This window comes from Solimonas soli DSM 21787 (assembly GCF_000474945.1).
GTDB lineage: Bacteria > Pseudomonadota > Gammaproteobacteria > Nevskiales > Nevskiaceae > Solimonas > Solimonas soli.
In genome coordinates this window covers 1-43,669 of the sequence record NZ_AXDW01000023.1, presented here as the reverse complement: position 1 = coordinate 43,669, position 43,669 = coordinate 1, and the positions used below count along the sequence as shown (strand labels likewise).

Sequence of the window (43,669 nt, the reverse complement as noted above, 5' to 3'; positions counted from 1 at the left end):
GTTCATCGAGCGCATTCGAAGCTGCGACAAACCATGGCGAGGTTCGGTCACGCGGCGAAGCCGCGTGACATCGCCGCCGGGAGGCGGCGACCCCGAAGGGGCGAGGCGCGCCGCGCCGAGTCATCCTGCCGGGCGCACCACATTTTGGGTACAAAAGTCAGAACCGCTCCCGCGGGACTGACTTTTCCTTTCGCCGCCGCGCTGACAAGCACATCCCTTGACTCTGGATGATGATCTGATTGTCCTTGACGACGATCAGATCGCGAACGCGGAACAAGCGGGCATGTACACCGGGTCCATAAGTTCCAATGGATAGCATAAATGCGAAAAGTGTTCGCGACGAATTATGTCGGGAACTGGTACGGTTCTTCGGATTGAAGACGCCTGCGTATGTGAAGCCTGGAGTCTTGGTTCTCAATACTTCGGGCAATTTTCTCGGTGCGCTTCAGGTGACTGTAAGTCGAAACAAAGGGTGTTATGTCGTCGATCCTGGAATAGTGATCTTCTGGGACCGTTTCTCCCAGGCTCTTTCGGATGTATTGGCAGGCGCCACCTTCGGGAGCACAACGCCTAAAAGGGGAGGGGCCCCCTGCATTTCTCGTCACTATGCGGCGTTGCTTTTCAAGCGGCAGAAAGCCGAAGGAATAATAGACCCAGGTAAAATGAAGCAGTTTCCAGACCTTTTCGTTGGTGAGGCATCGCAGATCCCGGATGCAGCTCGTCGAATATGGGCCATTCATAAGGAAGTCGGTGAGGACTTTCTAGCGGCGTGGTCTTCTTTTGAGTCCGCTGTTAAATTTCTTGGGTTAGACGAGGATGCACCTGGTAGTTGGCGGCCGCTCTTAGAATTTCTCTTGTTAAGCGAAGTTAATGGATTGGCTTCTGCATGTAGCTGGTGTCTTGATTCAAGTCGCGAGAGCAGTGGGCTTTACAGAACGCAATTCGGCAGGGAACAACTGCAGTGGATCAGAGCGAACTTCTGCTCTTAGCAGGCGCCAATTTGCGATGCTTTCCACGCAAATCGTTCGATGGAACACGGATGCTACGGTGCTGCATGTGCGCATGGCTTGTGTGGGGTCTCGGCGTGGTGTTGCTGGGCGGCGCGTTCGGCGCATGGGCGGCACCCGCTCTCGAAGCCTATGGCCGGCTGCCGGGCGTGGAGCTCATGCGCATGTCGCCGTCTGGCGAGCGCATCGCCTTCATCGCAGTGATTGGCGACAAGCGCCGGCTGGCCGTTCTGGGAGCCGACGATCAGCCGGTTTACGCCACCGAGGTCGGCAATTCCAAGGTCCGTGATCTGCAATGGGCGGGCGACGATCATCTGCTGGCGACGGTCAGCATCACGTTCAGCCGCCCTGTCGAGTTCCGCAACGACTTCGAGCTGTTCGGCACACTGGATGTGGCCGTGACGAAACGGCGCTCGAAGACGATCTTCGCGGGCAACAAGGGGCTCGTGCAGGCGACCTTCGGTTATTTCGGCGACGCGCTGGCCGGCGGCCGGCGTTTTGCCTACTTCGGCGGCATCGATTACGAGCGCGACTTCGCGGCCAGCTACGTGCTCGGACATACCTGGCGCAGCTTGTTCGGTGTCGACCTGGAGACCGGCAAGGCGGCGCTGATCGACAAAGGCAGCGAACTCGGGCACGACTGGGTGCTGACGCCGGCGGGCGAGGTGGCGGCGCATTCGGAGTACGAGGAGCGCAGCGGCGCCTGGCGCCTCTATGCGGGGCGCAACGCGGCGCGCCCGCTGCTACAGCGCAAGGATCCGCAGGGCGACATCGCGCTCGCGGGTCTGGGCCGCCGGCCCGGTACGGTGCTGGTGGCGGACAATAGCGGCGACGCCGATCGCCTGACGGAAGTTTCGATCGCCGATGCCAGGACCGAAGACTTGTTCGTCGATCAGGACACCGACGAATACTGGTTCGATCCTGACAGCAAGCAACTGCTCGGCGCGGCGACGCCCGGCGAGCCCCGCGCGATCCTTTTCGACCCTCGCCTACAGACGCGCTACAACGGCACGCGCAAGGCGTTTCCCGGCCTGCAGATGCGCCTCGTCTCGTTCAGCCGCAACCTCGATCGCCTGATCGTGTTCACCGACGGCGGCGACGATTCCGGAACCTACTGGCGCGTGAACATCGCGACCGGGCAGGCCGAGCCGATCGCCAGCGCCTATCCGCAAATCCGGCAGGCCGATGTCGGCCCGACTTCGCTGTTCCAGTACAAGGCCGGCGATGGTCTGCCGATCGAAGCTGTGCTGACACTGCCGCCGGGGCGCAAGCCCGAGCGTTTGCCGCTCGTCGTGATGCCGCACGGCGGTCCCATCGGCGTTCGCGACCAGATCGGCTTCGATTGGATCGCACAAGCTTTCGCCGGCGCCGGTTACGCGGTGCTGCAGCCGAACTACCGTGGCTCGTCCGGCTACGGACGCGCCTTCCGGGACGCCGGCTACGGCCAGTGGGGACGGCTGATGCAGAGCGATCTGTCGGACGGCGTGCGTGCCCTGGCGGCGACCGGCATCGCCGATCCGGGCAGGGTATGCATCATGGGCGCAAGTTATGGCGGCTATGCGGCGCTGGCCGGCGTGAGCCTGCAGAAAGGCGTCTACCGCTGTGCCGTCTCCGTATCCGGGCCTTCGGATCTGACAGCCTTCTTTGCCTGGGAAGTGAAGCGCCATGGTTACCACAGCAGCAGCACCCGCTACTGGAGGCGGGCGATCGGCGACAGCGGGGCTGCGTTGCGCAGCATCTCTCCGCTCGAACATGCCGATCAGATCGACGCGCCGGTATTGCTGGTCCATGGGCTCGACGATACCGTCGTGCCGATCGAGCAGAGCCGGCTGATGGAATCGGCCCTGCGCCGGGCGGGCAAGCCGGTGACGCTCGTCACGCTGAAGGGCGAGGATCACTGGCTGTCCCGCGAGGACACGCGCCTGGCGATGCTGCAGGCGTCGCTGGATTTCGTGCGGGAGCACAATCCGCCGAGATAAACAGTGACGACGATGAATTCCGGCGACAGCTCACTGCTCCACGGAGCCAACGGAGACTTGGCGGCCGGCTTCTTCGATTGCCTGATCGAGAGGGGCCGCTTGAATCCGCAATCCGTCGAGCGCGTCCGCCGCGTCGGCGCCGAGACGAGCGACCGCGTTGCCGCCGTGCTGCTCAAGCCGGGCCTGCCGCCGGAGAGCATTCAGGCGACCGCGGTGGCGAACGTCTTTGAAGAAGACGAAATGGGGGGAACGATGACGCTGCAGGGCACGGGACTGCTGCGCGACGTTGACATTCAGCCCGCCTTGGAAGCCGCGTTGCGCGTGCAAGACATCGCGTTGGTCAATGTCGACGGTGTTTATAACGTCCTTCCGCGAAGGATACGCCGCGCCGTGTAACGAGCTTTCGCATTCCGGGCGACGTCGCTGCCGCAGCTCGCGATTCTCGCGCCCCAGCGCCTTGATGCACTCGGTCTCGGTCATCGTCGTGCCGGGCCGCACGCTGGTGTCACGTTAGCTCAGCCGGACCCGGCGCCAATGTCTCGGCCGTGCAGCCGATCTTCGCAGCCCGACTCGATCGATGCCCATTTCGGTTCATGCATCGGAACGATGCTCCAGCACCATCCGAACCGACCGCTCCTGCAGCTCCGGGGGAATCCTTCGATACTCTGGTCATGACTCCATTCTCTCAAGTTATGGAGCCTCCGAGGTTTCCGGGGCGGTTCAGCGACGCGTTGCGCCTAGTCATGACGATGTCACTCTCCTGCCGACGAATACGCAGCGTCCGCTGGCGATTAACGTGTTCGTTGTGCCCCAGACTTTCACCTCTATCGTGCTGACCGTAACGCCGGAATGAAGAACCTCTCCGGCTAGAAGCAGCGTGCCGGAAGCGGGTCGATGGAAGTCGACGCGGAGGTCTAGCGTTGGGCCGCCACGGATTCCGCGCGCGCTGGCCAATGTCCAGAAAGCGGATGCATCAATGGCTGCCGCGAGCACGCCACCATGCATTCGGCCTGGTGCGCCGGCCATCTCCTCACGCCACGGCAGCTCGAACCATGCTTTTGCGCCGTTGCCCTCGATCATCCTGAGCCTCAACCAACTGTTGAAGGGGTTCATCTGCAGTTGCTCATTAATGCTGTCGAGGGTCAAAGGCGCGTCGTCTGTTTTGCACATGTATTTCATGGCCTGTGTGCTCGCTGGCATGCGAAGGATCGGAGGGCCGAGAAACTGTTTCCGGCGTAGCGGCGCTGCTTCAGTCCCTGTCACGAGCGTCTTGCACTCGGCTTGCATGTTGGATTGAGAGCTATTAAATTAATATAACAGAAATGCGAATATGGAATCTATCGCATTAACCCGACTTGATGTGGAGGAGTAGCTTTATGAGCGGTCAGGAAAGTAAAGCCGCAGGATCGCCGGATGTTGCGAACAAGAAACGGCTGAAGGATTTCTTCGTCGTCTCGGCGGACTGTCATGTCAACGAGCCGAACGATTTGTGGGCAGCGCGCGTGCCGGAGAAGTTCAAGGATCGCCTGCCAGGTATCAAAGTCGACGACCAGGGACGCAAGTGGTTCGTCGCGGAAGGGATTCGGCCGTCACGCATTCGCGAGGCGCCACGCGATTCACAGGTATCGATCGACGTCTTCAAGGCAGAGGCGGAGGCCAGCGGTGAGCGTCGCGAGCTGGACAAGACGCGGGGAGCGATGTTCCAGCGCCAGGGCGGCTATGGGCTAGAGCGCTACGACGACATGGACTACGACGGCATTGATGCCGAGATCGTCTTTCCGAACAAAGGGCTGGTGAATTGGCAATCGCCTGATCCCGAGCACAACGTGGTGATGTGTCGCGCCTGGACCGACTGGGCACACGAGACTTTCGGCCACACCAAGCGGAGCTTTCCGGCAGCATGCATTGCACCCGCCGACATTCCAGCTGCCGTCAAGGAAGTGGAGCGCGTCGCCCGGCTGGGATTCCATTCGGTCATGATGCCACCGCTGGTGCGTGGCACCGGCTACAACATGCCGGAGTTCGATCCACTGTGGGCCGCGCTCAGTGATACGGGGCTGCCGCTCTGCTTCCACGCGGGCACTGGCAAGGATCCGCGCACTGCAAGCGGCAACGGCGGCGCCATTCTCAACTACGTGGTCCACGCGATGAACACCGTCGTCGAGCCGGTCGTGCAGCTTTGTGCATCCGGCGTGTTTGATCGCTTCCCGAAGCTGAAGTTCGCGACCATCGAGGCGGGCGCCGGCTGGGTGCCGTACACGCTATGGGCGATGGATTTCGGTTCCGAGGCCCACGCGTTCTGGGTCTCGCCGAAGCTCAAGTACAAGCCCAGTGAATACTTCCGGATGCATGGTCATGCGAGTTTCGAAACTGATCCGATCGGCATCGAAACGCGCAAGTGGACGGGCGTTGATACGCTGCTGTGGGGCAATGACTACCCGCACATTGAGGGTTGTTGGCCGCGGTCGGAAGAGACGATCGCAAGCTGGGCGGCGGAGCTGACTCGGGACGAGCTGAAGAAGATCCTCGGTCTGAATTCGGCGCGTCTTTTCAACATCGAAGTGCCGGAGCGATATCGCTGAGATGGGCTTGGGGCGGCCGTCGTGCCGCTCTGCTGGCACGACGCGCGCGCGGGCTGCGGATTTATATTGACACTATCTTCATTAACGGTCTAGCATAGCTTCATGCTGATCGGGTATGGCCAGCATCGCGTCAATGGATTGGTGAGGAACAAGAGTTCGCGGGCGGACCGCCGTGGAGCGGCCGACCCGGAGCATCGAGGAGAAAGGAATGTCGGCATTATCAGCACGTACACCCGGCAAGCACATCGCGTTTCGCTATTTCACTCCGGCGAAGCGTCGTGCAACGCAATATGAAGAAGTCACCCTGCATATCCAGTGGGCGCCGCAGAACTACGCGACGCAGGGATATTTCAATCGGGATGTCCACAACAATCCGTCGTGGTATCCGGAATCGACGGCGCTGAAGGCACAGGATTGGTGGGCCTACCGTGATCCCTGCGAGGAATGGTATCGGCCCTTCGTCGACCGTCAGGCGGCGATTGGCCTGGCGATTGAGCAGGCCATTGCCGGCGCCAAGCGTGCGTCGATGTATCGCCACATCGCGCCGGCTTGGTCGTGCTTTCTGACGGACCACTACGCGCTGTACCGTTATCCCGATTACGGTTTGTTCATGTGCCAATGCCATGTGCAGCGCGATGCCTTGTCTGACGTCGTCTCGGCACCGACGGTGTTCCAGGCCCTGGAAAAAGACCGCCACGCGCAGGACGTCGCGCTGTACTGCATGGAGCTGGAATCGCTGCTGCCGGGCTATTCCGACGAAACCGCGATGACGCGCTGGATGGAATCGCCGGCCTGGCAGCCGACGCGACGCCTCGTCGAGCAGTTGCTCGCCTGCCGCGACTGGGGCGAGGTTCATCTGGCGATCAATCTCGTCGTCGAGCCGCTGGTATCGACCCTGCTCAGCCGCGAGCTGGTGCTGCGTTATGCCCCGCACTACGGCGATTCCGTCACCCCGGTCATCGAGCAGGGCGTCGAAGCCGATCGCGAAATGCGGCAGGCCAGCGCCAAGGCGCTGGTCAGCTTCCTGCTGACGCAGGACGGCGGCAATCGCGACACGATCAATCGCTGGCTGGAGACCTGGGCGCCGCGCGCCGTCGAGGCGGTGGCGGCTTTCGCTCCGGTCTTTGCCGAGCTGGACGCCGATCCACAAGCCTTCGCGGCGGCACGCGAGCGACTGCTCGCGCAGTGGGCCGCCTTGCTGGCGGAACTCCAGTTGCAGTTTCCGGCGACGGTCCAGCTTCCGGCTGCCGAGGGAGCGCCGGCATGAGCGACGCGATGAACGACGTGACGCGGTCGATCTGGAAGGAATCGCACAAGGTCACCGCCAAGCTGATCAATGGCGCGGACGCCGAGGCGATCGTTGCAGTGATGACTGCCGCGAATCCCGATCTGGTCGTCAAGGACTTCGGTTCGTATCTGGCCCTGGAGAACGAGCGCGAGTTGGTGTTCCGGCTCGCCGACATCGGCGAAGAACTGGGGCGCAAGTTTGAGGTGCCGGACTTCCTCACCGTCCTGGCCAGCTACAGCGGCCAGGTCGATGTACAGGACGACGCCGTTTCCATCACCGAATTCGCCAGCGGCTGAACCCGGCGGATACCGACTACGGAGAGAAGCATGGCACTGCCAATCACAAAGGCCTACGACCGCGTCAAGGCCATCGACTGGAATCCCAGCTACATCAGCACCGACGAAAAGTATCTCGAACAGAGTCGCTTCTTCGTCAAGGATCTCAAGCCGCTCGATCCCTTCAAGACCTTCATCCGCGAATACTTCAAGATGGAGCAGGAGAAGGAGAACCGGCACTACTCGGTGCTCGAGGCGTCCTCCCGCCTGCACCAAGGCCACGCCGAGGCGCGCTGGATGGAAGGCATGAAGTTCGGCCTCTCCAACTTCGCCTTCGTCGAATACGCCGCCGGCCGGCAGATGGGGCGCATGGCGCGCTCGGTGGCGCCGGTGGAACTGCGCCAAGGTTACATGATGCAGATGATAGACGAGATGCGGCATGCGCAGCTCGAGATGAACAACCTGCGCCACAACATGCGAACCTGGCATGACCCCGCCGGCTACGACATCGCCCTCAAGGGCGCCGGCAACAACGTCGGATCCGGCATGTTCCGCGCGATGATGGAGGATTGCACGACCTGCGATCCGATCGAGACCGCGATCAGCCTGCAGGTCTTCCTCGAGACGGCGTATTCGAACGTGTTCTTCGTAGGTCTGTCGTCGGCGGCCGTCGCCCAGGGCGACCACACGATGGCCTCGACCTTCCTGACGATCCAGTCCGACGAGGCGCGGCACATGGCCAACGGCTGGGCGACGCTGGTGACGGTGCTGCAGGACGACCGCAACGTGCCGCTGGTTCAGGAGGTGCTCGACAAGTGGTCGTGGCGCGCGCATGTCAGCTTCGGCCTCGGCAACGCGCTGTTCCAGGACTACTTCACCAAGAACCGAACCGAGTCCGCGAAGGAGGCCTCGCTGCGGTGGGTCTACGACGAGTTCTACGGCGGCTTCTACCAGAAGCTGGAGCGCTACGGCATTCGGCCGCCGCCGCGGCTCGACGAGCAGATGGCGGAGATGGACGATCTCTCGCACGCCGCCGCCGTCTACATCTTCGGCGCCTGGCCATTCTTCTACCACCGCGCCGATCCGATGACGACGGCAGACATGGAATGGTTCGAGAAGAAGTACCCGGGCTGGTACAGCCGCTACGGCTGGTTCTGGGAGGCATACAACAAGTGCAAGGATCCGACCGACAAGACCATCATTCTCGGCCAGCTCGGCGGCCTGCCGAACTTCTGTGAGGTCTGCCAGCGTCCGCTGATCTTCCCGACGCCGGCCGCGCATAGTGGACGATCGTTCATGCACGGCGGCAAGGCGCACATCGTCTGCTCGCCCGGCTGCCAGGACATCTACGTCAAGGATCCGCAGCACTACCAGACCGACAAGGGCTTTTACGATCTCTATCACGGTAAGGAGCTGTCGGAAGTCGTCGATCACATGGGCTACGTTCGCGACGACGGCGAGACGCTGATCGGCCAGCCGGAGCTCGACGGCGCGCGGATGTGGACGCGCGCGGATCTCAGGTGCTGCGATTTCGTCGTCAAGCGCCCGCCGCCGCCACCGTTCGTCGACGAGCCCGTGGTCGCCGCAGCGCCCGGAGGTATCCGTTGAGCCATACGGTCACCCTGCAGCCTTTCGGTGTCAGCTTCGACTGCGCCGAAGGGGAAACCATCCTCAGCGCAGCGCTGCGCAACGGTATTTCGCTGCGCTACGGCTGCAAGCACGGCAACTGCGGCAGCTGCAAGGCGCAGATCGCGGAGGGGGAGGTCGATCAGGCGCACGCATCAGAAGTCGCACTCATGCAATTCGAGCGTAACCAGGGCTTGGCGCTGCTGTGCGCGGCGGTTCCGGAGGAAGACATCGTCATCGAGCTAGCCGATGACTACACCGAGGAGGAACTCAGCTCGGCGCCGCCGATCGGCGACTACAAGGCGCGCGTCGTCGCGGTCGAGGCGCTGACGCACGACATCATGCGTCTAGAGCTGAAGCTGCAGCAGCCCGATTTCATGCGCTTCAATGCCGGCCAGTTCGTCGAGATCAACGTACCTGGCACCGATGCCTGGCGTGCGTTCTCGATGGCGAATCCCCCGAGCGAGCCTGACCGCGTCGTACTGATGATCAAGCTGCTGCCCGGCGGCGCCGTGTCCGGCTACCTGCGCGAGCGCGCCCGCCCGGGTGATCCACTCAATGTGCGCGGTCCCTACGGGCAGTTCTCGGTCGCGCCGGGCGTCGCGCCGATCATCATGGTCGCCGGCGGCTCTGGCATGGCGCCGATCCTGTCGATGCTGAATGAGCTCGCCGAGCAGCGGACGACGCGGCCGATCCGCTTCTACTTCGGCGCGCGCGCGCTACGCGACCTGTTCCTGACCGAGGAGATCGCTGCGCTGGGCCGCCGGCTCCCGGATTTCCGATACGTCCCCGCACTGTCGGCGCCGGAACCGGGCGACCGCTGGGATGGCGAGACGGGCCTGATCACCGAAGTCCTGCAGCGGCACAGCGGCAATTTGCGTGGCTCGGAAGCCTATCTCTGCGGACCGACGCCGATGATCGATGCCGCGGTCGAGGTGCTGAAGGCCAAGGGTATGTTCTCGACGCGCATCCGGTTCGACAAGTTCGTCAGCACGGCCGGTTAGGGCGCCGGACGGAGGAACGCATGTCACGAAAACTGCGCGGTATCCTCCTGATCGTCCTGTCAGGGCTGTGCTTCAGCGCGATGAACGCGCTGTCCAAGCATCTGGGCGCGCGGCTGAATGTCTTCGAGATCGCCTTCTTCCGCTCGGCCTTCGGCTGGGTGCTGGTGTGGCCGTTCGTCATGCTCAGTGGCCTGAAGGTGCTGAAGACCCGCCACCCAGGCGCTCATGTCGTGCGCGGCCTGGCCAGCGGCTGCAGCGTGCTTTCGATCTTTTACAGTGTCATGCACCTGCCGCTGGCCGACGCGACGGCCTACGGCTTCACCCGCAACCTCTTCATCGTGCTGCTCGCGGCGGCATTTCTGCACGAACGAATCCGGCGTGATCGTTCGGCAGTCGCGCTGCTCGGTTTCATCGGCGTGCTGCTGATGCTCAGGCCGCAGGCCGGACTGACGCTGGCTGCAGGCGTCGCGCTGTTCGGCGCCCTGCTCGCGGCGTGCGTGATCGTCATCATTAAACACCTGATGCGCTCGGAGCGGCCGGTGACAGTGATGTTTTATTTCGGCCTGTCGACGACCGTGGTCACCGGGCTGCCGGCCATCGCCTTCTGGCAGCGGCCTGGGGCAGAGGAGCTGCTGCTGCTATTGATGACGGGGGCACTCGGCAGCGCCGGTCAGACCGTGATGATCATGGCCTACCGGGAAGCCGACGCGACCGTGCTGGCGCCGTTTGACTATCTGCAGTTGGTTTTCGCGGCGGCGCTCGGCTACTTGCTCTTCTTCGAGGTGCCCACCGCCTGGACGATTGCCGGCGCCGTCCTGATCGTGCTCGCCAACCTCTACAGCTCGCAGCGCGCACGCAACGCCAGTGACGACGGTGCGGCGTCCGCGTGGCCGAATCGTCTTTTGTCCAAGGACGCTTGACAAGTGGAGTGCAAAGAAGCTTAATTCGTAATAGCTATTTTAGAAATATCAAATTGGCATCACTACCGAATTCAACGGCTGTGCAGACCAGATCTGGAGGAACCTAGCAATGAATCAAGCAGCAGAGATTTCATACGAGAAGCTGATCGAGATGGGACACGATCCCAAGCAGTCGGTACGATTTCCCGACAAGTCGGTCATCGTCCGTTGCGAGCACATTCCGTGGACGCCATGGGCCTTGAAGGGCTCATCGTTCAAGCTGCTGTACGTCAATCGCGCGATCGGCATGACGGTGGCGCTGATCAAGATCGAGAAGGGCACGCAGACGGAAAAGCACTTCCACTTCGGCGAGGCGCATGCCTACGTCCTCAGCGGCGCGTTCGGCTACGAGCACGGCCTGGCGTATGAGGGCGACCTGCTGGTCGAGGGCGGCGGCATCGCCCACGAGCCGCGCATCGGCGACGATGCGGATCTGATCACCTTCACGATCTTCTTCGGCGGCCTCGGCGGCGTCAAAGAGGACGGCACCGTAGACGGCTGCATGAGCTGCGACGCGATGTACGAGATGGCCAAGGCCAACGGAGCAGCCGACCATATCGAGCCGCCGCCGGTTGCGCGGCAAGCGCACGGCTGATCACCGCGCGTTTGCGCCGGCGTCCGCCGCCGCGCGTTTCGTAAAAGCGTTTTGGCAAACCGGTCGCGCATGGTGGTCGTGCGCTTGATCGCCCGACAGCGGCGAGGACGCCGCTGTCGGCGAGTCGTCATCGGTGGGGAAAGTGTGCAGCGAATTCGCGCGGCGAACGCGGTGCCGTTCGCCGCGCCGCGCCGGACGATCCGTCGCTGTCTATCGCTGCCGCCCTCGGGAGTGAAGCATGATCGGTCCTGAAGACGTCGAGTTCCACCATGGAGCCGATGCCGACTATCGCTGGGCGGAAACCAATATCTTCAGCATCCTGCTGCCCGAGGAACGGCTGATGGCTTGCGTCTACACGGTGTCGCGTCCGGTGCTCGGCGTGATGTCGGCGGACATCGTAATCTACGGCTCGCTCGCCAGCCGACGGGCGGAATGCCTGTACATCGACTGCCGACAGCACCTGCCGGCGCCGGCGCGGCTGTCCGCATACGAGACGGCCAACGGCCTTTCGGTTCGCGCGACGCGGCCGCCGCGCGACTACCGGATCGACTACGTCGGCTACGACGATACCGAGCTGCACGTCGATTTCCATGGCCTGATGGAGCCCTTCGACATCCACGATCCGGAGCACAGCCCGCGCGCGGCGCGCGGCGAATACGCGCGCGCCGCCGGTTCCGGCTTCGGCGCCGCCTACGGCGGTCACTTCGATCTGACCGGGCGCGTCACCGGCAGCCTGCGCCTGCGCGGCCGCGAGTACGCGGTCGACTGCGTCGAGACCATGGACCACAGCTGGGGCCCGCGCGTCGAGATCGGCATGCCGGCCATGGGCTGGATGCACGCGCACTTCGGTCCGGATCTGGCGATCCACTGGATCAATAGCTGGGACATGGACGCGCCACCGGGTGCGCAGCACCGTCTGGCGCACGGCTATGTGATGGAGCAGGGTGAGGTGTATGGCCTGACCGATCTGCAGATGAGTGTCATCCACGTAGACAGTACGCCTGTCTGCATCGACGTGACGGCCGTCGACAAGCGTGGCCGGCGCTTCGTGCTGGAGGGTATGGCTCAGGTCGGCGCGCCTTGGGTCTGCTACGCCAGCCTCTGGGTCTACGCGGCGATGATGCGATGGCGCCTCGACGATGGTCGCATCGGCTACGGCATGGCGCAGGAGACGCAGTCGCTGCAGGCGTTGACGCGCCGACAGGGCCGCCGCTGGGCCGATCCGGTCGGGCTCTTCACGACATGAGCGCGTCGATAATCGTTGACAAGGACCGGCCGTCGCCGGAGTGGATCGCGTCGCTGCGCAGGCGCTTTCCGGTCGAGCGCGAGATCGATCATGTCCTGACGCGCAAGCTCGAGCGGCGCGCCGGCCCGCCCTATACGCCGCTGACGCTGGATGTCCTGGTCGAGGGTACGCGCAAGCTGCTGGCACACCACGTCGAAGGCAGCTTCGAGATCTGCAAGCCGCGCTGGCTGTCGGGAGGCGCCTCGAAGCTGCAGATGGCCTTCGAGCTGCACTGGGATAAGCCTGGCCGCGGCCGCTGCAGCGAGCCGGTGGTGCTGCGCATGGACCCCGCCGAATCGATCGTCTGCTCGAGCCGATTGCGCGAATTCGAGCTGATCCGCGCGTTCGCCGGCGTCATCCCGGTGCCACCGGTGCACTGCGTCGACGCCGAAGGGGAATGCCTGCCGTATCCGGCGATTCTCTACGGTTTCGCCGAAGGCGTCGCCAAGCCCTCGGTGGCGGTGTCGCGCGTCTCCGGCATCGGCACCAATCTCGGCGCCGAACTGCGCGAGCGGCTCGCGCCGCAGTTCATTGAACACCTCGGTCGCGTCCACACCCGCGACTATACGCAGGCCGGTCTCACGGCCTTCGACGTGCCGCAGACGCCGACGCAGGGTTCCGAATGGATGGTGAACTGGTGGGAGCGTGTCTGGGAGGAGGACGGCGACGAGGACGAACCGCTGCTGCGCTACGCCGCCGCCTGGTTGCGAGCGCACCTGCCGGCGACGGACCGCCTGTCGATCGTCCACGCGGATTTCCGCGTCGGCAACTTCTTGTTCGACGAGACCTCCGCGCGCATCACCGCCTGGCTGGACTGGGAACTCGGTCGCATCGGCGACCGGCACCAGGATCTGGCCTGGACCACCAGCCCCGCCTTCAGTCATTACGCCGAGGATGGCAAGACTTGGCTGGCCGGGGGCCTGCTGCCGGAAGCGGCGTTTTTCGACGCCTACGAGCGCGCGTCCGGCCTGCGTGTCGAGCCGCGCAGCCTGTACTGGTACAAGGTCTTCAACGCTTGGTGGTTCGCCATCATCGTCCTGGCTGCCGGCTATCGCGCCGCGCGCAACGGCAAGACGCACCAGGACGTGCTCGTCGCCTGGCTGATCGGCCTCGGACCGATGCTGCTGGCGGAACTGCGTGGCCTGCTGGAGAAAGCCTGATGCAACTGCGTGCCGACATCCAGTTGCGCAGTATGATCAAGTCGCTGCGCGACACTGTCCTGCCGGCGGTCGATCCCGGCAACAAGCCCGCCATCGAGCAGGCGCAGCTGGTCTTGGCGATGCTGCAGCTGCTGGAATCGCGGCTGCCGCTGCAATACCGTTTTGATTGCAATGAGCTGGAGCGCCAGCTGCGCTTCGCGACGCGCCTGCTCGAGATCGTCGGCAACGACACTGGCGCCGGCCTGGAGCCGGCGATCGAAGCGGCGTCCGCGGCGCTGGCTCATGCCCGGCGCGTCGATCCGGCGCGCCTGACGGCATTGATCCGGCAACTGCGTGCCGTTGGTGGCAATGTCCTGCAGTCGGCCTTTGCCGATGGAACGCCGGGCGTGCGGGCCGAGCTTCGCGACTGGGCCCTCGCCCTGTCCGGCGAACAGCTGCTGCTCGACCGCGCCTGGCTGGTCGACCAGGGCTGGGATTCGGATCCGCGGATGCTGCCGCCGATCGACAGCCTGTTGCGCTGAACCGGCAGACGCCGGTCCGCGAAATCGCTTCCGATGAGACGTGGGAGCCGAAGGGTGTTTTGCCTATAATAAACGCCCATGAAAAAAGCCCCGCGCGGTCCGGCAAAACTTCCGGTGCGGAAATCCGCTGCCCGTCCGCGCGCCCGGCGCCTCGCTCCTGAGGAGCGGCGTGCGCAGATCCTGCAGTCGGCCATTCGCGTGCTCGCGCGACGGGGTATCGGCCACACCAATCATTCCGAGGTTGCGGCGGAGGCCGGCGTCTCGTTGCCGGCGATCTTTGTTTATTTCCCGACGCACGAGGAACTGGCGGCTTGCGTCCTCGACGAAGTCGCGCGCTTCTTGCTCGATGACGTCATCAGGCCCCTGCACCGGCAGCCAGGGTCGGTGGTCGATATTGTCGAGCGGACCTACATGACGTTTCTCGAAGCTATCGACAGCCATTCCGATCACGTGCGTATCTGGCTGGACTGGAGCACGGCGGTGCGGGATGGTGCCTGGCCGCACTATCTCGCGTTCCACGAAGCGGCCTGCGCCGTCTTTCGCCAGTCAATTGAGCGCGGCAAGCGCAATGGCGAGCTGCGCGCAGATCTCGATACCGCCGAGACTGCGCTGGTGCTGATCAGCTTCGGGCACATGATTGCCCACATGAAGCTCGTTGGCACGCCCAGCGAAACGATTGCAGGCACCTTGCACTCGCTGGTCGAGCGTTATCTCCGCAAGCCGAAGCCGTCAAAGGCGCCGGCGGCCAGAGCCATTGCCCTCAGACGATAACCTTATGCCCGAGTCGCTGCGACAGCGTCGCGGCTTCTTGGCGCAGCGCGGTTTGCAGTGCCCCTTCGTAGCCTTCACCGATGCGAGAGGAGGGCGCTATGGCGGTCAGCGCGAAGATGATTCGGCCACGGTGATCGAAGACCGGTGCGCCAATAGCCGCGATGTCGGCGCCGAAGCGCTCTGGTACCGAGTGTGCCAAGCCGTGAGCGCGCACTTCGGCCAGGCGCGCTTCAACGTGCTCGAGACTGGGCACGTTGGACATGCCGGCTTCGTGCAGCATTTTCAGCTCCGCCTGGATATGATGACAGGTCATCTCGCGTGGCAAATGCGCGGCGAACGTCAGGCCGCTCGCCGAGAAAACAGGCGATACCACTAAGCCGGTATGCAGGTCATGCGTGACCGCGTTGCGGGTAGGTTCCCAGTTGATGACCGTGGGTCCCCGGTTCCCCCAAACCGACAGGCCGAGCATCGCATCGAGCCGCTGTCCAAGCTCCGGCAGCGCGGCGTTGGCGATGCGCACCGCTTCGACGTGCTGAAGCCCGCTGCTGGGCTTGTCGATCGAGAACGCTCCTAGATCATAGGCATGAGCCAGCATATAACGCCCGCCGCCGAAGGCCAGCGGTTTGCGATCGCGCAGCTCGATCCGCTCGACCTCACCAAGGAAGACCGCGTGGTCGCCACCCGGATGAGTGGCGACCTTCCGGCATTCCAGATATGCCGTACAGCCTTCGATCAGCGGCAGTCGATCGATTCCCTCCCGCACGGCGATGCCGGCGAACTTGTCCTCGCCTGCCTTTGCGAAGCGCTGCGAGATGTGCGCCTGATCCTCTGCGAGAATATTGATAATGAAGCGTCCGGAATCGCGAAAGGCGGGAAAGCTGCGGGCGGTCAATGCCTGGCTCCAGAGGATCAGCGGCGGTTCCAGTGAGACGGAGCTGAAGGAATTCGCTGTCACGCCAACCGGGCGGCCCTCGGCGTCGAGCGTCGTGACCACGGTGACGCCAGTGACGAAGGAGCCCAAGACATTGCGCAATTCCCGCTGATCGAAGGATGCCATCTGCTGTCTCCTCAGAGTTTGTGTCAATGCCGGATCGAGCGATGCGATACGATCTTGCAGCGAACGATTGCATGGCGACTGCATGCTTTGAATTAAGACAATGATATATCAGATATGTCAATAAAGTCTACATGGAGAATCCGTCGCAAGATGGTTTGATTGGAGAAACTAGGAAATGAGAAAAGGCAGACAGGGCGGTCGCAGCGAGCTGGCCAGCATTGCGACAAGGAATGTCATCGACTCGAGAAGACTTTTTTACTTCTACCATGTCGCTCGGATGCGCAGCTTCAGTGCTGCGGAAGCGATCGTGGATATCGCGCAACCGGCAATTAGCCGCCAGATCCAGCAACTCGAGTCTGATCTTGGCGTACAGCTGCTCGAGCGTAACGGCCGCGGCGTCTCGCTGACGCAGTTTGGCGAAGTGCTGTACCGCAAGGCCACCGTCATCCTCGATGAGATGTCGGCGACACTCGAAGAAATCGAGAACGCGCGGCGCCGGCCAGTGGGACAGATCAGCGTCGCGGCATCAGCCGGTATCATGGCCAACTACATGCCGGATATTATCCGCCGCTTCATCTCCTCATTCCCGGAGATCAGCTTGACGGCGATACAGGCATCCACTGGCGAGGTCTACGACCATCTGGCCAGCGGTCAGGTGGATGTCGCGATCATCCTGCATGCGCCCAATTCGCAGAAGCTGGTTCTGCAGAAGATCGCTGTCGAACCGCTACTGCTGATCGCGGCGCGCAATCATCCCGTCGCCGATCAGGAATTCATCACGCGTGAGAAGCTGGCGGAACTGGAGCTGGTGCTGCCGTCGTCGCCGCATGGCCTGCGTGGCGTGATCGACCAGTACTGCAAGGAGGGAGGGATCGAACTCACTCCGAAGTTGCACATTGACAGCGTTCCGCTGATCAAGGCCGTCGTTCAGCAGGGGCGTTTCTGCGGATTGCTGGCCAAAATGAACTGCGACACTGATCTGGATCCGCAGCAGTTCGTCGCCATTCCACTGAAGCCGCCGTTGGCACGGACGCTGTATGTGGCCTGCATGCGTGATCGTGCCGAGCTGCCGTTCGTCAAGGCACTGATCCGCGACGTGGTCGCGACCTTCCGCGAGACGACGACCAAGTCGACGATGTCGCCGTCTGTCGCGGTGAAAAAGAAGGGACGCTCCGTCTGATGGCGGAAGCGTCCCAAGGGGAGGCAAGGGAGTTGAGTCAACAGGGTTGTATCAAGCCCGCAGCGGTCGGAAGAACGCGCGCAGCTCATCGACCAGCAGCGTTGGCTGCTCCGCCGGGACGAAATGGCCGCCGTGCGGGAAGCGGCGGTAGCGGCGCACGTCGTAGGTCTTCTCGACCCACCGCCGCGGCCAGTGCAGCACTTCGTTCTCGAAGATCGCGATGCCGCTTGGAGCTTCGACGCGCGGCGATCGATTGTGGGATGGCTGCCACGGATGGTGGGCGCATTCGTAGTAGTAGCGCGCTGCGCTGCCGCCGGACTGTGTGACCCAGTAGATCATCATTGTCGTCAGCAGCTCGTCCTTGCTAAAGACCTTCTCGACGTCGCCGCCGCAATCGCTCCAGCTCCGACGCTTTTCGAGAATCCACGCGCACTGCGCCACCGGCGAGTCGTTGAGGCCGTAGGCCAGTGATTGCGGCTTGGTGGCTTGGATCGCCGAATAGCCGCTCTCCGCTGCGAAGAAATGCGCATTGCGCTCTGCCCAGCCCTTCTCGTCGTCGGCGAATTCGCCAGCCTCCGGCAGCGGGCAGAAGAACAGATCGAGCGGCAGCGGTAGGTTGGTGTGGATACCGTACAGCCTATCGGCGTGCTTGTGGCCGAGCTGCGAGGTGATCAGCGCGCCCCAGTCGGCGCCGTAGGCGGAGAAGCGCGAGTAACCGAGCCGCTCCATCAACTGCACCCACAGGTCCGCGGTGCGCCAGAAGTTGATGCCCGGCACCGTCAACGGCGTCGAGAAACCAAAGCCCGGCAGCGAGGGCACGACGACATCGAAGGCATCGGCCGCATTGCCGCCGTGCGCGACCGGATCGGTCAGCGGACCGATCATTTTGTGGAAGTCCCAGAAGGTCCAGGGCCAGCCATGGCTGAGAATCAGCGGCATCGGCCTTTCGCCCTTGCCGCGCACGTGGATGAAGTGGATCGGGATGCCTTCCAGCTCGGTGCGGAAATGCGGGAAGCGGTTGATCTGGCGCTCCTGCGCGCGCCAGTCGTAGCTGTCCTTCCAGTAGCCGACGAGTTCGCGCAGATAAGCGCCGTTGGTGCCGTATTGCCAGCCGTCGTTGGCGAAGTCTTCCGGCAGGCGCGCCTTCGCCAAGCGTTCCCTCAGGTCGGTCAGGACCGCTTCCGGCACGTCGATCTTGAATTCCGTGATTGCCGTCATTGCGCAGCTCCTCGTCGACCGTGCCGCTCAGCGGGATTTCGCGGCGGCGCGGATTGCCTCCTCGGCGGAGATCTCCTTGCCGTTCGCGTCGATGTTGTGAACGTCGAAGATCGTGTCCGCGACGTCGAAAATGATGCAGGGCTCCTTGGACACGCAGCGGAACTGGTGATGCGATTTCGCCGGCAGCAGCATGTACGCGCCGGCCTTCAACTCGACTTCCGGCTGGCCGGCGACCTGCGCCCGGGCGACGCCCTGCAGGATCAGCATTTCCTCGTTGGCGGTGTGCCAGTGCAGCGTCGCCGCGCAACCACCGTCCATCTTCACCATTAGGCTCGATGGGCCCTTTGACGGGTCACCGCGCATTCCGACCATCTTCGTGCACTCGGGCAGCGACGGAACTGCGGCGAATTTGGCCTGCGAGAAATTCTCGAGCACGACCGGCTTGCCAGCCGCCTCGGCGGCATGGCCGCCGCTCGCGTCAAGAGCGCAGCCGGCGGCCAGAAGGATGGCGGCGGCGGTCAGGTGGGCGTTCTTCATGAATGTTCTCCTTGTGGATCTGTTGAAAGCATCGTGATGCCGCCGGGCGTCAGAAGCTGAAGCTGACGTCGGCGCCGAAGGTGCGCGGCATGCCGCGCACCAGCGCGTCCTCGCCGAAGCCGCTGCGCAGGTCGAGTCCCTGGACTAGGTACTCGCGATTCGTCAGGTTCTTACCCCAGGCGCCAAACGTGATCTCCCCGGCGCGGAAGCTGGCGCGCGCGTTGAGCAAGGTGAAGCCATCCTGCGACTGGTTGCCGTTGCCGATCGTGTCGCCGACGAAGCTCGGGTCGTTGTTGAACGGCGAGAAGTATTGCCGGCTGGTATAAGTCGCGTCGAGATGCAGTGTGGCGATGCCTTGCGCGTTCTCGAAGAAATCCCAATCGAAGCCACCGGAAGCCGTCACCTTCGGCGCGTTCGAGAACTGATTGCCGCTGAGATCCACGCCGTTCAGCTCCAGGTTCTTGAACTCGGTGTCGAGCAGGCCGAGTGTCAGATTGGTGCGCAGCGTGCCGGTCGCCACCCAGTTCAGCTCCAGCTCGCCGCCGAACGCCTTCGCGGGGCCGCTACTCTCGAGCACGCTGGTGACTTGCACAACGCGCTGGATCTGCTGGTTGTCGTACTTGTAGTAGAACGCCGCTGCGTTCAACTGCACGCGGTTATGCGCGAGGCGCGACTTGAAGCCGATCTCGTAGGCATCGATGGTCTCCGGGGCGACGACGGCGAGCAGGTCGCGGTCGTTGTCGCCGCGGTCGCTGAGGTCGATGTTGCCGTTGATCGCCGGCGCGCGATAGCCGCGGCTGAAGCTGCCGTAGACCATCTTGTCGCGGGCGAACTTGTAGTCGAGGATCGCGCGGCCGGTGACCTTGCTTGTGCTGTCCTCGACGACGCGGCGCAGCGTGGGATCGAACGGCGCCGGATCACCGGACAGGCATCCGGCATCCGGCACGCTGTTGCAGACCGGCGTGCCGTGGACGCCACTGAGCAACCAGGAGTGCGAGCGGAACTTCAGCTCGTCGCGCGTGTAGCGGCCGCCGAGGGTGAAGGTGAGCGCCTCGTTAATTTTGTAGGCCGCTTCGGCATAGCCGGCATACGAGTCCCGCGTCTGCTGCGTGTGCAGATCGCTGAAGATGCCGAACGAGAACAGGTTGGCGTTCTTGTGGATGTTGATCGTATCGGTGCCGAAATACAGGCCGCCGATCAGCTGCAGCGGCCCGTCGCCGTCGAAGCTCAGGCGCAGATCCTGGTTGAACTGGTCGTAGTCGGAGCCCCAGTCGACCGCCATGATCGCTGTGGCGCTGCCGTCGACGTCCTGTGGATAGAACGCCCGGCCACCGTCGTAGGCCGTGATCGAGGTCAGGTCGAGCGCATCGCCGAGGCGTATCGCGGCGTTCAGCTGGCTGCCATAGGTCTCGGTCTTGTACAGATGCGTATAGTCGATCGCGCTCTCATAGAAATCGAGCCCGTCGCGCACCGCGCCGCCGCTGTTGGCATTGCCGTGGCCGTCCGGATTGCTCGGGTCGGCCGGATCGCGGTAGCCGATGAAGTAGGGCGCATACGGCCCATCCTCCATTTTTGAGTAGTAGTTCTTCCAGTTGATGTCGACACCGTCGACCGGCTTCGCGCGGAAGCTGAGGCGGCTCGAAAAATCGTTCTGGCTGGCGAGGTCCGGCTGGCCGAGGGTCTTGTTCGGGATCGCGCCATCGGCGCGGACCCAGCTCACCGCTGCGCGCAGGCCGTATTCGTCCGGCACCAGGCTGTAGTCGAATACACCCTGCATCTCGCGCCGGTTGAAGTTGCCGAGGCCGGCCTTCAGCGAGCCGCTCGAGACCGGCGCCAGCGTCGGCTTATTGGTAATGAAGTTGATCGCGCCGCCGGTGGTGTTGCGGCCGTAGAGCGTGCCCTGCGGACCCTTCAGGACCTCGATGCGCTCCATGTCGAGCATCTGCGCGCCGTGCGCGAAGCGGGCGCCGACGTAGTTCTCGTCGACGTAGATGCCGACCGGCGAGGCCTGGTTGGCGCTGAACTCGTTGGCGACGCCGATGCCGCGGATCGTGAAATTGGGCTGCGACTCGCCGAAGAAGGAGCTGATCTGCAGGTTCGGCACCTTCGATGCGAGATCCGTGCTCTTGAACACGCCCATGTTCAGCATCTCCTCGCCGGCGATTGCCGATACGGCGAGCGGGACGTCCTGCAGGTTCTGCGCGCGCTTCTGCGCAGTCACGATGACTTCCTCGATGCCGGCTTCCGGTGCCGGATTTCCGGTTGGTGCGATGGACGCATCGCGACTTGTGCTTTCGGCATCTGCTACAGGCGCCTCCGTTTGCTGCGCCTCTGTAGTGACGGTGGCCAAGCTCAGCAGCAGGGCGCCGCAGGTTATGGGCAGGTCGCGCGATGGCTTGCGCATGTTCGGATTCTCCTCTCGTGTATGTATCGGGGCAATCTGTCGTGCCGCCGTCGTGCACATTATTACCATGCAATATTGGCATTACACAAATATCAAGTTAGTATGGATGTGCGAGGAGGTGCCGCCTGGCATGTCGGACAAGGCGGCCGTGAGAAAATGCCATCCCATAACTACCCGGCAGCTTCGCTGCCCCTGAAATCGTCGGCGCCGCTCGACATGCTGTCCGGCATCCGCGTGCTGGACCTGACGACGTCGATCGCCGGGCCGTATGCGACGCAATTGCTAGCCGATCTCGGCGCCACGGTCGTCAAGGTGGAGAGGCCGGGCAGCGGCGACGATTGTCGCGCCTGGGGACCGCCGTTCCTCGACGGCGAATCGCTCTGGTACCTCAGCGTCAACCGCAACAAGCACAGCGTGACGCTGGACTTCGCCACCGAGCGAGGCCAGGCGCTACTAGGCAGGCTGGTGGCGAACAGCGACGTGGTGATCAGCAACCTGGTGCCGCGGGCGCAGACCAAGCTGAAGCTGGACTACGCCAACTTACGTCAGTTGCGCGACGGTCTGATCCACGTTTCGATCACCGGCTTCGGCCTCGACGGCGCGCGCGCCGACATGGCTTGCTACGACCTGATCGCCGAGGGTTATTCGGGCGTGATGGATCTGACCGGGGAGCCCGACTCGCCACCGCAGAAGATAGGTACGCCGGCGGCCGACATGCTGGCCGGACATGATGCGGCTATGGCGGTTACGGCGGCTCTGTTTCGCCGTGCGCGCGACGGGCGCGGCTGCCAGATCGACATCTCGATGGTCGAGAGCATGACGCGCTTCCTCGCGCCGCGGATCCTGCCGTATCTCGGCTCCGGCGAAGTGCCGCGCCGCTCCGGCGGCCGAGACAGCGTGATCGCGATCTATCAGGTCTTCGATACCGCGGACCTGCCGATGACGCTGGGCCTCGGCAACGACGCCATCTGGGAGCGCTTCTGGACGGCCGTTGGCGAGCCGCAGCGCGCGGCCGATCCGGCGCATCGCAGCAACGCCGAGCGTCGTGCGCATCGCGTCGCGATCGTCGCCGAGATTGCCCGCGTGCTGCAGACGCGGCCGCGCGCCCACTGGCTCGACGTATTTGCCAAGGCACGCGTGCCGGCGGGGCCGATCAATCGCGTTGATGAAGTCGCGCAGGACGTGGAACTGCACTCGCGAGGTTTCCTGTACGCGTTCGAGCGTAACGGCTGTCGTGTGCCGCAGGTCGGCCTCGGAATCCACTTCGACGGCCGCACCGAGGGCTGCGCAAAGCCGCCGCCGCGCCTCGGTGAGGACAACGCGACGATCTACGGCGACTGGCTGGGGTTGTCGCAAGACGAGATCGTGAGGCTTCGGGACTACAAGATCATATGAAGAAGGAGGCAGGTCGCATGACGTTCGAGGAAATCCTGTATCGCGAAGAAGGCCCAATCGGCTTCATCACGCTCAACCGCCCGCACGACGGCAACATGTTCACGCCGCGGATGTGCCATGAGATCCGCGACTGCATCGAAGGCATCCGCCGCGAGACGCGCACGCGCGTCGTCGTGTTGAGCGGCGCGGGCGAGCGCTTTTTCTGCATCGGCGGCCGGAAGGAGGGCATGGAGGACACCACGCTCTACGCCGGCGTGCTGCCGACGCTGGAGATGTACGAGGCCATCGACAAGCTGCAGAAGCCGGTGATCGCCTCGGTCAATGGCCTGGCGGTCGGTGGCGGCAACGTGCTGCAGATGGTCTGCGATCTGACCATCGCCAAGCAGTCGGCGATCTTCCGTCAGGTCGGACCGATGGTCGGCAGCTTCGACGCAGGTTACGGCACCTGGTACCTGGAAGACTTGGTCGGCAAGAAGCGCGCGAAGGACATCTGGTACCGCAACTCGAAGATGAGCGCCGAATACGCGCTCGAGATCGGCCTGATCAACAAGGTGGTGCCGGATGATCAATTGGCCGAGGAGACCCGCAAGTACGCGCTGGAAGTCGCCGATCGCGGCGCGTTCGCGCTGGCTTCGCTGAAGTCGGCGTTCAACGCCCGCCACGGCGGCGTCAACGGCTTGTCGCGGATGGCGCACGACCTGTTGCTGCGTACCTATCTGCAATCCGAAGAGCATGACGAACTGGCGAAGTCCTTCGCCGAGAAGCGCGCGCCGGACGCCAGCAAGTTCGGGCATTGAATCCGGACGCGGAGGAAACGATGACAAAGCTGCTGACGCTGCACGATCCGCAGACGGCGCTGCACTACTACGAGACCGGCGTGTGGACCACCGACACGCTCTACGGCCTGCTCGACCGTCACGCGCGTGAGCGCGGTGACGCGCCGGCGCTGCGCGATCCGCGCCGGCGCCTGAGCTGGGCGGAGCTGCGCGATGAAGTCGATGCCGTCGCCGCCGCGCTGCATGCGGCAGGCCTGCGCCGCGGCGAGCGCGTCGCGGTGTGGCTGCCGAATCGCGTCGAGGCAGTGATCATTCTCCTGGCCTGCGCGCGCAATGGCTACATCTGCAATCCCTCGCTGCACCAGAACTACACCGTCGAGGAGATTCTGGTACTGCTCGAACGCATTCAGTGCAAGGCGCTGTTCGCTCAGATCGGCTACGGCGCCGATGCCGACCGCGAGGATGTGTTCGCACGCGCACTGCAGCTGCCCGGCATACGCCGCGTCTACTCGCTGCGGCATCCGCAGCAGGCCGGCGGGCCAGCGCCGGGTTGCGCCGCGTTCCCGCAGCGGGGCGCGGCCGCGCTCGCACCGCCGCCGGCCGTGACCGATCCGGACAAGGTGGTCTATCTGGCCTTCACTTCGGGCACGACAGGCCTGCCCAAGGGCGTGATGCACAGCGACAACACCCTGCTGGCCAACGCCCGTGCGATGGTCGAGGACTGGGGCCACGACGCATCGACCGTGCTGCTAAGCCTGAGCCCTTACAGTCACCACATCGCCACCGTGGCGATGGACCAGGCGCTGGTCTGCGGGGGCGAACTGGTGATGAACGATCCGGCGGCCGGCATCGCCACGCTAGATTGGATCGAGCAGAGCGGCGCGACCTACGTGATGGGCGTGCCGACGCATGCCATCGACCTGCTGTCTGCCGCGCGCCAGCGCGGCCTGAAGTCGCTCGGCAAGGTCAGGACCTTCTACATGGCCGGCGCGCCGATCCCGACCGAGGTGGCGCGCCAGCTGCTCGCGCTCGGCGCGACACCGCAGAACGTCTACGGCATGACCGAGAACGGCTCGCACCAGTACACGCTGCCGGACGACGACGTGGCGACCATCACCGGCACCTGCGGCCGCGCCTGCCGTGCCTACGAGATCAAACTGTGGAGTCGAGAGAATCCCGACGTCGATGTGGCGCCGGGCGAGATCGGCGAGATCGGCGGCCGCGGAGGCTGTTTGATGCTCGGCTACTTCAACAACCAGACGGCGACCGAGAACTCCTTCAATGCGGGGGGCTGGTTCATGAGCGGTGACCTCGGCCGCTTCGACACGAATGGCAATCTGCAGGTCGTCGGCCGTCTCAAGGATTTGATCATCCGCGGCGGACACAACATTCACCCGGCTCGCATCGAGGAGCTGGCGCACCGCCACGCGCACATAGTCAAGGCCGCCGCGTTCGGCGTGCCGGACGAGCGGCTCGGCGAAAAGGTCTGCCTGGCGATCATCGGCGGCGAACGCGTGCCGGATGCCGGCGAAGTGCTGGCGCATCTGCACGCGGCGGGCCTGTCGAAGTTCGATATGCCGGAATACTTCGTCGTGCTCGACGCCTTCCCGCTGACCGCCAGCGGCAAGATCCTCAAGCGCGAGCTCGTGCAATGGGTCAAGGCCGGCCGGATCACGCCGGCCCCTGTACGCTGGAGCGCGCCGAAGGCCGATGCGAAAGCCGGCGCGGGAGCGCAGGCATGAGCCTGAACCTTCGCCACCAGGACGGCTGCGCGGTGCTGACGCTGGATCGCCCGCAGGCCCTCAATGCCCTGAGCTTTGCGCTGATCCGCGAGATCGGCGCGGCGCTCGACGAGGTGGCCGGCTCCGATGCCCGCGCGCTGATCGTCACCGGCGCAGGCGACAAGGCATTCTGCGCCGGCGCCGACATCAAGGAACTGCAGGATCGCCCGCTGCTCGAGCAGAAGCGCGGCGCCGAGCTGGGGCAGGCCGTGTTCGCCAAGCTCGATCGCCTGCCGGTCGCCTCGATCGCGCTGCTCAACGGCTACGCCTTCGGCGGCGGCTTGGAACTCGCACTGGCCTGCAACTTCCGTCTCGCCGCGCCGAACGCGGCATTGGGGCTGCCGGAGATCAAGCTCGGCTTGATCCCCGGCTACGGCGGCACGCAGCGGCTGCCGCGGCTGATCGGCGAATCGCGCGCGTTGGAGATGATTCTCACCGGCCGCGCTGTCAAGGCTGAGGAAGCGCTGCGCATCGGCCTGGTCAATCGCCTTGTCGAACCTCCGCTGCTCGATGCCGCCATCGCCTTCGCCCATGAATTCTGTGGCTACGGCCGCCTCGCGCAGCAGTTCGCGCGCGAGGCGGTACAGCGCGCGGCGGCGGCGACGCTGGAGAGCGGCCTGCGTATCGAGGCCGATCTGTCGACGCTGGCCTATCGCACTGCCGATGCCGAGGAAGGCATGCGTGCCTTCGTCGAGAAGCGCAAGCCGCAGTTCCGCGATGGCTGATACATGCCCATGCCCGAGGAAGCACGAATCATGAGCGACAAGGGGGGAATCCTCGTCACCGGCGCCAGTCGCGGCATCGGTGCGGCGATCGCCGAACATCTAGCCGCCGCCGGATACAGCGTTGGTTGCGTCTCGCGCTCCGGCGATCTGCCGAAGCGCCCGCAGGCCAGCGAAGCGGTTTGCGCGCGCTGGCATGCCCTGCAGGCGGACGTCACCGACGGCGCGCAGCTCAAGGCGGCATTCGACACTTTCGCCGCGCGCGCTGGCCGCGTCCGCGGATTAGTGAACAACGCAGGGCTTCACATCGAGGCTCCGGCCGACTCGTTGTCGGTGTCCGACTGGCGGCTCGTGCAGGACACCAACACGCTATCGGTGTTGCTCGCCAGCCAGGCCGCGTATCCGCACCTGCTTGCCGCGCATGGCGCGCTCGTCGTCAACATCGGCTCGTTCTTCGACAAGCTCGGCGTCAAGCGTAACCTCGCGTACTGCGCGTCCAAGGCCGCGGTCGCGGCGATGACGCGCGTGCTGGCGGTCGAATGGGCCGGCAAGGGCATCCGCGCGCTGAACGTCGCGCCCGGCTACATCGTTACCGATCTCAACCGCGAGCAGATGGAAGCCGGCCCGCTACGCGCGTATCTGGAAAAGCGCATTCCCGGCCGCGAGCCGGGTTCGGCCGACGACGTCGGCAAGCTGGTCGCGAGCCTCTACGCCAGTGACATCGGCTTTCTCAACGGCGAGACGATCTACATCGACGGCGCGCAGGGGATCGCCCACTGATGGCCACCGTCCTCGAAAGGCTGGACGCGCGCATCGGTCTGGATGACACCGAGCAGATGCTGCTCGACAACGTCCGTCAGATCGCGCGCGAGGTGATCGCGAAGAATGCCGAGCACGTCGACCGCAGCGGCGAATTTCCTTGGGAGAACATCCGCGCGCTCAATGAGCTGGGCCTCAACGGCGTCTTCATTCCCGAGGAATATGGTGGCTCACCGCTGTCGTACCGCTGCTACCTGGCCTGTGTACGCGAGATATCCAAGGCCTGCGCCTCGACCGGCATCATCTGGGCGACCAACTTCCACGCGATCAAGCCGCTGATCGAGTTCGGCAGCGCCGAGCAGAAGGCGCGCCTATTGCCGCGCATCGCCGCGGGCGGACTGGCCTCGCTGGCGATCACCGAGCCGGGCGCCGGCTCCGACGCCACCGGCATGAAGACGCGCTTCACCGCGGACGGCGAGCACATCGTCATCGACGGCGGCAAGACTTTCATTACCAGCGGCGACGTCGCCGATCTGTATCTGCTGTTCGGCAAGTGGGACGGCATCGACGATCCCAAGAAGGCCATCTCGGTTTTGATCCTCGAAAAGGGTATGCCGGGGCTCAGCGTCGTGCGCACCGAGGACAAGCTCGGCACGCGCGGTTCCAGCACCGCGACGATCGCCTTCGATCAGTGCCGCGTGCCGCGCGCCAACCTGATCGGCCGGCCTGGCGACGGACTGGGGATTCTGTTCGCCTCGCTGAACAAGTCGCGGCCGAGCATCGCCGCGCACGCCCTCGGCATCGCCCGCGCTGCCTTCGAGGACGCGACCGATTACATCAATCAGCGCCGACAGTCCGGCCGCCGGATCATCGAGTTCCAGGGCATCCAGTTCCTGCTCGCCGATCTCGCCGCCGAACTGCTGCTATGTGAATCCTTCCTGTGGACGCTGGCCGGCGAGATCGACGCAGGCCTCACCGACTTCGGCGTCGAAGCCTCGATCCTCAAGCTGCGCGCCACGGATTTGGCGATGAGGCTGACAACCGATGCAGTGCAGATGCTCGGCGGCTACGGCTACTGCAAGGACTATCGCGTCGAGCGGCTGATGCGCGACGCCAAGATCACGCAGATCTGGGAAGGCACCAACCAGATCCACCGCCAGCTGATCGGCCGCAGTTTCCTGCAGAAATGAGAGGACCAAAGCCATGACAGACATCAGAACCGTCGGCGTCGCCGGCGCCGGCACGATGGGCGCAGGGATCGCCATCGTCGCCGCGCGCGCCGGCTTCGCCACGCGCGTCTACGACACGCGCCAGGCCGCGCTCGACAATGCCCGCGCGCAGACGGAGGGCTTCCTGCGCAAGTCGGTCGAGCGCGGCAAGCTCAAAGCCGAGCAGTTCGAGCGGGCGATGGCGAACTGGCAGGGCACGACGCGGCTGGAGGATCTAGCCGATTGCGATATCGTGATCGAGGCGGTGTTCGAGGATCTCGGAGTCAAGCATGGGCTGTTCGCACAGCTCGACAAGATTTGCGCCTCGCAGACGATCTTCGCATCAAACACCTCGACGATCTCGATCACGGAGATCGCCGGTGGCTCCGGCCGCGTCGACCGCTTCGTTGGCATGCACTTCTGCCTGCCGGCGCAGCTGATGAAGCTGGTGGAGATGTCGCCGGGTCTCAACACCAGCGACGAGACCTGGCGGCGTGCCTGGGCGTTTTGCGAGGCGCTGGGTCAGCAGCCGGTCAGGACGCAGGACACGCCGGGCTTCATCCTCAATTACTTCCTGATCCCGTACAACAATGACGCGATTCGCCTCGTCGAGCAGGGCGTTGCCGAGCCCGCCGAGATCGATAAGGCGATCAAGACCGCGCTCGGCTATCCGATGGGGCCGCTGGAACTGCTTGACCTGGTCGGCATGGATACGCAGCGCCTGCTCTGCGACGCGATGTACGGCCTCACCCACGAGTTGCGCGCGAGCTGTCCGCCGCTGGTCAAGCGGATGATTGCTGCCGGCCACCTGGGCAAGAAAACCGGACGCGGCTTCCACCGCTACGGCGACAGCAAGATGTTCGGAGCCTGAGCATGAGTACTTATCGCATCCGGCGCGCCGGAGAGAGCCGTTCTTTTCCGGTCGCGCATCCTTTCCTCGACCTGGCCACGACCGACGGCGCCGGGATCGTGCTGGTCGGCAAGGAGGCTGGCGCGGCCTATGGTGCCCTCATGGCAGTCGACGATGCCGCATTCGTCGCCATCGAGCTTGGAGTGGAGTGCCTGGGCGTGCATGCGGGCGAGGCGGCCGACGAGCGCCGCAACAATGTCGTCGGCTTCGCGCGCTTCCGTCTGGGTAGCGCGGAGCCGAGCCGCCTGGTCGAGCTGGTGCGCCAGCCGTGGACGCGCGAGGAGGCCGTGGCCGCCGCCAGGGCCGCGTTCGAGGCCGCCGATCTGGTCGTGGCCGTCTGCAACGACTTTCCGGGCCGCATCGTCGACCGTCTGGTGCGGCCGTACTACAACGCCGTGCTGCGCCGCCACGACGAGAAACTGGCGAGCGCAGAGGAAATCGACAAGACCCTGTGCCTCGGTCTCGGCTACCCGGAAGGACCGCTGGCGCTGCTGGAGCGTACCGGGCTCGCGGCGCATTACGAAGTGACGCAGGCGCTGTACTTGTCGCTCGGCGACGCGGCCTATGCGCCGGCACGGCGAGCGCAGATCGCGCATCAACGGGCGATGGCGGGCTGATGGCGAACCGGGTGCCGCAGCCGCTGGCCGGCATCCGCGTGCTCGATTTCAGCACGCTGGTGCCGGGACCGCTGTGCACGCTGATGCTGGCGGAGGCCGGCGCCGAGGTCGTCAAGATTGAGAGACCGGATGGCGGCGACAGCATGCGCGCCTACGAGCCGCGCTTCGGCGACGAGGCCGTCAACTTCGCGATGCTCAACCGTGGCAAGCGCTCGCTGGTGCTCGATCTCAGCCAGCCGCCGGGGCGTGATCAGGCGCGCGCGCTGGTGCGCGAGGCCGATGTGGTCGTCGAGCAGTTCCGTCCCGGCGTGATGGACAGATTGGGCCTGGGCTATGAGCGGCTGCGTGAACTCAAGCCGGAGCTGATCTACTGCTCGATCACCGGATACGGCCAGCACGGCCCGCTGTCGCAGCTTGCCGCGCATGATCTGAACTTTGCCGCCGAAACCGGCCTGCTCGCGCAGACCGCCGACGCGCACGGCACCCCGCAGCTGCCGCAGGCGCTGATCGGCGACATCGCCGGCGGCGCGATGCCGGCGACAATCAACATCCTGCTGGCGCTGCGTCGCCGCGATGCCGGCGGTGGCGGATGTCGACTCGACATCGCGATGGCCGACAGCCTGTTCACGACCATGTACTGGGGGCTCGGCAATGGCCACGCCGCGGGCCACTGGCCGCGGCCGGGCAGCGACCTGGTCACGGGCGGCTCGCCGCGCTACCAGATCTACCGCACGCGCGATGATCAGTTTCTGGCCGTCGCGCCGCTGGAGGACAAGTTCTGGCAGGCATTCGTCGCCGCGATCGGCGCGCCGGAACTGCTGGACGACAGGCGCGATCCTCAAGGCACGCGCATGCGCGTCGCCGCGATTTTGCGCACGCGCGACGCGGCCGACTGGGAGCGGGTGCTGGCCGGCATCGACGTCTGCGTCAACCGCGTGCGCACGCTGGATGAGGCCGTGCAGCACGAGCATTTCAACAGCCGCGAGCTGTTTGCTCACCGGGTCGAGGACGAGGTTGGGCGCTCGATACCGGCGCTGCCGGTGCCGGTGGCCGGCGTGTTCCGCCGCCCGGCATCGCAGCCGCAACGATTTCCGAAGCTGAACGAAGCCGCCGCGGACTTCGGGGGATGGGCGCCATGAGGGCCGTTCGCGTCCATGCCTTCGGGCCGCCGCAGGCGCATGGCGTCGAGGACTGCAAATCGCCGGCCTGCGGCGACGGCGAGGTGCGCATTGAGGTGCACGCGGCCGGCGTCAATTTCCCGGACCTGCTGCTGATGGCGGGCGAATACCAGAAGTTGCCGCCGCTGCCGTTCGTGCCGGGCACCGACGCGGCGGGCGTGATCGCCGCCATCGGCGCCGGCGTGCGCGGGCTGCGCGTCGGAGATCGCGTGCTGGCGCATCTCGATCATGGCGCTTACGCGAGCCAGGCCGTCGCGCCGGCGGACTGGGTGTATCGGCTGCCGGAGACGATGAGCTTCATCGACGCGGCGGCGATGGGCCTGGTCTACCAGACCGCCTACTTCGCGCTGATGCAGCGCGCTGCCTGGCGGCCGGGCGAGACGGTGCTGATCACCGGCGCCGGCGGCGGCGTCGGCCTGGCGGCAGTGCAGATCGCGCGCAGCCAGGGCGCACTCGTCATCGCCGGCGTGTCGCGCCCGGAGCAGGCCGAGGCGCTGCGCGCGGCCGGCGCCGATCAGGTGATCGTGCTCGCCGCCGAAGGTCTGCGCGAGAACCTGCGCAGGCAGGTGCTGGACGCCACGCAGGGCCATGGCGCCGATGTGGTGATCGAGACGGTTGGCGGCGATGTGTTCGATGCTTCTCTTCGCGCAGCCGCTTGGTGCGGGCGCGTCGTCGTCGTCGGCTTCGCGGGCGGGCGCATCCCGCAGATCAAGGCCAATTACCTGCTGGTTAAGAACATCGCGGTGGCGGGCCTGCAGTGGACCGATTACCGCGCGCGCCAGCCCGAGCGCGTGCGCGTCGTGCAGCAGCATCTGTTCGATCTGCACGGCGCCGGCAAGTTGCGTCCGCACGTGGACGCGGTGCTGCCGCTGGAGCAGTTCGCCGAGGCGCTGGCGCGCATCCGAGAGGGCCGCAAGACCGGCAAGCTGGTGCTCGATACGCGGCTCCCCCCTTCTTCACCGGAAACCTGAACATGCGCAGAGCCGCCATTCTCGGCACCGCGGCGGTGCCGGTCCGCAAATACCAGCGCAAGGCCAGCGAGCCGATCCAGACCGTCGAGCACGAGATGATCGCGCGGCTGGTGGTGGAGGCGATGCAGGATGCGCAGGTCGAAAAAAGCGAGGTCAACGCTATCGTCTGCGCGCATCCGCGGCCGTACACCAAGCAGAAATACTTCAGCACCTTCATGGCGCACTACCTGCGCCTACCATGCTCGGGTGTGGTGATGGAGACGATGGGCAACGGCATGACCGCGGCGCTGGCCTTCGACAAGGCCTGCGACGAGATTCTCCTCGGCCGTGCCGAGGTCGCGCTGGCCTTCGGCGTCAACATGGAGATGTCGGTGACCTCGGCCGAGCACATGAAGGACAGCGTGCGCGCGACGGGTGATGTCGATTTCCATTCGCCGAGCGGCCTGATTCCGATCTCTTGGTACGCAATGGACGCGGTGCGCTACATGCACGAATACGGCGCCACGCGCGCGCAGCTCGCCAGCGTCGCCGTCAAGAACCGCGCGCACGCGGCGCTCAATCCGCTGGCGCAGTACCGAGCGCCGATCACGCTCGACGAAGTGCTGGCGCAGCGGCCGATCGTCGAGCCGCTGGGTCTCTACGAAGTCCCGCCGCGCGGCGACGGTGCGGCCTGTCTGGTGATCGTATCCGAAGCGCGGGCCAAGGCTTCCGGCTTGCCCTACGTGCTGGTGCGCGGCCGCGGTTTCTTTCATGAAGGCGCGCACCAGATCAGCGAAGTGCCCAACGACATGATCCGCTTCGTCGCCGCCGAGACGGCCGGTCGCCTGGCTTACGAAGCCGCCGGCATCGGCCCGGGCGATCTCGATCTGGCGGAACTGTACGCGCCGTGCACGATCGTCGAGGTGCTGGCCGGCGAGGCGCTGGGACTGGCACCGCGCGGGCAGGGCGCCGCCGCCGCCGCCGCCGGCGAGACGCGCCTCGGCGGCCGCATTCCCATCTCGACGTCAGGCGGCCTGACATCGCGCGGCCATCCCTCCTACGCGACGCCGCTATACGGCATGGTCGAACTGGCCGAGCAGCTGCGCGGCCGCGCCGGCGCAAGACAGGTGGAGGACGCGGAGCTGGGCTTGTCGAGCAACGAGCTCGGCAACTACAACGCCGCGCTGGTTCACGTACTGGAGGCGCGGCGATGAGCGGGATCGAGGAGATGGAGCGGATCGACGTCGACCGCGTGCGCAGTTATCCGCCGCGTACCAGCGAATTCACGCAGCCGTTCTGGGAAGCGCTGGCGGCAGGCCGACTGCAGACCACGCGATGCGCCGCCTGCGGCGCACTTTCGTTCCCGCCGAAGCCGGTCTGTCCGCATTGCTGGCACGGCGAGGTGCGCTGGACGCCGCTGCAGCCGCTGGGCCGGCTGTATTCGTGGACGCGCGTCCACGCCGGCCCGGAGATGTTCGCGGCCGAGCTGCCCTACGAAGTCGGCATCGTCGATCTCGACGCCGGCCTGCGGCTTGCGCTGCGGCTGGTGGCGGTGCCAGGCCGCGAGTTCGCGCCGGACATGCCGGTGCGGCTGGTCGTGCTGCGTTTCCGGGACGGGCCGCTGCTGGCGGCCATGCTGCGCTGAGCCGGGCCGCGGCGATGCTGGCCAGCGCAGCTTTTCGCGACGGCGCCGACCACATGGCGACGCGGCTCGTGTGCCCGCTCTGCACCTACGAGCAGCAGCGGGTTCTCGGCTGCTCGCGCGACAACGCGGCAGTGCTGGTGCTGGAGATCGAAGGCGGCTGCGGCTGCAGCTGGCAGCTGCGGTTCGAGCGCGTCGAGGCGCGCACGCAGGCGACGGTGCGTATCGTGCGACCCTGCCTGCAGCGTTCGGGCCTGCAGCCGCTGGCCGACGCTGCGGAAGCCGGGCGCCTGCTCGACGAGCATGAGTTGTGAAGCGCCGGAGCGGGACATGGCGCCGAGGCGCAGAAACGGGCTACGGTCGAACGATGCGGCCGCGGCGCGCAATGGTTTCATAGAACGAGGAGGGAGGAGAAATGAGTCAGTCACAGTCATACGACTACGTCATCATCGGCGCCGGTTCGGCCGGCTGCGTGCTCGCCGACAAGCTGTCCGCGGACCCGCGCAGCCGGGTTCTGCTGATCGAGGCCGGCCCGGAGGACCGGAACCCGATGATTCACATTCCCAAGGGCTTCGGCAAAATCCTCGGCGACCGGCGCCACATGTGGTACTACGACGTGAAGCCCGGCAGCGGTGCCAAGACCACCGGCGAGTCGTGGATACGCGGGCGCGTGCTGGGCGGCTCAAGCTCCGTCAACGGCCTGCAGTATCAGCGCGGGCATCGCCAGGACTACGACCACTGGCGCGACGCGCTCGGTCTTGCCGGCTGGGGATGGGACCGGCTCGGGCCGATCTTCCTCGACCTCGAGGACCACGCGCTCGGTGCGAACGCTTGGCGCCATGTCGGCGGCCCGGTCCACGTCTCGCAGACTCGCAACAAGACCCTGCTGATGGACAAGGTCATCGAGGCTGCCGGCCAGCTCGGCATTCCGGTGCGCGAGGACCCTTCGCATCCCGACAACGAGGGCGTTTCCTACATCTGCGCCAACATTCACAAGGGGCGGCGCTGGAGTGCGGCCAAGGCCTTCCTGGAGCCCGCGCGCTCGCGAGCGAATCTCACCGTCAAGACGAACACGCTCGCGCAGCGGCTGGTCTTCGAGGGCCGGCGTGCGGTGGGCGTCGAATGCGTGCGCGGAGGCGCGCGCGAGACCTTCCGGGCCGAGCGTGAAGTGATCGTCAGTGCCGGTGCGCTGGAATCGCCCAAGCTCCTGCAGCTCTCCGGAATCGGCGACGAAAAGCTGTTGTCGAGCTTCGGCATTCCGGTCGTACAGCATAGCCCTGCCGTCGGCACCAACCTGCGAGAGCATTTGATCTACACCGTGCAGTTCCGTCTGAACGGACCGTACAGCCAGAATGCCGCGTATTCCGGTCTCGGGCTGGCGCGGCAGATCGTGAAGTACGTGCTCACGCGCAAGGGCCTGCTTGCCAGCGGGCCCTACGACATCACCGCGTTTGTGAAGGCCGATTCCGCATCGGACCGGCCCGATGCCCAGCTCGTCTGCGCGCCGATGACCATGGACCTCGCCAAGTGGGAGGGCTTCGAGAAAGGCGTGCCGATGGAGAAGGAGCCCGGCTGCTCGATGCTCGGCTATGTGCTGCGCCCCGAGAGCCAGGGTCATCTATGCATCCGCTCGGCCGATCCGAACGATGCGCCGGAGATTTTTCACAACCATCTCGCCGCCGACTATGACAAGCGCGTCGCCATCGCCACGGCGCGCCTCATCCGCCGGATCTTCGAGCAGCCCGCGGTCAAGCCATACGTCAAGGGAGAGACCCTGCCGGGCGCGCATCTGCAGACCGACGAGGAAATTCTCGGAGCGTACAGCATGATGGGGGGCGCGGGTTACCACGCCGCCGGCACCTGCCGCATGGGCAGCGACGCCGGCAGTGTCGTCGACGCGCGCCTGCGCGTGCGCGGCGTCAACGGACTGCGCGTCGTCGATCTTTCGGTCTTCCCGACGCTGGTTTCCGGCAACACGCATGCGCCGGTCATGGCCGTGGCCTGGCGCGCTGCGGAACTGATCGCCGAAGACCAGCGAGCGCAGGCGGCCTGATACGGAGCGTGGCGCGTACCGCAAGACATTGCAATGCTCCGCCGGAGATTCGAGCATGGATATGAATGAAACGACGACGGCAGATGCCGAGGCGCTGGCCTACATCGACCGTGCCGAGTGCCGGTCCTGGACAGCCGGCAGTCTGCTCGCCGAGCGCCCCTCAATCAGCGCAGTGGGTGTGATCGGCGCCGGCACGATGGGCAGCGGCATCGCGATGAACTTCCTGAACATCGGCCTGCCAGTCACGCTCGTCGACACCACAAAGACCGCGCTCGATCGCGGCGTGACGGCGATCCGGCGCAACTACGACAGCGCAGTCAAGAAAGGACGTCTCACCGACGCCAGCGTAGCGGCGCGCATGCAGTGCCTGCGAATTTCGACGCAGATGCAGGATCTGGCGGACAGCGACCTGATCATCGAGGCGGTGTTCGAGACGATGGAGGTCAAGCGCGCAGTGTTCACGCAGCTCGATGCCATCGCCAAACCGGGCGCGGTGCTGGCGACCAACACTTCCTATCTCGACATCAACGAGATCGCTGCTGTAACACGCCGACCGGAGTCGGTTCTGGGACTGCATTTCTTTTCGCCGGCCAACATCATGAAGCTGGTGGAGATCGTCCGCGCCGAACGGACCGCCACTGCGGTCGTCGACGCCTGCGTCGAATTGGCCGGCGCGATCGGCAAGATTCCAGTAGTCGTCGGAGTGTGCTACGGATTCGTCGGCAACCGCATGCTGGCGCAGCGGCGGCGCGAGTCCGAGCGCCTGATCTTGGAAGGCGCGATGCCTTGGGACGTCGATCGCGTGTTCACCGCGTTCGGATTCCCCATGGGGCCGTTCGCAATGGCTGATCTGGCGGGCCTCGATCTAGGCTGGTCGAAGGCGGATTCGCGCTCTGCGACGGTACGTGAGGTACTCAACGAGATGGGCCGTCACGGCCAGAAGGCTGGCGCTGGATACTACGATTACGACAGCGACAGGCGGCGGCGGAACTCAACGCTGGTTGAGCAGCTGATTCTCGATTTCTCGGCGCGCCACGGCATCGCCCGCGCGCCGATCAGCGATGAGGAAATCCTGCAGCGCTGCCTCTTTCCGATGATCAACGAGGCGGCGCGCATCCTCGACGAAGGCATCGCGAGCAGCGAAGAAGATATCGACGTCGTCTGGATCAATGGCTACGGCTGGCCGCGCCGGCGCGGTGGGCCGATGTACTATGCGCGCTGTCTGGGACTCGACCGCGTCGTCAAAGCGCTGCAGCGGCTCGAAAGCAAGCTCGGTCCCGACTTCGCACCTTCGCCAGCGCTACTCAGGCTGGCCGCCGGCTGACAGGAGCGCCTCCGGGCCGCGGCCCGGAGGCGCGGCGGCGCCTTGCCTTAGACACGCTCGAACGCCAGAGCGATGCCTTGGCCGACGCCGATGCACATCGCGACAAGCGCGCGCTTTCCGGAGGTTCTGCCGAGCTGATGGACGGCCGTCTGCACGAGGCGCGCACCGCTCATGCCGAGCGGATGTCCCAGGGCGATCGCTCCGCCATTGGGATTCACATGTTGAGCATCGTCGGGAAGGCCCAGATCCCGCAGTACGGCAAGGCTTTGCGCGGCGAATGCCTCGTTGATCTCGATGGTATCGAAATCTCCGATCGACAGCTTGAGCCGGGCCAGGAGCTTGCGGACGGCGGGCACCGGCCCGATGCCCATGATGCGAGGCTCCACGCCGGCCGTCGCCATGCCGAGGCATCGGGCCTGTACCTTCAAACCGTTGCGCGCTGCCGCCGCTTCGCTTGCAACGATCATGGCCGCGGCGCCATCGTTGATCCCGGACGAGTTGCCTGCGCTGACCGTGCCGTCCGGAGGAAACAGCGACCTGAGCACGGCGAGCCGTTCCAGGGACGCATCCTTGCGCGGATGCTCGTCTTCCATAAACAGACCTGCATCGCCCTTGCCTATCGATACGCTGACTGGGACGATTTCCGCCGCAAAAAAGCCAGATTGCTGTGCGCGGACGGCACGCTGGTGACTGCGCAGGGAAAACGCATCCTGATCGGCACGACTGATTCCTCGCTCACGGGCTAGCGTCTCGGCGGTCTGCGGCATCGTATCGACCCCGAACCTTGAACGGAATACGGGGTTGACGAAGCGCCATCCCATCGTCGTGTCCTCCAGTTGCAGGGATCGATCGAAGGCCGCCGCAGACTTGCCCAGCACGTAGGGTGCGCGGCTCATCGACTCCACACCGCCCGCGATCGCCATGTCGATTTCACCCGCCTGTATCGCGCGGGCGGCCTGGCCAACCGCTTCTGCGCCGGAACCGCACAGGCGATTCACCGTTACGCCAGGCACAGACTCCGGAAGGCCGGCGAGCAACAGCGCCATGCGCGCCACGTTGCGATTGTCCTCGCCCGCCTGGTTGGCGCAGCCGAGGAACACCTCGTCGATGGCCGCCATGTTCAGTGATGGATTCTTCCGAAGAAGATGCGCAACTGATATTGCAGATAGATCGTCTGTACGAACAGATGAAAGTGAGCCGCCGTAGCGGCCGATCGGAGTGCGAACGGCATCGCATATGAACGCGTAGATCATCATCCCTTCTTTTTGAAGCGGTGGGCTTGTAAGTTGTCGACGGTGATCGTAAAGTAATATACCAGAAATGACAAAAACGAATCGAACCGGACAGATCGGTGATTCGCGCGAGGAGGTCAAGGGTGAAGGAAGGCGACAAACGTCCTCTGTCGGGCATTCGAGTTCTCGAGGTCGGCACGATGGTGGCGGGTCCGGTGGCCGGCACCCTGCTCGCCGACTTCGGTGCCGAAGTCATCAAGCTCGAGCAGCCCGGCAAGGGAGATCCCATCCGTCATTCGGGGCCCTTCTGCGAGGGCGAAAGCCTTTATTGGGTGGTGGAGGGGCGTAACAAGAAATCGATAACCCTGGATTTGCACGTTCCGGAAGGCCAGGAACTGCTGCGCGAACTGGTCGCGCATGCCGACGTGCTGATCGAGAATTTCCGCCCCGGTACGATGGAGAAGTGGAATGTCGGCTGGGAGCAGCTCAAGGCGATCAATCCACGCCTCATCATGCTGCGCGTTTCAGGTTTCGGCCAGACAGGGCCTTATTCGATGCGGCCCGCTTATGACCGAATTGCGCTCGCGTTCGCTGGCTTCCTCAACATGACGGGCTTCCCGGATCGCCCGCCGGTCAGGCCCGGCACGGCCATCGCCGACTACCAGGGCGCCATGATGGGAGCATTCGCCGTAATGCTCGCGCTTTATGCGCGCGACGTGGGGAAGGCCGGCGGCCGGCAGATCGACGTCTCTCTGTACGAATCCGTATTCCGATTCACGGACGTGATGGTGACCGCCTACGATAAACTTGGCATTCAGCGAGAGCGCAGAGGCAATTCACACTTCGCCGCGTCTCCCGGAGATCATTATCTGACGGCAGACGGGCGTTACATCGCGCTGACGATCGCGGCGAACAACGTCTTCTCGCGCCTGTGCGCGGCGATGAAGCGTCCGGAGCTGGTGGACGACCCCCGCTACGCGACGCACGCCGAACGTGTCCGTCATTACGAAGCGATCAATGGCATCGTCGCCGAATGGATTAAGACACAGGCGGTCGATGCAGTCTGCGCACAGCTTACAGAGGCGGGCGTTCCGCATGCCTTGGTGTACGGCGTCGAGGATATCGTGCGTGATCCGCATTATCAGGCTCGCGGCTCGATTGTCACGATGCACCATCCCAAGCTGGGTGACGTGAAGATGCCTGGCGTTTTTCCGCGGCTCGGCAATGCCGACGAATACCCCATCCAACCGGCACCGGAACTCGGTGCCGATACGGAGGAGGTCTTACAAGAATTGCTGAATCTGTCGCAGGGCCAAATCGAGAGCTTGCGTCGGGCTGGCGCCATTTGATGAAGAGGAATCGCAGGTAGACATAGGTGTTGAGTTGGGGCGCAGGTTGAGGAATGAGTGATGCGTCCGGGGAATGATGTGACGTGCGAGGCGTTGAACACGTTCATCAAACAGTAAATCCATACAAATGGAGGAGACGGGTTTCATGTCCATAACATTACGAATTGCCACAGCGATAATGCTGGCGCTTCTGGCCAACCGTGCAGCGGCACAGGCTGATACGCAAACCGGCGCGCCGGCTTCAGAGGGGGGTGGCGATTCCGCGACCTTTTCGACTGAGGAATCGTCGTTGCCGGAAAACGCCGATAGCGCCGCACAGGAACCTCCCGCGGAGCAGCTGCCCTCCATCGGATTAGGTGATGAGCCGCCGCCGCCGGTAGAGAAATCCGGCCGTTCCGCGCCGGTGAGCCGGATGGTGGAGGAGGTCATCGTGACAGCACAGAAGCGTGAAGAGGCGCTGATGAGCGTGCCAATCTCGGTCCAGGCCTTTAGTCCAGAGGCCCTCGAGGCGCGCGGCGTTAGCGACCAGATGGGCCTCGCCAAGATCGTTCCCGGCATGGATGTTGGCAGCCAGGCGGGATTTTCGACGGTCTTCATACGCGGTGTCGGCACCGACGCATGGCTGACAGCCGACCCCAGCGTGGCGGCGTATGTGGATGGCGTCTACTACTCATTCACCCCCTCCGTCATCCAGGAATTCGGCGCGGTGAAACGAGTGGAGGTTTTGAAAGGTCCTCAGGGCACGCTGTTTGGGCGCAACGCGGTAGGTGGCGCCATCAACGTGATCACGAAAGATCCCGATTTCTTCAATTCCGAGACTCAAATAGAAACTGGATATCAGAGCTTTAATACATACAAGAATCGTCTTTACACGAATCTTCCTCTCACAGATAACTTCGCCGTCAATCTTAGTGCCTTCTACAACAGTGGAGATTCGTATTTGGAAGGCAGCACGAGCGCCGGAAAACCTCTATTTCGTGAAATCGGTTCTGGCGTAAGGGCCAAAGTCCGCTGGGCGCCGCTCGACGATCTCGACATGAAGTTCGCGTTCATGCGCACGCACGGCCAGATCAACGGCGCGATGCCGTCCAACCTGGACCCGAGCCCGCTCGGGCGCCTGCTCGGCGTGCAGCCGGCCGACAAGTACGAGACCCACGTCGACGAGCGGCTGTACCTGGACACCGACAGCACGGTGTACTCGGGCGAGATTCTCAAGAACTTCGACTGGCTGGACGTCAAGATCATCGGCAGCGACCAGCATCACGAGGCGCCGTACAACTACGACTTCGACGGGTCGATACGCCCGCTGGTGTCGTTCGACATCCCGGTCCACTACGGCAATATCCAGGAAGCGGAGCTGCAGCTGTTGTCCAACCAGGGAACGCCGGGCTCGGACTGGCTGACCGTGACCGGCGGCGTGTTCTTCTACCACAACCAGCAGGGCTTCGATCCGATCAAGTTGACCGTCGCCAATCTCGATCCGCGCAAGCTGAGCGCCGCCGGCATCAATCTTCCGCTGGGGCTGTCCGACGCGCTCGAAAACGCCTTCGGCCCCGGCAGCTTCCTCGGCGGCCTCCTGGATAACCTCGGCATTCCGTCGCCGGGCGTGCCGTTCTACAGCATCTCGAACGTGGCGCTCGTCGAAACGAAATCGCTGTCCGAGTACCTGCAGATCACCGCCAAGCTCACCGACTGGGTCTCGCTGACGCTCGGCGGCCGCTATCAGTCGGAGGAGCGGGGCGTCAAGGAATCGAAGACGCGCGTGCAGGTGCTCGACCTGCCGCAGCCGCTGACGGTCATAGACTGGAAGAAGGGGCGCGACGGCGTTCAACCAGAACCGCTGTCCAGCACGACCAAGGGCTTCAAGCCGAAAGTCGCGCTCGACTTCCATCCGTTCGATGACGACACGCTGATCTATGCCAGCTGGCAGAAGGCGCTCAAGGCGCACGCCTACAACGCGTTCGCCATCTACCTGCGGCCGGCCTACGTCAAGCCGGAGAACACCACGGCGTACGAGGTCGGCCTGAAGACGACCCTGTTCGACCAGACCACGCGCCTGAGCACGGCGGCGTTCTGGTATGACATCTCGGATCTGCAGACGCAGTTTGTGTCCCTGCTGAACGGCGGTGCCGTATCGTTCGAGAACGCCGGCAACGCGCGGTCCAGGGGCATCGACTTCGACCTGACCTCGCTGCTGTTCCCGTCGTTGCTGAACGGCGTGGCGATGACGCTCAACGGCGCCTACATCGACGCCATCTACACCAGCTATCCGCACGGCTCCGGCTACAACAAGACGACCAAGATCTTCAGCTCCAACAACGACTACACCGGCAACCGCCAGGTCAGGACGCCGAAGTGGTCGGGATCGCTGGCGCTGACCAAGACCTGGGGCTTTGACATGGGCAGCCTGGAGATCGGCGCGAACTACTACTACAACAGCGGCTTCTTTTACACGGCCTCGAACGATCCGGACTACGAGCAGCCCGCCTATCACACCGTCGGCGCGCATATCTCGTTTCACTACGACCCCTGGGACATGGGCGTCAAGGTTTTCGGAGAGAACCTCAGCGAAACCTTCTACACCAATGGCCTGCTGGTGACGGACTTCGGTCCCAACTACGCCGTAGCGCCGCCCCGCGTCGTGGGCGTCGTTCTGGACTGGAAATTTTAGGCCTAGGTAGGGAGGAGAAAAAATGAAAAGTTTAACTGTGCGCTCTACGCTGCTCGCCGTTTCTCTATCCGCAGCTGCATCCGGGTCCTTTGCTGCCGAAACGGATGGTGCGGAGAGTTCGCCTCTGCTCCACGGTGGCTACGTGTCGCCGATGGCAAGCTACGTTATTTCGGACAAGAGCGAGTTGTCCGCAGGGTTCGGCGGCGTGCTTATGCTTGGCTTCCGCAAGGAATTTTATGCAATGGAGGTCGGCGGCGTTTACGCCGATCTCGAAGGAACGAAGCAGCTGGGCTTTACCGTCAACGGATTGCTGTTCCCGCTGAAATCGCTGCCGTCACTTTTCCTCACGGTAGGCGCGGGCGGCCTCGAATACAGCAATTATCCCGGACGGGACAGCGACGTTCATTCGCATACAGTCAATGGTAACGCGGGAGTTGGCTATCTGCTGCCACTGAAGATTGGTGCTTACGATTTCGCGCTGCGTGCAGAAGCGCGCTACCGGATCAGCCAGCGCTATCGTCATCAAAAAGACGCCGACATCGACTATGACATTCCGCGGCGCTTCAACGACACGCTGATCAATGTCGGCCTGCAGCTGCCGCTTGGCATCAAGGCGGCTGAGCCGGCCGAGGTGAAAGCGCCAGTTGCCGTCGTGCCGCTGGCGCCGCCCGCAGACAGTGATGGTGATGGCGTGACGGATGATAAAGATCAGTGTCCGAACACGCCGCCGGGCACGCAGGTGAACGAGGTGGGCTGTCCGCTGCCGCCGCCGTGCAAGACACCGGAGCCGGGGCAGAAGGCGGATCTGTCGGGCTGCGCGGCGGGCGACACCATCGTCCTGCGCGGCGTGAATTTCGACTTCGACAGGGCGACGCTGACGCTGAATGCGAAGACGATCCTCGACGATGTGGTCGCGGCGCTGCAGGCGGCTCCTGGTATTCAGTTCGAGATTGGTGGTCACACGGACTCGAAGGGCAGCGACAGCTATAACCAGAAGTTGTCGGAAGAGCGTGCGCGTGCGGTAATGCAGTACCTCGCCGAGCACGGCGTCGAGGCCTCGCGCATGAGCGCCGTCGGTTACGGAGAGTCGCAACCGATCGCCGACAACGACACGGACGAAGGCCGTGAGCTGAATCGCCGAGTGGAGCTGAAGATCACCGGTTCCACGGGCTCGACTGCGGTGACGCCGGTGCCGACCGCGGATGGCGCGATCGAGGCGCCTGCGCCGAGTGCAGGGGCGGCGCCCGAAGCTTCCGCGCCTGAAGCAGCGAGGGATCCGGAAATTCCTGATCCGTCCTCCGAAGTCCCTGCTGCGCAGTAAGGCCGGAGCCAAGCCATGCAGCTGGGACAAGCGCAGCCAGACAACAGTCGCCGGATGATCGGTCTTGCGGGCGTGGTGATTTTCCACGCTCTGCTGATCTGGGCGCTGGTGTCCGGACTGGCGCGCAAGGCGATCGAGATTCTGCCGGCGCCCATCGAAACGAAGATCATCGAAGAAGTGAAGCCGCCGGACGAGCCACCGCCGCCGCCGCCGCCGAAGCTCGAGGAGCCACCGCCGCCGTTCGTGCCGCCGCCGGAGATCAACATTGCGACGCCGCCGCCGGCGCACGCGATCACCGCGCAGAGCAAGGCGCCGACGACGCCACCGAAGGCG

Annotated in this window: 39 protein-coding genes and 1 pseudogene; 34 read left to right on the top strand and 6 right to left on the bottom strand. The window is 64.4% G+C overall.

What is annotated here, in order from left to right:
* Positions 1-308: 308 nt before the first annotated feature.
* The 3 genes from K344_RS24010 (at position 309) to K344_RS0111110 (ending at position 3,382) form a co-directional block, all read left to right on the top strand.
* Positions 309-989 carry a hypothetical protein gene (locus K344_RS24010; protein WP_157622875.1) on the top strand — a complete coding sequence of 227 codons (681 nt, stop codon included), beginning with the start codon at positions 309-311 and terminating at the stop codon, positions 987-989.
* A gap of 65 nt (positions 990-1,054) precedes the next feature.
* Complete coding sequence (locus tag K344_RS0111115; RefSeq protein WP_051362146.1) at positions 1,055-2,986, top strand: alpha/beta hydrolase family protein; 1,932 nt, start codon at positions 1,055-1,057, stop codon at positions 2,984-2,986.
* A gap of 3 nt (positions 2,987-2,989) precedes the next feature.
* Positions 2,990-3,382, top strand: a complete 393-nt coding sequence (locus K344_RS0111110; RefSeq protein WP_028080724.1) for a hypothetical protein — start codon at positions 2,990-2,992, stop codon at positions 3,380-3,382.
* Positions 3,383-3,727: 345 nt separating this feature from the next.
* On the opposite strand, the gene K344_RS23525 is transcribed toward K344_RS0111110, so the two are convergent.
* Positions 3,728-4,165 (bottom strand): PaaI family thioesterase, encoded by a 438-nt coding sequence (locus K344_RS23525; protein WP_169729291.1) that lies wholly within the window; start codon positions 4,163-4,165, stop codon positions 3,728-3,730.
* A gap of 197 nt (positions 4,166-4,362) precedes the next feature.
* Between K344_RS23525 and K344_RS21335 the strand changes: the two genes are divergently transcribed.
* The 11 genes from K344_RS21335 to K344_RS23065 all read left to right on the top strand — a co-directional run bounded on the left by K344_RS21335 (position 4,363) and on the right by K344_RS23065 (position 15,052).
* Positions 4,363-5,568, top strand: a complete 1,206-nt coding sequence (locus tag K344_RS21335) for an amidohydrolase family protein (protein WP_051362145.1) — start codon at positions 4,363-4,365, stop codon at positions 5,566-5,568.
* 172 nt (positions 5,569-5,740) lie between these two features.
* Positions 5,741-6,835: a ferritin family protein gene (locus tag K344_RS0111100; protein WP_157622873.1), complete on the top strand. Its 1,095-nt coding sequence runs from the start codon at positions 5,741-5,743 to the stop codon at positions 6,833-6,835.
* Positions 6,832-7,152, top strand: coding sequence for an MmoB/DmpM family protein (locus K344_RS0111095; RefSeq protein WP_028080722.1), 321 nt, complete (start codon positions 6,832-6,834; stop codon positions 7,150-7,152). The genes K344_RS0111100 and K344_RS0111095 overlap by 4 nt, the downstream gene beginning before the upstream one ends.
* A gap of 30 nt (positions 7,153-7,182) precedes the next feature.
* Positions 7,183-8,739 (top strand): ferritin family protein, encoded by a 1,557-nt coding sequence (locus K344_RS21330; protein WP_051362144.1) that lies wholly within the window; start codon positions 7,183-7,185, stop codon positions 8,737-8,739.
* Positions 8,736-9,761, top strand: coding sequence for an NADH:ubiquinone reductase (Na(+)-transporting) subunit F (locus tag K344_RS0111085; protein ID WP_028080721.1), 1,026 nt, complete (start codon positions 8,736-8,738; stop codon positions 9,759-9,761). The genes K344_RS21330 and K344_RS0111085 overlap by 4 nt, the downstream gene beginning before the upstream one ends.
* 20 nt (positions 9,762-9,781) lie before the next feature.
* Positions 9,782-10,681: a DMT family transporter gene (locus K344_RS21325; RefSeq protein WP_084197303.1), complete on the top strand. Its 900-nt coding sequence runs from the start codon at positions 9,782-9,784 to the stop codon at positions 10,679-10,681.
* Between the two features lie 109 nt (positions 10,682-10,790).
* Complete coding sequence (locus K344_RS0111075) at positions 10,791-11,315, top strand: cupin domain-containing protein (RefSeq protein WP_028080720.1); 525 nt, start codon at positions 10,791-10,793, stop codon at positions 11,313-11,315.
* 238 nt (positions 11,316-11,553) lie between these two features.
* Entirely contained in the window at positions 11,554-12,561 is a 1,008-nt protein-coding gene (locus tag K344_RS0111070) for a DUF7064 domain-containing protein (protein ID WP_028080719.1), read from the top strand.
* Positions 12,558-13,760, top strand: a complete 1,203-nt coding sequence (locus tag K344_RS0111065) for a phosphotransferase family protein (RefSeq protein WP_028080718.1) — start codon at positions 12,558-12,560, stop codon at positions 13,758-13,760. The genes K344_RS0111070 and K344_RS0111065 overlap by 4 nt, the downstream gene beginning before the upstream one ends.
* Positions 13,760-14,281, top strand: a complete 522-nt coding sequence (locus K344_RS0111060; RefSeq protein WP_157622872.1) for a hypothetical protein — start codon at positions 13,760-13,762, stop codon at positions 14,279-14,281. Before K344_RS0111065 ends, K344_RS0111060 begins: the two co-directional genes overlap by 1 nt.
* Before the next feature lie 78 nt (positions 14,282-14,359).
* Positions 14,360-15,052, top strand: a complete 693-nt coding sequence (locus K344_RS23065; RefSeq protein WP_084197301.1) for a TetR/AcrR family transcriptional regulator — start codon at positions 14,360-14,362, stop codon at positions 15,050-15,052.
* Here the strand turns inward: K344_RS23065 and K344_RS24335 are convergent.
* A complete protein-coding gene (locus K344_RS24335; RefSeq protein WP_043114347.1) occupies positions 15,042-16,109 on the bottom strand; it encodes a flavin reductase in 1,068 nt (355 codons plus the stop codon). The two genes, K344_RS23065 and K344_RS24335, sit on opposite strands and share 11 nt — an antisense overlap.
* 175 nt (positions 16,110-16,284) lie before the next feature.
* On the opposite strand from K344_RS24335, the gene K344_RS0111045 reads away from it, so the two are divergent.
* Positions 16,285-17,289, top strand: a complete 1,005-nt coding sequence (locus tag K344_RS0111045; RefSeq protein WP_084197299.1) for a LysR family transcriptional regulator — start codon at positions 16,285-16,287, stop codon at positions 17,287-17,289.
* Between the two features lie 51 nt (positions 17,290-17,340).
* On the opposite strand, the gene K344_RS0111040 is transcribed toward K344_RS0111045, so the two are convergent.
* Genes K344_RS0111040 through K344_RS0111030 form a run of 3 tightly spaced genes read right to left on the bottom strand, consistent with a single transcriptional unit; the run spans position 17,341 to position 21,265 of the window.
* Positions 17,341-18,507 carry an epoxide hydrolase family protein gene (locus K344_RS0111040; protein ID WP_028080715.1) on the bottom strand — a complete coding sequence of 389 codons (1,167 nt, stop codon included), beginning with the start codon at positions 18,505-18,507 and terminating at the stop codon, positions 17,341-17,343.
* 27 nt (positions 18,508-18,534) lie between these two features.
* Positions 18,535-19,044 (bottom strand): cupin domain-containing protein, encoded by a 510-nt coding sequence (locus K344_RS0111035; protein ID WP_028080714.1) that lies wholly within the window; start codon positions 19,042-19,044, stop codon positions 18,535-18,537.
* Positions 19,045-19,093: 49 nt separating this feature from the next.
* Positions 19,094-21,265, bottom strand: coding sequence for a TonB-dependent receptor (locus K344_RS0111030; protein ID WP_028080713.1), 2,172 nt, complete (start codon positions 21,263-21,265; stop codon positions 19,094-19,096).
* 339 nt (positions 21,266-21,604) lie between these two features.
* On the opposite strand from K344_RS0111030, the gene K344_RS0111025 reads away from it, so the two are divergent.
* From K344_RS0111025 to K344_RS21310, 15 genes are all read left to right on the top strand, one after another.
* Entirely contained in the window at positions 21,605-22,843 is a 1,239-nt protein-coding gene (locus K344_RS0111025) for a CaiB/BaiF CoA transferase family protein (protein ID WP_028080712.1), read from the top strand.
* Positions 22,844-22,860: 17 nt separating this feature from the next.
* Positions 22,861-23,640: an enoyl-CoA hydratase-related protein gene (locus K344_RS0111020; RefSeq protein ID WP_028080711.1), complete on the top strand. Its 780-nt coding sequence runs from the start codon at positions 22,861-22,863 to the stop codon at positions 23,638-23,640.
* A gap of 20 nt (positions 23,641-23,660) precedes the next feature.
* Positions 23,661-25,361 carry a class I adenylate-forming enzyme family protein gene (locus K344_RS0111015; RefSeq protein WP_028080710.1) on the top strand — a complete coding sequence of 567 codons (1,701 nt, stop codon included), beginning with the start codon at positions 23,661-23,663 and terminating at the stop codon, positions 25,359-25,361.
* Positions 25,358-26,125, top strand: a complete 768-nt coding sequence (locus tag K344_RS0111010; RefSeq protein ID WP_028080709.1) for an enoyl-CoA hydratase/isomerase family protein — start codon at positions 25,358-25,360, stop codon at positions 26,123-26,125. Before K344_RS0111015 ends, K344_RS0111010 begins: the two co-directional genes overlap by 4 nt.
* A 30-nt stretch (positions 26,126-26,155) precedes the next feature.
* On the top strand, positions 26,156-26,902 hold the full coding sequence (locus tag K344_RS0111005; protein ID WP_028080708.1) for an SDR family NAD(P)-dependent oxidoreductase: 747 nt from the start codon (positions 26,156-26,158) through the stop codon (positions 26,900-26,902).
* Positions 26,902-28,071 (top strand): acyl-CoA dehydrogenase family protein, encoded by a 1,170-nt coding sequence (locus K344_RS0111000; RefSeq protein ID WP_028080707.1) that lies wholly within the window; start codon positions 26,902-26,904, stop codon positions 28,069-28,071. Before K344_RS0111005 ends, K344_RS0111000 begins: the two co-directional genes overlap by 1 nt.
* Positions 28,072-28,084: 13 nt before the next feature.
* Positions 28,085-28,960, top strand: a complete 876-nt coding sequence (locus K344_RS0110995; protein ID WP_028080706.1) for a 3-hydroxyacyl-CoA dehydrogenase family protein — start codon at positions 28,085-28,087, stop codon at positions 28,958-28,960.
* A 2-nt stretch (positions 28,961-28,962) separates the two neighbouring features.
* Positions 28,963-29,616, top strand: a complete 654-nt coding sequence (locus K344_RS0110990; protein WP_043114344.1) for a 3-hydroxyacyl-CoA dehydrogenase family protein — start codon at positions 28,963-28,965, stop codon at positions 29,614-29,616.
* The gene (locus tag K344_RS0110985) at positions 29,616-30,755 is read left to right on the top strand and encodes a CaiB/BaiF CoA transferase family protein (protein ID WP_211234523.1); all 1,140 of its coding nucleotides are present in this window, start codon (positions 29,616-29,618) and stop codon (positions 30,753-30,755) included. The genes K344_RS0110990 and K344_RS0110985 overlap by 1 nt, the downstream gene beginning before the upstream one ends.
* Positions 30,752-31,765: an NADPH:quinone oxidoreductase family protein gene (locus K344_RS0110980; RefSeq protein ID WP_028080703.1), complete on the top strand. Its 1,014-nt coding sequence runs from the start codon at positions 30,752-30,754 to the stop codon at positions 31,763-31,765. Before K344_RS0110985 ends, K344_RS0110980 begins: the two co-directional genes overlap by 4 nt.
* 2 nt (positions 31,766-31,767) lie before the next feature.
* Positions 31,768-32,958: a thiolase family protein gene (locus tag K344_RS0110975; RefSeq protein WP_043114343.1), complete on the top strand. Its 1,191-nt coding sequence runs from the start codon at positions 31,768-31,770 to the stop codon at positions 32,956-32,958.
* Positions 32,955-33,389, top strand: a complete 435-nt coding sequence (locus K344_RS0110970; protein ID WP_211234522.1) for a Zn-ribbon domain-containing OB-fold protein — start codon at positions 32,955-32,957, stop codon at positions 33,387-33,389. The genes K344_RS0110975 and K344_RS0110970 overlap by 4 nt, the downstream gene beginning before the upstream one ends.
* Before the next feature lie 14 nt (positions 33,390-33,403).
* Positions 33,404-33,700 carry a hypothetical protein gene (locus K344_RS0110965; protein WP_028080700.1) on the top strand — a complete coding sequence of 99 codons (297 nt, stop codon included), beginning with the start codon at positions 33,404-33,406 and terminating at the stop codon, positions 33,698-33,700.
* Between the two features lie 101 nt (positions 33,701-33,801).
* The gene (locus tag K344_RS0110960; protein WP_028080699.1) at positions 33,802-35,439 is read left to right on the top strand and encodes a GMC family oxidoreductase; all 1,638 of its coding nucleotides are present in this window, start codon (positions 33,802-33,804) and stop codon (positions 35,437-35,439) included.
* 55 nt (positions 35,440-35,494) lie between these two features.
* Entirely contained in the window at positions 35,495-36,763 is a 1,269-nt protein-coding gene (locus K344_RS21310) for a 3-hydroxyacyl-CoA dehydrogenase (protein WP_084197295.1), read from the top strand.
* Between the two features lie 47 nt (positions 36,764-36,810).
* Here the strand turns inward: K344_RS21310 and pcaF are convergent, their stop codons facing one another.
* Positions 36,811-38,016 carry a 3-oxoadipyl-CoA thiolase gene (pcaF, locus tag K344_RS0110950; RefSeq protein WP_028080698.1) on the bottom strand — a complete coding sequence of 402 codons (1,206 nt, stop codon included), beginning with the start codon at positions 38,014-38,016 and terminating at the stop codon, positions 36,811-36,813.
* A gap of 122 nt (positions 38,017-38,138) precedes the next feature.
* Between pcaF and K344_RS0110945 the strand changes: the two genes are divergently transcribed.
* The 4 genes and pseudogenes from K344_RS0110945 to K344_RS0110930 all read left to right on the top strand — a co-directional run.
* Positions 38,139-39,344: a CaiB/BaiF CoA transferase family protein gene (locus K344_RS0110945; RefSeq protein WP_028080697.1), complete on the top strand. Its 1,206-nt coding sequence runs from the start codon at positions 38,139-38,141 to the stop codon at positions 39,342-39,344.
* Between the two features lie 178 nt (positions 39,345-39,522).
* Positions 39,523-42,015: a TonB-dependent receptor gene (locus tag K344_RS23520; RefSeq protein ID WP_169729290.1), complete on the top strand. Its 2,493-nt coding sequence runs from the start codon at positions 39,523-39,525 to the stop codon at positions 42,013-42,015.
* A 22-nt stretch (positions 42,016-42,037) separates the two neighbouring features.
* Positions 42,038-43,336 (top strand): OmpA family protein, encoded by a 1,299-nt coding sequence (locus K344_RS23055; protein WP_084197291.1) that lies wholly within the window; start codon positions 42,038-42,040, stop codon positions 43,334-43,336.
* Positions 43,337-43,351: 15 nt separating this feature from the next.
* Positions 43,352-43,669: pseudogene (locus K344_RS0110930) on the top strand (energy transducer TonB); the annotation flags it as partial.

Excerpts from the sequence above, each read along its gene's own strand:
- K344_RS24010 (WP_157622875.1), top strand. The coding sequence starts at position 309 with ATGGATAGCATAAATGCGAAAAGTGTTCGCGACGAATTATGTCGGGAA.
- K344_RS0111115 (WP_051362146.1), top strand. The coding sequence starts at position 1,055 with ATGTGCGCATGGCTTGTGTGGGGTCTCGGCGTGGTGTTGCTGGGCGGC.
- K344_RS23525 (WP_169729291.1), bottom strand. The coding sequence starts at position 4,165 with ATGAAATACATGTGCAAAACAGACGACGCGCCTTTGACCCTCGACAGC.
- K344_RS21335 (WP_051362145.1), top strand. The coding sequence starts at position 4,363 with ATGAGCGGTCAGGAAAGTAAAGCCGCAGGATCGCCGGATGTTGCGAAC.
- K344_RS0111095 (WP_028080722.1), top strand. The coding sequence starts at position 6,832 with ATGAGCGACGCGATGAACGACGTGACGCGGTCGATCTGGAAGGAATCG.
- K344_RS21330 (WP_051362144.1), top strand. The coding sequence starts at position 7,183 with ATGGCACTGCCAATCACAAAGGCCTACGACCGCGTCAAGGCCATCGAC.
- K344_RS21325 (WP_084197303.1), top strand. The coding sequence starts at position 9,782 with ATGTCACGAAAACTGCGCGGTATCCTCCTGATCGTCCTGTCAGGGCTG.
- K344_RS0111075 (WP_028080720.1), top strand. The coding sequence starts at position 10,791 with ATGAATCAAGCAGCAGAGATTTCATACGAGAAGCTGATCGAGATGGGA.
- K344_RS0111070 (WP_028080719.1), top strand. The coding sequence starts at position 11,554 with ATGATCGGTCCTGAAGACGTCGAGTTCCACCATGGAGCCGATGCCGAC.
- K344_RS0111065 (WP_028080718.1), top strand. The coding sequence starts at position 12,558 with ATGAGCGCGTCGATAATCGTTGACAAGGACCGGCCGTCGCCGGAGTGG.
- K344_RS0111060 (WP_157622872.1), top strand. The coding sequence starts at position 13,760 with ATGCAACTGCGTGCCGACATCCAGTTGCGCAGTATGATCAAGTCGCTG.
- K344_RS23065 (WP_084197301.1), top strand. The coding sequence starts at position 14,360 with ATGAAAAAAGCCCCGCGCGGTCCGGCAAAACTTCCGGTGCGGAAATCC.
- K344_RS24335 (WP_043114347.1), bottom strand. The coding sequence starts at position 16,109 with ATGGCATCCTTCGATCAGCGGGAATTGCGCAATGTCTTGGGCTCCTTC.
- K344_RS0111045 (WP_084197299.1), top strand. The coding sequence starts at position 16,285 with ATGAGAAAAGGCAGACAGGGCGGTCGCAGCGAGCTGGCCAGCATTGCG.
- K344_RS0111040 (WP_028080715.1), bottom strand. The coding sequence starts at position 18,507 with ATGACGGCAATCACGGAATTCAAGATCGACGTGCCGGAAGCGGTCCTG.
- K344_RS0111035 (WP_028080714.1), bottom strand. The coding sequence starts at position 19,044 with ATGAAGAACGCCCACCTGACCGCCGCCGCCATCCTTCTGGCCGCCGGC.
- K344_RS0111025 (WP_028080712.1), top strand. The coding sequence starts at position 21,605 with ATGCCATCCCATAACTACCCGGCAGCTTCGCTGCCCCTGAAATCGTCG.
- K344_RS0111020 (WP_028080711.1), top strand. The coding sequence starts at position 22,861 with ATGACGTTCGAGGAAATCCTGTATCGCGAAGAAGGCCCAATCGGCTTC.
- K344_RS0111015 (WP_028080710.1), top strand. The coding sequence starts at position 23,661 with ATGACAAAGCTGCTGACGCTGCACGATCCGCAGACGGCGCTGCACTAC.
- K344_RS0111010 (WP_028080709.1), top strand. The coding sequence starts at position 25,358 with ATGAGCCTGAACCTTCGCCACCAGGACGGCTGCGCGGTGCTGACGCTG.
- K344_RS0111005 (WP_028080708.1), top strand. The coding sequence starts at position 26,156 with ATGAGCGACAAGGGGGGAATCCTCGTCACCGGCGCCAGTCGCGGCATC.
- K344_RS0111000 (WP_028080707.1), top strand. The coding sequence starts at position 26,902 with ATGGCCACCGTCCTCGAAAGGCTGGACGCGCGCATCGGTCTGGATGAC.
- K344_RS0110995 (WP_028080706.1), top strand. The coding sequence starts at position 28,085 with ATGACAGACATCAGAACCGTCGGCGTCGCCGGCGCCGGCACGATGGGC.
- K344_RS0110990 (WP_043114344.1), top strand. The coding sequence starts at position 28,963 with ATGAGTACTTATCGCATCCGGCGCGCCGGAGAGAGCCGTTCTTTTCCG.
- K344_RS0110985 (WP_211234523.1), top strand. The coding sequence starts at position 29,616 with ATGGCGAACCGGGTGCCGCAGCCGCTGGCCGGCATCCGCGTGCTCGAT.
- K344_RS0110980 (WP_028080703.1), top strand. The coding sequence starts at position 30,752 with ATGAGGGCCGTTCGCGTCCATGCCTTCGGGCCGCCGCAGGCGCATGGC.
- K344_RS0110975 (WP_043114343.1), top strand. The coding sequence starts at position 31,768 with ATGCGCAGAGCCGCCATTCTCGGCACCGCGGCGGTGCCGGTCCGCAAA.
- K344_RS0110970 (WP_211234522.1), top strand. The coding sequence starts at position 32,955 with ATGAGCGGGATCGAGGAGATGGAGCGGATCGACGTCGACCGCGTGCGC.
- K344_RS0110965 (WP_028080700.1), top strand. The coding sequence starts at position 33,404 with ATGCTGGCCAGCGCAGCTTTTCGCGACGGCGCCGACCACATGGCGACG.
- K344_RS0110960 (WP_028080699.1), top strand. The coding sequence starts at position 33,802 with ATGAGTCAGTCACAGTCATACGACTACGTCATCATCGGCGCCGGTTCG.
- K344_RS21310 (WP_084197295.1), top strand. The coding sequence starts at position 35,495 with ATGGATATGAATGAAACGACGACGGCAGATGCCGAGGCGCTGGCCTAC.
- pcaF (WP_028080698.1), bottom strand. The coding sequence starts at position 38,016 with ATGATCTACGCGTTCATATGCGATGCCGTTCGCACTCCGATCGGCCGC.
- K344_RS23520 (WP_169729290.1), top strand. The coding sequence starts at position 39,523 with ATGCTGGCGCTTCTGGCCAACCGTGCAGCGGCACAGGCTGATACGCAA.
- K344_RS23055 (WP_084197291.1), top strand. The coding sequence starts at position 42,038 with ATGAAAAGTTTAACTGTGCGCTCTACGCTGCTCGCCGTTTCTCTATCC.